At 73.3% G+C, this 56,036-nt stretch carries 52 protein-coding genes and 2 tRNA genes (1 of these 54 running past the window's edge); 37 read left to right on the top strand and 17 right to left on the bottom strand.

The window, feature by feature from the left end:
* Positions 1-306 precede the first annotated feature (306 nt).
* The 14 genes from gatC (at position 307) to ACFT5B_RS13130 (ending at position 17,215) form a co-directional block, all read left to right on the top strand.
* Positions 307-603, top strand: coding sequence for an Asp-tRNA(Asn)/Glu-tRNA(Gln) amidotransferase subunit GatC (gatC, locus tag ACFT5B_RS13065; protein ID WP_386798898.1), 297 nt, complete (start codon positions 307-309; stop codon positions 601-603).
* Position 604: 1 nt separating this feature from the next.
* Complete coding sequence (gene gatA / locus ACFT5B_RS13070) at positions 605-2,122, top strand: Asp-tRNA(Asn)/Glu-tRNA(Gln) amidotransferase subunit GatA (RefSeq protein ID WP_386798900.1); 1,518 nt, start codon at positions 605-607, stop codon at positions 2,120-2,122.
* On the top strand, positions 2,119-3,624 hold the full coding sequence (gatB, locus tag ACFT5B_RS13075; protein WP_386798902.1) for an Asp-tRNA(Asn)/Glu-tRNA(Gln) amidotransferase subunit GatB: 1,506 nt from the start codon (positions 2,119-2,121) through the stop codon (positions 3,622-3,624). Before gatA ends, gatB begins: the two co-directional genes overlap by 4 nt.
* Before the next feature lie 13 nt (positions 3,625-3,637).
* On the top strand, positions 3,638-4,219 hold the full coding sequence (locus ACFT5B_RS13080; protein WP_386798904.1) for a GNAT family N-acetyltransferase: 582 nt from the start codon (positions 3,638-3,640) through the stop codon (positions 4,217-4,219).
* Positions 4,220-4,264: 45 nt separating this feature from the next.
* Positions 4,265-5,809 carry a peptide MFS transporter gene (locus ACFT5B_RS13085; RefSeq protein WP_386798906.1) on the top strand — a complete coding sequence of 515 codons (1,545 nt, stop codon included), beginning with the start codon at positions 4,265-4,267 and terminating at the stop codon, positions 5,807-5,809.
* 39 nt (positions 5,810-5,848) lie between these two features.
* A complete protein-coding gene (gene ilvD / locus ACFT5B_RS13090) occupies positions 5,849-7,543 on the top strand; it encodes a dihydroxy-acid dehydratase (RefSeq protein ID WP_386798908.1) in 1,695 nt (564 codons plus the stop codon).
* A gap of 119 nt (positions 7,544-7,662) precedes the next feature.
* Positions 7,663-8,658 (top strand): ABC transporter ATP-binding protein, encoded by a 996-nt coding sequence (locus tag ACFT5B_RS13095; RefSeq protein ID WP_386798910.1) that lies wholly within the window; start codon positions 7,663-7,665, stop codon positions 8,656-8,658.
* A complete protein-coding gene (locus ACFT5B_RS13100) occupies positions 8,655-9,641 on the top strand; it encodes a hypothetical protein (RefSeq protein ID WP_386798912.1) in 987 nt (328 codons plus the stop codon). The genes ACFT5B_RS13095 and ACFT5B_RS13100 overlap by 4 nt, the downstream gene beginning before the upstream one ends.
* A gap of 280 nt (positions 9,642-9,921) precedes the next feature.
* Complete coding sequence (locus ACFT5B_RS13105; protein WP_386798914.1) at positions 9,922-11,832, top strand: acetolactate synthase large subunit; 1,911 nt, start codon at positions 9,922-9,924, stop codon at positions 11,830-11,832.
* Between the two features lie 26 nt (positions 11,833-11,858).
* Positions 11,859-12,383 carry an acetolactate synthase small subunit gene (gene ilvN, locus ACFT5B_RS13110; protein ID WP_386798916.1) on the top strand — a complete coding sequence of 175 codons (525 nt, stop codon included), beginning with the start codon at positions 11,859-11,861 and terminating at the stop codon, positions 12,381-12,383.
* Between the two features lie 47 nt (positions 12,384-12,430).
* A complete protein-coding gene (gene ilvC, locus ACFT5B_RS13115) occupies positions 12,431-13,459 on the top strand; it encodes a ketol-acid reductoisomerase (RefSeq protein ID WP_386798918.1) in 1,029 nt (342 codons plus the stop codon).
* 249 nt (positions 13,460-13,708) lie between these two features.
* Positions 13,709-14,911, top strand: coding sequence for an isochorismatase family protein (locus ACFT5B_RS13120; protein WP_386798920.1), 1,203 nt, complete (start codon positions 13,709-13,711; stop codon positions 14,909-14,911).
* Positions 14,912-14,969: 58 nt separating this feature from the next.
* A complete protein-coding gene (locus ACFT5B_RS13125) occupies positions 14,970-16,037 on the top strand; it encodes a 3-isopropylmalate dehydrogenase (protein ID WP_386798922.1) in 1,068 nt (355 codons plus the stop codon).
* A gap of 77 nt (positions 16,038-16,114) precedes the next feature.
* On the top strand, positions 16,115-17,215 hold the full coding sequence (locus tag ACFT5B_RS13130) for a branched-chain amino acid aminotransferase (protein WP_386798924.1): 1,101 nt from the start codon (positions 16,115-16,117) through the stop codon (positions 17,213-17,215).
* Between the two features lie 77 nt (positions 17,216-17,292).
* Here ACFT5B_RS13130 and ACFT5B_RS13135 read toward each other — a convergent pair whose 3' ends face one another.
* Positions 17,293-17,895: a DUF6069 family protein gene (locus ACFT5B_RS13135; RefSeq protein ID WP_386798926.1), complete on the bottom strand. Its 603-nt coding sequence runs from the start codon at positions 17,893-17,895 to the stop codon at positions 17,293-17,295.
* A 443-nt stretch (positions 17,896-18,338) separates the two neighbouring features.
* Here ACFT5B_RS13135 and cimA point away from each other — a divergent pair, with 443 nt between their 5' ends.
* Positions 18,339-19,946 carry a citramalate synthase gene (cimA, locus tag ACFT5B_RS13140; protein WP_386798928.1) on the top strand — a complete coding sequence of 536 codons (1,608 nt, stop codon included), beginning with the start codon at positions 18,339-18,341 and terminating at the stop codon, positions 19,944-19,946.
* A gap of 46 nt (positions 19,947-19,992) precedes the next feature.
* Here cimA and ACFT5B_RS13145 read toward each other — a convergent pair whose 3' ends face one another.
* Entirely contained in the window at positions 19,993-20,673 is a 681-nt protein-coding gene (locus tag ACFT5B_RS13145; RefSeq protein ID WP_386798931.1) for a hypothetical protein, read from the bottom strand.
* 104 nt (positions 20,674-20,777) lie between these two features.
* Here ACFT5B_RS13145 and ACFT5B_RS13150 point away from each other — a divergent pair, with 104 nt between their 5' ends.
* Complete coding sequence (locus tag ACFT5B_RS13150) at positions 20,778-21,848, top strand: biotin/lipoate A/B protein ligase family protein (protein ID WP_386798933.1); 1,071 nt, start codon at positions 20,778-20,780, stop codon at positions 21,846-21,848.
* 25 nt (positions 21,849-21,873) lie between these two features.
* On the opposite strand, the gene ACFT5B_RS13155 is transcribed toward ACFT5B_RS13150, so the two are convergent.
* Positions 21,874-22,644, bottom strand: coding sequence for a YggS family pyridoxal phosphate-dependent enzyme (locus ACFT5B_RS13155; RefSeq protein WP_386798935.1), 771 nt, complete (start codon positions 22,642-22,644; stop codon positions 21,874-21,876).
* 55 nt (positions 22,645-22,699) lie between these two features.
* On the opposite strand from ACFT5B_RS13155, the gene ACFT5B_RS13160 reads away from it, so the two are divergent.
* Positions 22,700-23,122: a YccF domain-containing protein gene (locus ACFT5B_RS13160; protein ID WP_386798937.1), complete on the top strand. Its 423-nt coding sequence runs from the start codon at positions 22,700-22,702 to the stop codon at positions 23,120-23,122.
* 26 nt (positions 23,123-23,148) lie between these two features.
* Here the strand turns inward: ACFT5B_RS13160 and ybaK are convergent, their stop codons facing one another.
* The 3 genes from ybaK to ACFT5B_RS13175 form a co-directional block, all read right to left on the bottom strand.
* Entirely contained in the window at positions 23,149-23,664 is a 516-nt protein-coding gene (ybaK, locus tag ACFT5B_RS13165; protein WP_386798939.1) for a Cys-tRNA(Pro) deacylase, read from the bottom strand.
* A gap of 40 nt (positions 23,665-23,704) precedes the next feature.
* The gene (locus tag ACFT5B_RS13170; RefSeq protein WP_386798941.1) at positions 23,705-26,371 is read right to left on the bottom strand and encodes a DEAD/DEAH box helicase; all 2,667 of its coding nucleotides are present in this window, start codon (positions 26,369-26,371) and stop codon (positions 23,705-23,707) included.
* Positions 26,372-26,565: 194 nt separating this feature from the next.
* Complete coding sequence (locus tag ACFT5B_RS13175; RefSeq protein ID WP_386798943.1) at positions 26,566-27,492, bottom strand: 3-methyladenine DNA glycosylase; 927 nt, start codon at positions 27,490-27,492, stop codon at positions 26,566-26,568.
* Between the two features lie 309 nt (positions 27,493-27,801).
* Here ACFT5B_RS13175 and ACFT5B_RS13180 point away from each other — a divergent pair, with 309 nt between their 5' ends.
* A complete protein-coding gene (locus ACFT5B_RS13180; RefSeq protein ID WP_386798945.1) occupies positions 27,802-28,425 on the top strand; it encodes a hypothetical protein in 624 nt (207 codons plus the stop codon).
* Between the two features lie 16 nt (positions 28,426-28,441).
* On the opposite strand, the gene ACFT5B_RS13185 is transcribed toward ACFT5B_RS13180, so the two are convergent.
* Positions 28,442-29,479, bottom strand: coding sequence for an aldo/keto reductase (locus ACFT5B_RS13185; RefSeq protein ID WP_386798947.1), 1,038 nt, complete (start codon positions 29,477-29,479; stop codon positions 28,442-28,444).
* 89 nt (positions 29,480-29,568) lie between these two features.
* On the opposite strand from ACFT5B_RS13185, the gene ACFT5B_RS13190 reads away from it, so the two are divergent.
* Positions 29,569-30,480, top strand: coding sequence for a methyltransferase domain-containing protein (locus tag ACFT5B_RS13190; protein ID WP_386798949.1), 912 nt, complete (start codon positions 29,569-29,571; stop codon positions 30,478-30,480).
* 28 nt (positions 30,481-30,508) lie between these two features.
* On the opposite strand, the gene ACFT5B_RS13195 is transcribed toward ACFT5B_RS13190, so the two are convergent.
* Positions 30,509-30,976, bottom strand: coding sequence for a GNAT family N-acetyltransferase (locus tag ACFT5B_RS13195; RefSeq protein WP_386798951.1), 468 nt, complete (start codon positions 30,974-30,976; stop codon positions 30,509-30,511).
* 38 nt (positions 30,977-31,014) lie between these two features.
* Between ACFT5B_RS13195 and ACFT5B_RS13200 the strand changes: the two genes are divergently transcribed.
* Complete coding sequence (locus ACFT5B_RS13200) at positions 31,015-31,806, top strand: fumarylacetoacetate hydrolase family protein (protein ID WP_386798953.1); 792 nt, start codon at positions 31,015-31,017, stop codon at positions 31,804-31,806.
* A gap of 23 nt (positions 31,807-31,829) precedes the next feature.
* Here ACFT5B_RS13200 and ACFT5B_RS13205 read toward each other — a convergent pair whose 3' ends face one another.
* Entirely contained in the window at positions 31,830-33,041 is a 1,212-nt protein-coding gene (locus tag ACFT5B_RS13205; protein ID WP_386798955.1) for an amidohydrolase, read from the bottom strand.
* A complete protein-coding gene (locus ACFT5B_RS13210; RefSeq protein WP_386798957.1) occupies positions 33,038-34,225 on the bottom strand; it encodes a YncE family protein in 1,188 nt (395 codons plus the stop codon). Before ACFT5B_RS13210 ends, ACFT5B_RS13205 begins: the two co-directional genes overlap by 4 nt.
* 58 nt (positions 34,226-34,283) lie before the next feature.
* Between ACFT5B_RS13210 and ACFT5B_RS13215 the strand changes: the two genes are divergently transcribed.
* The 3 genes from ACFT5B_RS13215 to ACFT5B_RS13225 are packed head-to-tail and all read left to right on the top strand — an operon-like array spanning position 34,284 to position 37,179.
* Positions 34,284-34,952: a GntR family transcriptional regulator gene (locus tag ACFT5B_RS13215; protein WP_386798959.1), complete on the top strand. Its 669-nt coding sequence runs from the start codon at positions 34,284-34,286 to the stop codon at positions 34,950-34,952.
* A 20-nt stretch (positions 34,953-34,972) separates the two neighbouring features.
* Positions 34,973-36,418: a glutamate--tRNA ligase gene (gene gltX / locus ACFT5B_RS13220; RefSeq protein ID WP_386798961.1), complete on the top strand. Its 1,446-nt coding sequence runs from the start codon at positions 34,973-34,975 to the stop codon at positions 36,416-36,418.
* On the top strand, positions 36,415-37,179 hold the full coding sequence (locus tag ACFT5B_RS13225) for an HAD family hydrolase (RefSeq protein WP_386798963.1): 765 nt from the start codon (positions 36,415-36,417) through the stop codon (positions 37,177-37,179). Before gltX ends, ACFT5B_RS13225 begins: the two co-directional genes overlap by 4 nt.
* Here the strand turns inward: ACFT5B_RS13225 and ACFT5B_RS13230 are convergent.
* Positions 37,161-38,084, bottom strand: a complete 924-nt coding sequence (locus tag ACFT5B_RS13230; protein WP_386798965.1) for a LysR family transcriptional regulator — start codon at positions 38,082-38,084, stop codon at positions 37,161-37,163. The genes ACFT5B_RS13225 and ACFT5B_RS13230 overlap by 19 nt on opposite strands.
* A gap of 70 nt (positions 38,085-38,154) precedes the next feature.
* Here ACFT5B_RS13230 and ACFT5B_RS13235 point away from each other — a divergent pair, with 70 nt between their 5' ends.
* The 5 genes from ACFT5B_RS13235 (at position 38,155) to ACFT5B_RS13255 (ending at position 41,048) form a co-directional block, all read left to right on the top strand.
* A complete protein-coding gene (locus tag ACFT5B_RS13235) occupies positions 38,155-39,288 on the top strand; it encodes a YeiH family protein (RefSeq protein WP_386798967.1) in 1,134 nt (377 codons plus the stop codon).
* 138 nt (positions 39,289-39,426) lie between these two features.
* Positions 39,427-39,498, top strand: a tRNA-Gln gene (locus ACFT5B_RS13240).
* A gap of 94 nt (positions 39,499-39,592) precedes the next feature.
* Positions 39,593-39,665, top strand: a tRNA-Glu gene (locus tag ACFT5B_RS13245).
* Positions 39,666-39,874: 209 nt separating this feature from the next.
* On the top strand, positions 39,875-40,045 hold the full coding sequence (locus ACFT5B_RS13250; protein WP_194174195.1) for a hypothetical protein: 171 nt from the start codon (positions 39,875-39,877) through the stop codon (positions 40,043-40,045).
* 16 nt (positions 40,046-40,061) lie between these two features.
* The gene (locus ACFT5B_RS13255; protein WP_386798969.1) at positions 40,062-41,048 is read left to right on the top strand and encodes a PH domain-containing protein; all 987 of its coding nucleotides are present in this window, start codon (positions 40,062-40,064) and stop codon (positions 41,046-41,048) included.
* On the opposite strand, the gene ACFT5B_RS13260 is transcribed toward ACFT5B_RS13255, so the two are convergent.
* Entirely contained in the window at positions 41,017-41,736 is a 720-nt protein-coding gene (locus ACFT5B_RS13260) for an IclR family transcriptional regulator (protein ID WP_386798972.1), read from the bottom strand. The genes ACFT5B_RS13255 and ACFT5B_RS13260 overlap by 32 nt on opposite strands.
* Before the next feature lie 127 nt (positions 41,737-41,863).
* Here ACFT5B_RS13260 and leuC point away from each other — a divergent pair, with 127 nt between their 5' ends.
* Together leuC and leuD are read left to right on the top strand one after the other, a co-directional pair.
* A complete protein-coding gene (gene leuC, locus ACFT5B_RS13265) occupies positions 41,864-43,399 on the top strand; it encodes a 3-isopropylmalate dehydratase large subunit (RefSeq protein WP_386798974.1) in 1,536 nt (511 codons plus the stop codon).
* A 26-nt stretch (positions 43,400-43,425) separates the two neighbouring features.
* Positions 43,426-44,064, top strand: coding sequence for a 3-isopropylmalate dehydratase small subunit (gene leuD, locus ACFT5B_RS13270; protein WP_386798976.1), 639 nt, complete (start codon positions 43,426-43,428; stop codon positions 44,062-44,064).
* A 36-nt stretch (positions 44,065-44,100) separates the two neighbouring features.
* Here leuD and ACFT5B_RS13275 read toward each other — a convergent pair whose 3' ends face one another.
* Positions 44,101-44,982: an LLM class flavin-dependent oxidoreductase gene (locus ACFT5B_RS13275; RefSeq protein WP_386798978.1), complete on the bottom strand. Its 882-nt coding sequence runs from the start codon at positions 44,980-44,982 to the stop codon at positions 44,101-44,103.
* 325 nt (positions 44,983-45,307) lie between these two features.
* Between ACFT5B_RS13275 and murA the strand changes: the two genes are divergently transcribed.
* Genes murA through ACFT5B_RS13290 form a run of 3 tightly spaced genes read left to right on the top strand, consistent with a single transcriptional unit; the run spans position 45,308 to position 48,463 of the window.
* On the top strand, positions 45,308-46,624 hold the full coding sequence (murA, locus tag ACFT5B_RS13280; protein ID WP_386798980.1) for a UDP-N-acetylglucosamine 1-carboxyvinyltransferase: 1,317 nt from the start codon (positions 45,308-45,310) through the stop codon (positions 46,622-46,624).
* A 31-nt stretch (positions 46,625-46,655) separates the two neighbouring features.
* Positions 46,656-47,417, top strand: a complete 762-nt coding sequence (locus tag ACFT5B_RS13285) for a lysophospholipid acyltransferase family protein (protein WP_386798982.1) — start codon at positions 46,656-46,658, stop codon at positions 47,415-47,417.
* Entirely contained in the window at positions 47,414-48,463 is a 1,050-nt protein-coding gene (locus ACFT5B_RS13290) for an NAD(P)H-dependent glycerol-3-phosphate dehydrogenase (protein ID WP_386798984.1), read from the top strand. The genes ACFT5B_RS13285 and ACFT5B_RS13290 overlap by 4 nt, the downstream gene beginning before the upstream one ends.
* Before the next feature lie 49 nt (positions 48,464-48,512).
* On the opposite strand, the gene ACFT5B_RS13295 is transcribed toward ACFT5B_RS13290, so the two are convergent.
* A complete protein-coding gene (locus ACFT5B_RS13295) occupies positions 48,513-49,691 on the bottom strand; it encodes a trans-sulfuration enzyme family protein (RefSeq protein ID WP_386798986.1) in 1,179 nt (392 codons plus the stop codon).
* Positions 49,692-49,737: 46 nt separating this feature from the next.
* Between ACFT5B_RS13295 and ACFT5B_RS13300 the strand changes: the two genes are divergently transcribed.
* Complete coding sequence (locus ACFT5B_RS13300; protein WP_386798988.1) at positions 49,738-50,886, top strand: D-alanine--D-alanine ligase family protein; 1,149 nt, start codon at positions 49,738-49,740, stop codon at positions 50,884-50,886.
* Between the two features lie 24 nt (positions 50,887-50,910).
* Here the strand turns inward: ACFT5B_RS13300 and ACFT5B_RS13305 are convergent, their stop codons facing one another.
* The gene (locus ACFT5B_RS13305; protein WP_386798990.1) at positions 50,911-51,435 is read right to left on the bottom strand and encodes a DUF3515 family protein; all 525 of its coding nucleotides are present in this window, start codon (positions 51,433-51,435) and stop codon (positions 50,911-50,913) included.
* Positions 51,436-51,489: 54 nt separating this feature from the next.
* Here ACFT5B_RS13305 and ACFT5B_RS13310 point away from each other — a divergent pair, with 54 nt between their 5' ends.
* Entirely contained in the window at positions 51,490-52,530 is a 1,041-nt protein-coding gene (locus tag ACFT5B_RS13310) for a thiamine-phosphate kinase (protein WP_386798992.1), read from the top strand.
* A gap of 39 nt (positions 52,531-52,569) precedes the next feature.
* On the opposite strand, the gene ACFT5B_RS13315 is transcribed toward ACFT5B_RS13310, so the two are convergent.
* Together ACFT5B_RS13315 and rpmB are read right to left on the bottom strand one after the other, a co-directional pair.
* Complete coding sequence (locus ACFT5B_RS13315; RefSeq protein ID WP_386798994.1) at positions 52,570-53,094, bottom strand: GNAT family N-acetyltransferase; 525 nt, start codon at positions 53,092-53,094, stop codon at positions 52,570-52,572.
* Positions 53,095-53,261: 167 nt separating this feature from the next.
* On the bottom strand, positions 53,262-53,453 hold the full coding sequence (rpmB, locus tag ACFT5B_RS13320) for a 50S ribosomal protein L28 (protein ID WP_036949419.1): 192 nt from the start codon (positions 53,451-53,453) through the stop codon (positions 53,262-53,264).
* A 262-nt stretch (positions 53,454-53,715) separates the two neighbouring features.
* On the opposite strand from rpmB, the gene ACFT5B_RS13325 reads away from it, so the two are divergent.
* Complete coding sequence (locus tag ACFT5B_RS13325) at positions 53,716-55,422, top strand: DAK2 domain-containing protein (RefSeq protein ID WP_386798997.1); 1,707 nt, start codon at positions 53,716-53,718, stop codon at positions 55,420-55,422.
* Positions 55,419-56,036: the start of an ATP-dependent DNA helicase RecG gene (locus tag ACFT5B_RS13330; protein ID WP_386798999.1), read on the top strand. The gene runs 1,674 nt beyond the window's last position; 618 of the gene's 2,292 nt are visible here — the first part of the coding sequence; its start codon is at positions 55,419-55,421; its stop codon lies beyond the right edge, outside the window. The genes ACFT5B_RS13325 and ACFT5B_RS13330 overlap by 4 nt, the downstream gene beginning before the upstream one ends.

Raw genomic sequence — 56,036 nt, forward strand, 5'->3', positions numbered from 1 at the left:
CCTGGTGACGGGGTGGGAGAGTAGGACGCCGCCGAACACCCATTCAACCGAAGGCCACCCCCACACGGGGGTGGCCTTCGGCATACCCCCACACCTACACGGACGCCGACGGCGACGCCGCGTGCAACACCCGCGCGGCCGGGGGCGGTACGCGGGCAGGTGGTGCGGGTTGTCGTGCTCCGCCCCTCGGGCCTGTGGGCACTCCTCGACGCCCTTCACCACCTCCCTGCAACCCGCCGATCCGCAGGGCTCCGGGACCGGACGGCAGCGCGCTGGCCGGCTGGGTCGGGCCCGTAGAATGCTGGCATGTCCACCATCTCCCGTGACGAGGTCGCGCGCGTCGCGTCGCTCGCCCGCATCGACCTGTCGGAGGCGGAGATCGACCGCCTCTCGGGCGAGCTCGACGTGATCGTCGACGCCATCGCCCAGGTCAGCGAGGTCGCGACGCCGGACGTCCCGGCGACCAGCCATCCGCTCCCGCTCGTCAACGTGTTCCGTGACGACGTCCCGGTCGCTCCGCTTCCGGTCGACGATGTGCTCGCGAGCGCGCCGGCGTCGGAGGACGGCCGGTTCATGGTTCCGCAGATCCTCGGGGAGGAGTGAGATGACGGACGACCTCACGCGGCTGTCGGCCGCGGAACTCGCCGCGCGCCTCGCGGCCCGCGACGTGTCGAGCGTGGAGGCCACGCAGGCGCACCTCGACCGGATCGCCGCGGTGGACGGCGCGGTGCACGCGTACCTGCACGTCAGCTCGGACGAGGCGCTTGCCACCGCACGCGACGTCGACGCTCGCCGTGCCGCGGGCGAGGATCTCCACCCGCTCGCCGGTGTCCCGATCGCCGTCAAGGACGTGGTGGTGACGCAGGGGATCGCGACCACCGCGGGCTCGAAGATCCTCGAGGGCTGGGTCCCTCCGTACGACGCGACGCTGATCGAACGGATCAAGGCGGCCGGACTGCCGATCCTTGGCAAGACCAACATGGACGAGTTCGCGATGGGCTCGTCCACCGAACACTCGGCCTTCGGCCAGACCCACAACCCGTGGGACCTCGACCGGATCCCGGGCGGCTCGGGCGGCGGCTCCGCGGCCGCCGTCGCCGCGTTCGAGGCGCCGCTCGCGATCGGCACCGACACCGGTGGCTCGATCCGTCAGCCCGGCGCCGTGACCGGCACGGTCGGCGTGAAGCCGACCTACGGCGGTGTCTCGCGCTACGGGCTGATCGCGATGGCCTCGTCGCTCGACCAGGCGGGTCCTGTCACGCGCTCGGTCCTCGACGCCGCGCTGCTGCACGAGCTCATCGGCGGGCACGACCCTCGCGACTCGACGTCGATCGCCGAGCCGCTCGCCCCGCTGGTCGATGCCGCCCGGCAGGGTGCGCTCGGCGACCTGAAGGGCGTTCGTGTCGGCGTCGTCACCGAGCTCGGTGGGGAGGGCTACCAGGCGGGTGTGCGAGCCCGGTTCGAGGAGGGCCTCGACCTGCTCCGCGCAGCCGGGGCCGAGATCGTCGAGGTCTCGTGCCCGCACTTCGTCTACGCCCTCGGCGCGTACTACCTCATCATGCCGAGCGAGGCGTCGAGCAACCTCGCGAAGTTCGACGGCATGCGCTACGGCCTGCGGGTCGAGCCGTCGGAGGGCCCGGTCACGGCGGAGCGCGTCATGTCCGCGACGCGCGGCGCCGGCTTCGGTGACGAGGTCAAGCGTCGCGTGATCCTGGGGACGTACGCGCTCTCGGCCGGATACTACGACGCCTACTACGGCAGCGCCCAGAAGGTGCGCACGCTCATCCAGCGTGACTTCGACGCGGCCTTCGCCCAGGCGGACGTGCTGGTGTCGCCCACCGCGCCGACCACCGCGTTCAAGCTCGGCGAGAAGCTCGACGACCCGCTGGCGATGTACCTCAACGACGTCGCGACGATCCCCGCGAACCTCGCGGGCGTCCCGGGCATGTCGATCCCGTCGGGTCTGTCGGACGACGGGCTGCCCGTCGGTTTCCAGGTCCTGGCGCCCGCGAAGGCGGACGACCGGATGTACCGCGTGGGTGCGGCCCTCGAGGCCGCCCTGGAGAACGTCTGGGGCGGGCCGCTGCTGGCACAGGCCCCCGAGCTGGAGGTGGCGCGATGACCGCGACGTACGAGGCCCTCGTCGACTACGCCGACGCCGTCGAGCGGTACGACCCGGTGCTGGGCATCGAGGTGCACGTCGAGCTCGGCACCCGGACCAAGATGTTCTGTGCGGCCGAGGTGGAGTTCGGCGGCGAGCCGAACACCCAGACGACGCCGGTGTCGCTCGGCCTGCCGGGCGCACTGCCGGTCGTGAACGGCAAGGCGGTCGAGTTCGCGATCCGCATCGGCCTCGCGCTCAACTGCGAGATCGCCGAGACCTGCCGGTTCGCGCGCAAGAACTACTTCTACCCGGACGTCCCCAAGAACTTCCAGACGTCGCAGTACGACGAGCCGATCGCCCACGACGGGTGGCTCGACGTCGAGCTCGAGGACGGGACGGTGTTCCGCGTCGAGATCGAGCGCGCGCACATGGAGGAGGACGCCGGCAAGAACACGCACGTCGGCGGCGCCGCCGGCCGTATCCACGGCGCGGAGTACTCGCTCGTCGACTACAACCGTGCGGGGATCCCGCTGGTGGAGATCGTGACACGTCCGATCGAGGGCGCGGGCGACCGTGCCCCCGAGGTCGCGCGCGCCTACGTGCAGACGCTGCGCGACATCTTCCGCGCCCTCGAGGTCTCCGAGGCGCGGATGGAGCGTGGCAACGTCCGCGCGGACGTCAACGTGTCGCTCCGTCCGACGCCCGAGAGCCCGCTCGGCACCCGGACCGAGACGAAGAACGTCAACTCGTTCCGTTCGGTCGAGCGCGCGGTCCGGTACGAGATCTCGCGCCAGGCGGGCGTGCTCGACGCCGGCGGCTCCGTGATCCAGGAGACGCGGCACTGGCACGAGGACACGGGCGAGACCACGTCGGGCCGCGTGAAGTCCGACGCCGAGGACTACCGCTACTTCCCCGAGCCCGACCTCGTGCCGGTGGCACCGAGCCGCGACTGGGTCGAGGAGATCCGGGCGTCGCTCCCGGAGCTGCCCGCGGCGCGCCGTCGGCGGCTGCAGGGCGAGTGGGGCTACACGGACCTCGAGATGCGCGACGTGGTGAACGCGGGAGCCGTCGAGATCATCGAGGCCACCGTCGCCGCGGGCGCGAGCCCGGCCGGCGCGCGCAAGTGGTGGATGAGCGAGCTGGGCCGCCGCGCCAAGGAGCAGGAGCTCGAGCTCGAGCAGCTCCCGGTGACGCCCGCCCAGATCGCGGAGCTGCAGGGCCTCGTGGACTCTGGGCGCATCAACGACAAGCTCGCGCGCCAGGTCCTCGACGGCGTGCTCGCCGGCGAGGGTGGCCCGGAGGCCGTCGTGGTCGCGCGCGGGCTCGAGGTCGTCTCCGACGACGGCCCGCTGCTCGCTGCGATCGACGACGCGCTCGCCGCACAGCCGGATATCGCGGAGAAGATCCGCAGCGGCAACCTCGGGCCCGTGGGCGCGATCATCGGTGCGGTCATGAAGGCGACGCGCGGCCAGGCGGACGCGGGGCGTGTCCGCGAGCTCGTGCTCGAACGGGTCAGCTGACAGGGGGGGGCGTATGACTCGGGGTCCGGTGCTCCACGGCGAAGTCGTCAGACTGCGTCCGATCGAGGCACACGACGCGGAGCGGCTGTGGGAAGCGGTCCAGGACCCGGAGTCGACGCGCCTCACGGGCACGACGGCGACGTTCGCCCGCGAGGACATCGACGCGTGGGCGGCCGAGGTCGCGGATCGGCCCGGCCGGTACGACTGGGCGATCGTGTCGGCCGCGGTCCGTGACGGTCGCCCGGTGTCGGACGACCTGATCGGCGAGATCGTGCTGAACGAGGTCGACGCGTCCGCCCGGTCGGCGAACCTGCGGCTCCAGCTCCTGCCGAACTATCGGGGCCGCGGGTACGGGCGGGACGCCATCTTCGAGGTGCTCCGTTACGCGTTCGACGGGTCCGCGGACGACGACGGCCCGCACCTGCACCGGGTCGGGCTGGACGTCCTGAGCATCAACCCGCGGGCGCGCGCGTTGTACGAGTCGTTGGGCTTCCGTGAGGAAGGCCGGCTGCGTGACGTCTACCGCGACGGCGACCGCTGGGCGGACGCGATCGTCATGAGCATCCTCGAGGACGAGTTCCGCGCGTTCGTCTGACCCCTGCGGGTGCGTCCCTGTAAGGCCGGTGGGAGAGTCGGCCTCATGGTCCAGGGGGAGGACGACGGCGCCGGCGACGGTGCGGCCGCCGCGGAAGCGGCTCGCCCCCGCGTGCCCCGAGACCACGCCTTCTTCGGTCACCCGCTGGGTCTCATGACCCTGTTCACGACCGAGCTGTGGGAGCGCTTCAGCTACTACGGCATGCGGGCGATCCTGCTCTATTACCTCACCGACACCGTCGCCGACGGTGGTCTGGGGATCGAGCGCACGACCGGCCTCGCTCTGGTCTCGATCTACGGCACGAGCGTCTACCTGCTGTCCGTCGTCGGCGGCTGGCTCGCCGACCGCATGATCGGCTCACGCCGCGCGACCCTCTACGGCGGCATCGTGATCGCTGCCGGGCACGTGTCGCTCGCCGTCCCGGGGGCGGGTTTCTCCGCTGTCGGCGTCTGCCTGGTCGCGCTCGGCACCGGTCTGCTCAAGCCGAACGTCTCCTCGATGGTGGGCGACCTGTACGACCGGGACGACGACCGCCGCGACTCGGCGTTCTCGATCTTCTACATGGGCATCAACATCGGCTCGCTCGCCGCACCGTTCCTCGTCGGGCTGGCGCGGGACTGGGGCGGGTACCACGCCGGCTTCGCGGTCGCGGCCGTCGGCATGGGCGCCGCGCTGGTGTTCTTCGTGGCGGGCCGCAAGTACTTGGGCGGCGCCGGCGACGACGTCCCGAACCCGATCCGGCCCGAGGAACGCCCCACGCTGGTACGGCACGGCCTGCTGATCGCTGTGGGCGTCGTCGTGATCGTCGGGTTCGCGGCCCTGACGACGCACGGCGGAGCGCTCGACATCTTCATCAACACGATGTCCTACCTCGCGTTCGTGGCGCCGGTCGCCTACATCACGGTGATGTACCGGTCGCCTCGTGTCACGCGCGTCGAGCAGCGTCGCGTCGTCGCGTACATCCCGCTGTTCGTCGCGGCGATGCTGTTCTGGATGATCTTCGAGCAGGCGGCGACGACGCTGTCCGACTTCGCCCAGGACAGGACGGACCTGCAGTTCTTCGGCGTGACGATCAGCCCGGAGTTCTTCCAGTCGGTCAACCCGGCCGCGATCATCGTGCTCGCACCCGTGTTCGCGTGGATCTGGGTGCGGACGGGCGACCGGCCCCCGACCGCCTACAAGTTCGGGATCGGGCTGACGTTCGCCGCGCTCTCTTTCGTCTTCCTGGCCGCGGCGTCCGCGGTCGTGGGTGACGGCAAGGCCGGGTCGTGGGTGCTCGTCACCGTGTACGTGATCCAGACGATCGGCGAGCTGTGCCTGTCGCCGGTCGGCCTGGCCGCCACGACGCTGCTCGCACCTGCCGCCTTCCGGAGCCAGGCGATGGCGCTGTGGTTCCTCGCGCCGTCGGCGGGCCAGGCGATCACCGCGCAGCTCGTCAAGGCGACGCCGGACGTCTCGGACACCGCGTACTTCGGCGCGATCGGCGTTGTGACGCTCGCCCTCGCTGGGATCCTGTTCGCGCTCGCGCCCTGGGTCACCCGGCACATCCGCAGCGCGGACACGCTCGCCGCCGTCGAGCACGCCGTGTAGCGGGGGACAGCCCGCCGACTCGTCCCTAGGCTGGCGAGCATGGCGGACATCGACATCAAGCCACGCTCGCGGCAGGTCACGGACGGGATCGAGGCGACGGCCTCGCGCGGGATGCTCCGCGCCGTCGGCATGGGCGACGACGACTTCGCGAAGCCGCAGATCGGCGTCGCGTCGTCGTGGAACGAGATCACACCGTGCAACCTGTCGCTCGACCGGCTCGCGCAGGGCGCCAAGGAGGGCGTGCACGCCGCGGGCGGCTACCCGCTCGAGTTCGGCACCATCTCCGTCTCCGACGGCATCTCGATGGGCCACGAGGGGATGCACTTCTCGCTCGTGAGCCGCGACATCATCGCGGACTCGGTGGAGACGGTGATGTCCGCCGAGCGCCTCGACGGGTCCGTGCTGCTCGCGGGCTGCGACAAGTCGTTGCCCGGCATGCTCATGGCGGCCGCGCGCCTCGACCTGGCGAGCGTGTTCCTCTACGCCGGCACGATCGCCCCGGGGTGGGTCAAGCTCGAGGACGGCAGCGAGCGGCAGGTCACGCTCATCGACGCGTTCGAGGCCGTCGGCGCGTGCGCGCGCGGGCTCCTGAGCGAGCGCGACCTCGACGCGATCGAGCGCGCCATCTGCCCCGGCGAAGGCGCGTGCGGCGGCATGTACACCGCGAACACGATGGCGTCGGTGGCCGAGGCCATGGGGATGTCGCTGCCGGGCTCGGCCGCCCCGCCGTCGGCGGACCGCCGGCGCGACCAGTTCGCGCACCGCTCGGGCGAAGCGGTGGTCGAGCTGCTGCGGCAGGGCATCACGGCCCGGGACATCATGACGAAGGACGCCTTCGAGAACGCGATCGCGGTGGTGATGGCGTTCGGCGGCTCGACCAACGCCGTCCTGCACCTGCTCGCGATCGCCCACGAGGCGGACGTCGACCTCACGCTCGCGGACTTCGACCGCATCGGCTCGCGCGTGCCCCACCTGTCGGACGTCAAGCCGTTCGGCCGGTACGTCATGAACGACGTCGACCGGATCGGCGGTGTTCCCGTCGTCATGAAGGCGCTGCTCGACGCCGGGCTGATCCACGGCGACGCCCTCACCGTGACCGGCCGGACCGTGGCCGAGAACCTCGAGGCCATCAACCCTCCCGACCCCGACGGCAAGGTCCTGCGGGCGCTCGACCACCCCATCCACCACACGGGCGGCATCACGATCCTCGGCGGCACGCTCGCCCCGGACGGCGCCGTCGTGAAGTCCGCCGGGTTCGACTCGGACGTGTTCGAGGGGACCGCGCGGGTCTTCGAGCGTGAGCGCGCGGCGCTCGACGCGCTGGAGGACGGCACGATCCAGGCCGGCGACGTCGTCGTGATCCGGTACGAAGGCCCCAAGGGTGGGCCGGGGATGCGCGAGATGCTCGCCATCACGGGTGCGATCAAGGGGGCCGGCCTCGGCAAGGACGTCCTCCTCGTCACCGACGGGCGGTTCTCCGGCGGGACCACCGGGCTGTGCGTCGGCCACATCGCGCCCGAGGCCGTCGACGGCGGACCGGTCGCGTTCGTCCGCGACGGCGACCGGATCCGGCTCGACGTCGCGAGCAAGACGCTCGACCTGCTCGTGGACGACGCCGAGCTCGCCGCCAGGCGCGAGGGCTGGGCGCCCGTGCCCCACGGGTACACGCGGGGCGTGCTCGCCAAGTACACGAAGCTCGTCCAGTCCGCGTCGCGGGGCGCGATCCTCGAGTAGGGGGCAGGGTCCGGGGGTCGCCGAGCGGTCGACTCGGGCGGAACCGGACGACCCGGTGGTGTTCGGGACGAAGTGCGCTACAGTGCGCGCACTGTCACAGCCGACACCCAGGGGGTCCGATGCCGTTCCCGGCAGGAACCGAGCTCGCCGTGCGCACCCACGGCCTGCGCAAGACGTACCGCACCCGCCGTGGACGCCGGCGCGTGGCCGTCGAAGGCCTGGACCTGGAGGTCCCCCGTGGCGGGGTCCACGGCTTCCTCGGGCCGAACGGGTCGGGCAAGACGACGTCCATCCGGATGCTCCTCGGGCTCTCGCGCGCCGACGCCGGGACCATGGAGATCTTCGGGACCCCCGTGCCCCGGCATCTCCCGGACGTCGTCGCACGCGTGGGGGCCATCGTCGAGCAGCCCAAGTTCTTCCCCGCGTTCACCGGCCGCAAGAACCTCGCGCTGCTCGCGCGCGGCATCGGGACTCCGGGCGACGCCGTCGACCGGGTGCTCCACGAGGTCGGCCTGGGGGAGCGGGGGGACGAGCGGTTCCGCTCCTACTCGCTCGGCATGAAGCAGCGGCTCGCGATCGCCGCGACGCTTCTCAAGGACCCGGAGCTGCTGATCTTCGACGAGCCGACCAACGGCCTCGACCCGGCCGGGATCCGCGAGATCCGGGACACCATGCGCACGCTGGGCGCCCAGGGCAAGACGGTCGTCGTGTCCAGCCACATCCTCGCGGAGGTCCAGCAGGTCGCCGACACCGTCTCGATCATCGGCCACGGCCGGCTGCTCGCGAGCGGACGCGTCGCCGACCTCGTCGGCGGCGGCGCGGCGCCCGTGCGGGTCGGCGTCGACGAGCCCGAGCGCGCGGCCGGGGTGCTGCGCGCGGGTGGCTGGGAGGTGCGCGTCGACGGCGAGCGCCTCGTGGTCGACGGCGTCGAGGACGCCGCACGCATCACGCGGGCGCTCGCGGACGAGAGGCTCTACGTCCGCGAGCTCGTCACGCTCGCCCCCGATCTGGAGCAGGTGTTCCTCGATCTGACCGCGGGCGTCGACTCCGCGGGCGGCGAGGTCCACGAGGCGAAACAACGGGAGTCCGTCGACGCCGGGGAGGTGGCGGCATGAGGCTCGCACGCGTGGAGCTGGACCGGTACCGGTCGCGGCGCCTGGTGCGGTGGGCGACCGTGCTCGCGGTCGGCGTCGGGCTGCTGCTGGGTGCGTCGTCGTGGTGGCAGGCTCGTCCGCCGAGCGCAGCCCAGGTCGCGCAGGCCCGGGAGATCGTCACCCAGCAGCAGGAGGACTGGGCGGCCAACGGCGCCCAGTACGTCAAGGACTGTCAGGACGACCAGGCGGCCAACCCGTCGAACTACCCGGCCGACTTCGACTGCGCGACGGACATGCAGCCCGACCTGAAGCTCTCCGACTTCCTGCCGTCGCGCGGGACGTTCGCCGAGGAGGGCGTCCGCACGCTGAAGACGGACGCCTACCTGCTGCTGGGCCTCGTGCTGCTGCTGGGCGCGAGCTTCGTCTGCGCGGAGTCCGTCTCGGGTGCGCTGTCCACGTGGCTCACGTTCGAGCCGCGGCGGACCCGCGTCTACGGGACGAAGACAGCCGCCGCAGCACTCGGCGGCGCGGTCGTCGCAGCCGTCGGCTTCGCGGTCGCGCTGGGAGGCCAGTGGCTCGCGTTCGCGCTCCGAGACCTGGCCCCGGCGACCGGGCACCTGTGGACGCAGGTCGCGGCCGAGGGCGGGAGGGTCGTCGTGCTCGCGGTGGCGGTCGCCGCCATCGGCGCGGGGCTCGGGTTCCTGCTCCGGCACACGACGGCGGTGCTCGGCGTCGTCGCCGCGTTCTTCGCCCTCGTGGACGCAGCAGTCGTCCGGACGGCGCTCGAGCAGCCCCGCTGGACGCTCACCGTCTCGTCCGACGCGTGGATCACCGCGCACGGCACGTACACCGTCGAGAAGTGCACTCCGGTGAGCGGCGGCATGTCGTGCGAGTACATCGAGCACGTGGTGTTGATGACGCACGGCGGGCTCGTCCTGGCCGGTGTCACCGTCGTCGTGGTGGTGCTCGGCTGGCTCGTGTTCCGTCGGCGCGACGTCGCCTGAGCCCCGAGATCCCGGCGCGCCGGGTGCGGACGTCCAGCACGTGAGACGTCCGCACCCGGCGTGTGACATCCGAGGGGGATCGGCGTACGGTGAACTCCGTGCAGACGATCCTCCTCGTAGTACTTCCTGAGCGCGCCGGCTGAGGCCACCGCACAGGTCTCGTCAGCGCGCACCCCTCGAAGCACCCGTGGACCGGGTCGAGGGGTTTTTTCATGTCGACAGTCCGCACCCCGCGCCCGCCGCCCGCCGGCGGACGTACCAGCCGATCACAGGAGACACGATGGTCCAGGGCCCGATCCCGGCACCGCCGCGCTCGACGACTCCGTCGTCGGTGCGCCCCTCCGCTCGCCCCGCCACGGCGAAGCCCGCCCGTCCCGCGACCCGCAAGGTAGCCGGTGAGGGCCTTGGCGCCGTCGCCGACGGGTCGCGTGTCGGGCCGGTCGAGGTTACGGGCGCCGAGTCGATCGTGCGGTCCCTCGAGGCGGTCGGCGTCGACACCGTGTTCGGCATCCCCGGCGGTGCGATCCTGCCGCTGTACGACCCGCTCATGGACTCCCAGAAGCTCCGCCACATCCTCGTGCGGCACGAGCAGGGCGGCGGCCACGCGGCCTCCGGCTACGCCCACGCGTCCGGCAAGGTCGGCGTGTGCATGGCGACCTCGGGGCCGGGAGCGACCAACCTCGTGACGCCCATCGCCGACGCGAACATCGACTCGATCCCGTTGGTGGCGATCACCGGGCAGGTCGGCGCGTCGTTCATCGGCACGGACGCCTTCCAGGAGGCCGACATCGTGGGCATCACGATGCCGGTCACCAAGCACAACTACCTGGTCACGGACCCGGCCGAGATCCCGCGCGTCATCGCGGAGGCCTTCCACATCGCCCGCACGGGCCGCCCGGGGCCGGTGCTCGTCGACATCGCGAAGTCCGCGATGCAGGCGACCACCACGTTCTCGTGGCCGCAGGAGCTCGACCTGCCCGGGTACCACCCGGTGACCAAGCCGCACTCCAAGCAGATCCGTGAGGCGGCCAAGCTCCTCGCGACCGCGCGCAAGCCCGTGCTGTACGTGGGCGGCGGCGTCGTGCGGGCGGACGCGTCGGCCGAGCTGCGCCAGCTCGTCGACCTGTCCGGTGCACCTGCCGTCACCACGCTCATGGCGCGCGGTGCGCTGCCCGACTCGCACCCGCAGAACCTCGGGATGCCCGGCATGCACGGGACCGTGGCCGCGGTCGCAGCGCTCCAGCAGGCCGACCTGGTCGTCGCCCTCGGTGCCCGCTTCGACGACCGCGTGACCGGGAGCCTCGACTCGTTCGCGCCCCACGCGGTGATCGTCCACGCGGACATCGACCCCGCGGAGATCGGCAAGAACCGCGTCGTCGACGTGCCGATCGTCGGTGACCTGCGCGAGGTCCTCGCCGACCTGCTGCCCGAGCTCGCCCGCGAGCAGGAGACGCACGGCAAGCCCGACGTCGAGGGCTGGTGGCAGCTCATCGACGGGTGGCGCGAGTCGTTCCCGCTCGGCTACGCCGAGCCCGAGGACGGTCTCCTCGCTCCGCAGTACGTCATCGAGCGGCTCGGCGCGCTGTCCGGCCCCGAGTCCGTGTACGTCGGCGGCGTCGGTCAGCACCAGATGTGGGCCGCGCAGTTCATCCGCTACGAGCACCCCCGCACGTGGATCAACTCCGGCGGCCTCGGCACCATGGGCTACTCGGTGCCCGCCGCCATGGGCGCCAAGGTGGCCCGTCCCGACGCGACCGTCTGGTCCATCGATGGCGACGGCTGCTTCCAGATGACGAACCAGGAGCTCGCGACCTGCGTCATCAACGAGATCCCGATCAAGGTCGCGGTCGTCAACAACTCGTCGCTCGGCATGGTCAGGCAGTGGCAGACGCTGTTCTACAACCAGCGCTACTCCAACACGGACCTGCACACCGGCCACGGCACGCGCCGCGTCCCCGACTTCGTGAAGATGGCCGACGCCTACGGGTGCGTCGGGCTGCGCTGCGAGACCAAGGCCGACGTCGACGCGACGATCAAGCGCGCGCTCGAGATCGACGACCAGCCCGTCGTCGTGGACTTCACCGTGTCGCGGGACTCCATGGTCTGGCCCATGGTCCCCGCCGGCGTCTCCAACGACGACATCCAGTACGCGCGCGGCCTCACCCCCACGTGGGACCGCGACGAGGACTGACGAGCACAGGACCAGGAGAGAGACCCATGACCAGGCACACCCTGTCGGTGCTCGTCGAGAACAAGCCCGGCGTGCTCACGCGCGTCGCCGGCCTCTTCGCCCGCCGCGCGTTCAACATCCACTCGCTCGCCGTCGGCCCGACCGAGCACGACGACATCTCCCGCGTGACCGTCGTCGTCGACGTCGAGGACCACCCGCTCGAGCAGGTCACGAAGCAGCTCAACAAGCTCGTCAACGTGATCAAGATCGTCGAGCTCGAGTCGACCGCATCCGTGCTGCGCGAGCTGCTGCTCGTCAAGGTCCGCGCCGACGCCGGCACCCGCACCGCCGTGCTCGAGGTCGTCGAGCTGTTCCGCGCCAAGATCGTCGACGTGCACCCCGAGGCCGTCGTCGTCGAGGCGACCGGCACCTCCGAGAAGCTCGAGGCCCTCCTCACCGCCCTCGAGCCCTACGGCATCCGTGAGATCGTGCAGTCCGGTGCCGTCGCCATTGGACGCGGCCCGCGCTCCATCACCGACCGCGCGCTCGAGCGCGTTGCCCGCACCGCCTGACCTTTCCGTCCCAGACCCAACGAAGAATCCCACCAAGGAGAACCACCGTGGCTGAGCTGTTCTACGACGACGACGCCGACCTGTCCATCATCCAGAGCAAGAAGGTCGCCGTCATCGGTTACGGCAGCCAGGGGCACGCCCACGCGCTCAACCTCCGTGACTCCGGCGTCGACGTCACCATCGGCCTGCGCGAGGGCTCGTCCTCGCGCGAGAAGGCCGAGAACGAGGGCCTCAAGGTCCTCACCGTCGCCGAGGCCGTCAAGCAGGCCGACGTCGTCATGATCCTCGCGCCCGACCAGGCGCAGCGCGGCCTCTACGCCGACGAGATCGAGCCCAACCTCAAGTCCGACGCCGCGCTGTTCTTCGCGCACGGCTTCAACATCCGGTTCGGCTACATCAAGCCCGGCGCCGGCCACGACGTCGCCATGGTCGCCCCCAAGGGCCCCGGCCACCTCGTGCGCCGCGAGTACGTCGACGGCCGCGGCGTCCCCGTGATCGTCGCCGTCGAGCAGGACGCGTCGGGTCAGGCGTGGGCGCTCGCGCTGTCCTACGCCAAGGCCATCGGCGGCCTCCGCGCCGCCGGCATCAAGACGACCTTCACCGAGGAGACCGAGTCGGACCTCTTCGGCGAGCAGGCCGTCCTCTGCGGTGGCGCGTCGCAGCTCGTCCAGTACGGGTTCGAGACCCTCACCGAGGCCGGCTACCAGCCTGAGGTCGCCTACTTCGAAGTCCTCCACGAGCTCAAGCTCATCGTCGACCTCATGATCGAGGGCGGCATCGCCAAGCAGCGGTGGTCCGTCTCCGACACTGCCGAGTACGGCGACTACGTCTCCGGCCCGCGCGTCATCGACCCGCACGTCAAGGAGAACATGAAGGCCGTCCTCGCCGACATCCAGTCCGGCGCGTTCGCCGAGCGCTTCATCGCCGACCAGGACGCCGGCGCCCCCGAGTTCAAGGAGCTCCGCGCCAAGGGGGAGGCGCACCCGATCGAGGCGACCGGCCGCGAGCTGCGCAAGATGTTCGCATGGGTCAAGCCGTCCGACTCGGACTACGTCGAGGGCTCGGCCGCGCGCTGATCCTCTGCTCGCGTCGCCCTGCTGGGTGACGTCCGGACGGCCGAGCCGGACCCTTGTGCGCGATCTTCTGTCCGCGCCCCTCGTTCCTCGGGGCGCTCCCGTCAGACCCACCACGATCGCGCACAAGGGTCCGGCTCTGCCGTCCTCTGCTGTTTCCTCGCCTTCCGGGCGTCGTGTGTCGACGACGGCGTCGCTGCCGTTCGCTCGTCGCCGTCCGGGTCGGCTCGTCGGGTTTCGCGGAGGTGGCTGGTGGACTCGTGGACCGAACCGCACTGGGGGTCGTCGGCGCTGGTCGTCGTGGACGTGCAGGTGGACTTCGTCGAGGGCGGCGCCATGCCCGTCAGCGGGACGCGGGACGTGGTGCCCGCGCTCGTGCGGCTCGTCGAGGCGTACCGGGCGGCCGGGCTGCCCGTCGTGCACGTCGTGCGGCTGTATGACGGCGACGACGTCGACCTCGTGAGGCGTGCGGTGATCGCCGAAGGGGCGGCCGTCGTGCGGCCGGGGACGCCGGGGGCCGAGCTGCTCGAGGAGCTCCTGCCGGTCGGGGCCGGTGCGCTCGACGCCACCCTCTTGCTGCGCGGTGAGCCGCAGCACCTCGGGCCGCGCGAGGTCGCGCTCTGGAAGCCGCGGTGGTCGGCGTTCCACCGGACCTCCCTCGAGGAACTGCTGCGGGGCTGGGACGTCGACACCGTCGTCGTGGCCGGCTGCAACTTCCCCAACTGCCCCCGCGCCACCGTGATCGACGCGTCGCAGCGCGACCTCCGCGTCGCCGTCGTGCCCGACGCCACCTCGCAGGTCACCGACGAGAGGATCCGGCAGGTCGCGTCGCTCGGCGTCGCGATCGCGACGACCGAGGACGTCGTCGGCGCGGTCTCTGGTGTCGCCGCGCCCAGTCCCGAGCCCGTCGACCCGGCTCGTGCCGCACACGACCAGGCGCAGGCCGAGGCCGTGCTGGCCTACTGGGAGCGGGTACGGCACCTCGCCGGGATCGGCCAGCTCGACGTGGTCACCGGCAGGACCGTCGCGTCCGCGGTCCCGCCACCTGCGTGGTCCTTCGGGGACAGCCCGCGGCTCGCGGACGAGCTGCTCGCTCTGGTGCTCGCAGGGCGCAAGACCGCGACCTCGTCGTCGCTGGTCGAGTACGAGGACGGCGGTGAGCCGCTCCCTCGCGTCGGCGAGCTGTCCATCCTGCTCGACGGCGCCGGACGGCCACGCGCGATGATCCGCACCACGCGCGTCGACACCGTGCCCTTCGACCAGGTCTCGGTGGAGTTCGCAGCCGCGGAGGGCGAGGACGACCGGTCGCTCGCGTCGTGGCGCCGCGAGCACGAGCGGTACTTCCGGCGCGTCCTCGGCGAGGATCGCTTCGACCCCGCGATCCCCGTCGTCTGCGAGCGGTTCGAGCTCCTCCACCCGACCTGGTCCCTCGAACGCACCCTCACCACGCCATGACGGCCAGACTCTGAGACGGCCGTCCGGCAGGCGACCGCGAGGACGTACCCTGGCCGGCATGACGCGCACCAACTCGATCCGCCTGGCCGTCGTGGCCGGTGACGGGATCGGCACCGAGGTCGTCGAGCAGGGCCTGCGGGTCCTCGACGCGGCCCTCGCCGGCACCGACGTGACCGTGCAGACCACGGAGTTCGACCTCGGCGCCCGGCGCTGGCACGCGACCGGCGAGACGCTGAGCGACGCCGACCTCGCGAGCATCCGCGAGCACGACGCGATCCTCCTCGGAGCGATCGGTGACCCGACGGTGCCGTCGGGCGTCCTCGAGCGGGGACTCCTCCTCAAGCTGCGCTTCAGCCTCGACCACTACGTCAACCTGCGGCCGTCGAAGCTCTACCAGGGCGTGCGTTCGCCGCTCGCCGAGCCGGGCGAGATCGACTTCGTCGTCGTCCGTGAGGGCACCGAAGGGCCGTACACCGGCAACGGCGGTGCGCTGCGCGTGGGGACGCCGCAGGAGGTCGCGACCGAGGTCTCCGTCAACACGGCGTTCGGCATCGAGCGCGTGGTGCGCAACGCCTTCGAGCGTGCCCAGGCGCGCCCCCGCAAGCACCTGACGCTCGTGCACAAGCACAACGTCCTCGTGCACGCCGGCCACCTGTGGCGCCGGACCGTCGAGGCCGTGAACGCCGAGTACCCCGACGTCACCACGGACTACCTGCACGTCGACGCCGCCACGATCTTCCTCACCACGAAGCCGTCGCGCTTCGACGTGATCGTCACGGACAACCTCTTCGGCGACATCATCACCGACCAGGCCGCCGCCATTATCGGCGGGATCGGGCTCGCGGCGTCCGCGAACATCAACCCGGACCGCGACGCCGACGGGAACTTCGTCGCGCCGTCGATGTTCGAGCCGGTGCACGGCTCGGCCCCCGACATCGCAGGCCAGGGCAAGGCCGACCCGACCGCCACGGTCGCCTCGGTCGCGCTGCTCCTCGACCACCTCGGCTTCGCCGAGCAGTCGCGCGCCGTCGAGGCGGCCGTCGCGGCCGACCTGGCCGAGCGCGGCGACCGAGTACGGTCGACGGCCGAGGTGGGCGGCGACCTCGCCGCACGCGTCGCCGGCTGACCTGCCGCCTCGCGGGGCCCTGCCCCTCGGCCGTCTTCACCGGTAGATTCTTCTCAGCCAGTGAAAGGCCTGGAACCATGAGCATCACGACTGCCGTCAACGCGTTCGACATCCGCCTGACCGACACGCCCACGCCCGACGCCGACCGTGAGGCCGCGCTCGCCGCGCCCAAGTTCGGCACCGTCTTCAGCGACCACATGGCGCGCGTGAGCTGGTCTGCCGCAGACGGCTGGCACGACCGGCGCGTCGAGAAGTACGGACCGCTGCAGCTCGACCCGGCGACCGCCGTCCTGCACTACGCCCAGGAGATCTTCGAGGGTCTCAAGGCGTACAAGCACGCCGACGGCTCGGTCTGGACGTTCCGGCCCGAGGCCAACGCCGAGCGGTTCCGGCGGTCCGCGCACCGGCTCGCCCTGCCGCAGCTGTCCGCCGAGGACTTCGTCGGGTCGATCGAGGCGCTCGTCCGGACGGATGCCGCCTGGATCCCCACGGGCGAGGAGACCAGCCTCTACCTGCGGCCGTTCATGTACGCGTCCGAGGCTTTCCTCGGCGTGCGGCCGTCGCTCGAGGTCGAGTACCTCGTCATCGCGAGCCCCGTCGGCCCCTACTTCGCGGGCGGCGTGAAGCCGGTCTCGATCTGGGTGGCCGAGGACTACCACCGCGCGGGCGCCGGCGGGACCGGCGCCGCCAAGTGCGGCGGCAACTACGCCGCGAGCCTCCTCCCGCAGCAGGAGGCGTACGAGAAGGGCTGCGAGCAGGTCTGCTTCCTCGACGCGACGACCAACACGGCCGTCGAGGAGCTCGGCGGCATGAACGTGTTCGTCGTGCGCGCCGACGGGACCGTCGAGACGCCCGAGCTGACCGGGTCGATCCTCGAGGGCGTGACGCGCTCGTCGATCCTGCGGCTGCTGGCGGACAAGGGGCACGACGTCGTCGAGAAGCGCATCCCGCTCGACGAGCTGCTCGCCGGGCTCGCCGACGGCTCCGTCTCCGAGGTGTTCGCGTGCGGTACCGCCGCCGTCATCACCCCGATCGGCCGGCTCGCGGGCGAGGGGTTCGACGTGACGATCAGTGACGGGGTCGCAGGCGAGGTCACGAGCGCGATCCGCGACGAGCTCACCGACATCCAGTACGGCCGCGCCGACGACCGTTACGGGTGGCTGCACCGGCTCGTCTGAGCCAGCAGCGCGCGTCACGACCGGAACGGCCGCCCCGCCGCCCGAGAGGCGGTGAAGGCGGCCGCCGGCGCGTTGCGTCAGGCGCCGCGCGGCGGGTAGCTCGGCGGGTTCTGCCCCGCGGGTCCGGTCGACGGAGGTGCCGGGGTCGGGCGCGGAGCGGGGCGGATCGTGCGGGTCGCGACGCCCGCGAGCAGCGACCAGGTGGCGAGGCCGATGACGAGGTTTACGATGGCCGACAGCACCGCGCGGTCGAGGTGGCTGGTCCAGGCGAAGGGCAGCACCGTGATCAGGGCGGTGGCGAGGACCATCAGCCAACCGAAGAACCGCTTCGGCCGCGGCGTCGAGACGACGAGGAGCGCGAGCACGGCGGCGGCGAGGACGGCGAAGATCGCTCCGTCGATCGCGAAGGCTGCAGCGTGCGAGCCGGTGCTGAACAGGTCGGGCGGCGGCACCATGTCCTGGTCGAAGATGCCTTCGATCACGACGACGCCGACGAGGCCGATCAGGGCGGCGACCAGGGCCGTCGCGAGCGCGCCCGCGACGTAGCGGCCACCCTCGAGTGTCAGCTTGGGGTCGTACGGATCACGGGGCGCCGCGGGCGTGAAGTCGGAGCTGGGGTCGCCGGCCGGCTGACCGGAGGGTCCCTGCTGGCCGGGTGCGGGCTGGTACGGCTGGGACACGTCGGGCTCCTTCGGTCAGCGGTTCCGGACGCCCCCATCGTGCCGCGCACCGGGCTTCTGGGCACGTCAGCGGCGTGGACCACCCGCCGTCCGCCTGATGGACGCGGGTGACAGGACGCACCCGGGTGTGGCAACATCACGACCGTGACTCACCTGGTTGCGGAGCTTATTCTCACCTAGCGCGTTCGACACACCTCGTCGAACGCGCAGACCTCCCGCACCCCGGGGGGTTTTTTTGTTGCCGGGCCCACCACCGCCCGGCACCACGGAACGAGCTCCCGGCCCCGACCCCGGGCCGACCGTCGCGGCACCGCCGCTCGGCGACCGAGGTGGACCACGCTCGCCGGTGCCCCGCTCCATCCGGAGCGGGGCCCGGCGACGAAACCGACCGCACGCCTGCCGCTGTCCCCCCAGGTGCGGGACCGCAGGAAGAGAGCCACCCGATGACCTTCCACGTCTACGACACGACGCTCCGCGACGGTGCGCAGCAGGAGGGGATGAACCTCTCCGTCGCGGACAAGCTGGCGATCGCGCCGCTGCTGGACGAGCTGGGCGTCGGGTTCATCGAGGGCGGCTGGCCGGGTGCGGTACCGAAGGACACCGAGTTCTTCCGTCGTGCGGCCAAGGAGCTCGACCTCAAGAACGCGGTGCTCGCCGCGTTCGGTTCCACGCGCAAGGCGGGGACCCGCGCCGTCGACGACCCGCAGGTGCGGGCGCTGGTCGACTCGGAGGCGCCCGTCGTCGCGCTCGTCTCCAAGTCGGACCTGCGCCACGCCGAGCGCGCGCTGCGCACCACGGGCGACGAGAACCTGGCGATGATCTCCGACACCGTCGCCTTCCTCGTGCGCGAGGGCCGCCGCGTCGTCGTGGACGCCGAGCACTTCTTCGACGGCTACCGGTTCGACGCCGACTACTCGCGGGCCGCGGTCCTCACGGCGTTCGAGGCCGGAGCCGAGGTCGTGGCGCTGTGCGACACGAACGGCGGCATGATCCCCGACTGGATCACCGAGATCGTCTCCGAGCTCCGCGAGCACACCGGTGACCGGATCCTCGGCATCCACACGCACAACGACTCGGGCTGCGCCGTCGCGAACTCCCTGGCCGCGGTGAGCGCAGGCGCGACCCACGTCCAGGGCACCGTCAACGGGTACGGGGAGCGGACCGGCAACGCGGACCTCCTCACCATCGTGGCGAACCTCGAGCTCAAGCTGGGCCGGCAGCTCCTCGCCGCCGACGGGCTGCAGGAGGCCACGCGGATCGCGCACGCGATCAGCGAGCTGACCAACATCACGCCCTACGGACGTCAGCCGTACGTCGGCGCGAGCGCGTTCGCGCACAAGGCCGGCCTCCACGCGAGCGCCATCAAGGTCGACCCCGACCTGTACCAGCACATCGACCCGACGCTCGTCGGCAACGACATGCGCATGCTGATCTCCGACATGGCAGGGCGCGCGTCGATCGAGCTCAAGGGTCGGGAGCTCGGGTTCGACCTGGCCGGACAGGGGGACCTGCTCTCGCGCGTGACCAACCGGGTCAAGGACGCCGAGGCGCACGGCTACACCTACGACGCCGCCGACGCCTCCTTCGAGCTCCTCCTGCGCGAAGAGATCGACGGCAGCCTCCCGCCGTACTTCCGCGTCGAGAGCTGGCGGACGATCGTCGAGACCCGGCCGGAGTCGAGCGGGACGGAGAAGGCCGACGGCGTCGTCGCGACCGCCGAGGCCACGGTCAAGCTCCACACCGGCGAAGAGCGCATCGTCTCGACCGGCGAGGGCAACGGGCCCGTCAACGCCCTCGACCACGCGCTGCGCCAGGCGCTCGTGCGCGTGTACCCCGAGCTCGAGGAGTTCGAGCTCATCGACTTCAAGGTCCGCATCCTCGACCAGTCGCACGGCACCGACGCGATCACGCGCGTGCTCATCGAGACGACCGACGGCAACCGCTCCTGGTCCACCGTCGGCGTCGGGCCGAACCTCATCGAGGCTGCGTGGGAGGCCCTGACCGGGTCGACGGTCTACGGGCTCATCCACGCAGGCGTCGAGCCGCGCTGACCCCGCGACGCAGACGGGCCGTCTGCGTCCCGACGGGAATCGAGCGTCAGGGCTCGCGCGTGACCTCGAGCTGCACGCGGGTGCCGGCGAGCCGCGCGACCATGTCGTCGAGGAGCGCCGCGGAGCGCTCGCCGAAGCCGTCGCCCGCGGTGCCCCGGACGGCGAGGTGGATGCGCACCGGGTAGGACGTGCCGGCCGACTCGGGGACGATGCCCTTGACCCTGTCGGTCGTGACGGCGGTCAGCGTCGCCTGCACGAGGGCGCGCAGCTCGCCACGGGTCGAGTCGTCGTCGGACCCGGCTTCCGTGGCGAGATCTACGCGCAGCTGCCCGGCCGCGTCGTCCCAGACGGGAGCCGCGCCGCCCCGCGGGTAGCTCACGACGGCGAGCGGCGCCACGCCCTGCAGGCGTCCCACCAGGTCCTCGGCCTCGTGGCGCGTGTACGGGCCGTAGTCGTCCTCGCACACCGCGACCTCGAGACGCACCGACGCGCCCTTGGCGCCCTGCGGCATCGAGTGGCCGAACTCGCCTTCGCGCACGCCGCGGACGACGCCCAGCACGAGGGTCCCGAGGGCCTCCGCGGTCTCCCGGTCGTCGTCGGGCACGGCCACGAGCGAGCTGCGGAGCACGACCTCGTTCGTGGACGCGCGCCACGTCTCGGTGACGTCGTCGGGCACGGGCGGGAGCTCGGCGGGCGCGGCCTCGCGGCGGGCGAACGGGTTCTTCATGCGGACCAGGGTGGCACACGTCATGCCTACGCTCGGAATCGGCGGCCCACCTGGCCGGTTGTCGCCTGAGGACGGCTGGTAGGACGACGAGAACGGAGCGTGACGTGCGCGGCGAGTACAAGGTCCCCGGGGGCAAGCTGGTGGCGGTCGACGTCGAGACCCACTCGGGGTCCGCAGGGGACGTGATCGCGTCCGCGGCCGTGAGCGGCGACTTCTTCCTGGAGCCCGACGACGCGCTCGAGCTCATCGACGCCGCGCTCGTCGGGCGTCCCACCGACGCGAGCGTGGCCGACCTCGCGCGGGCCGTCGACGCGGCTCTCGCGACCGCGCCGTACGACGTCGCGCTCGTCGGCTTCGACGCCGAGGCCGTCGCGATCGCCGTCCGCCGGGCCCTGGGGCACGCGACCGGGTGGCAGGACCACGTGTTCGAGGTCGTCCACGAGGTCGCCCAGACTCCCGCCATGCACATGGCCCTCGACCAGGCGCTCGCCGAGTCCGTCGGCCGGGGCGACCGCGGCCCGACGCTGCGGATCTGGGAGTGGGAGCGGCCCGCCGTCGTCATCGGCTCGTTCCAGTCGCTGCGCAACGAGGTCGACGCCGAGGGTGCAGAGCGTCACGGGGTCACCGTCGTGCGCCGGGTCTCCGGTGGCGGGGCGATGTTCATCGAGCCCGGCAACACCATCACCTACTCGCTCACCGTGCCCGCGTCGCTCGTCGAGGGGCTGAGCTTCGAGCGGTCGTACGCGTTCCTCGACGACTGGGTGCTGGGCGCGCTCGCCGACGTCGGCGTCGAGGCCACCTACCAGCCGCTCAACGACATCGCGTCGGCCAAGGGCAAGATCGGCGGCGCCGCCCAGAAGCGGATGGCCGACGGGACCGTCCTGCACCACGTGACGATGTCCTACGACATCGACGCCGACAAGATGGTGGAGGTCCTGCGGATCGGCCGCGAGAAGCTGTCCGACAAGGGCACGAAGAGCGCCAACAAGCGGGTCGACCCGGTGCGCTCGCAGACCGGTCTGCCGCGCGAGGACGTCATCGAGGCGTTCAAGAAGCACTTCGAGGGCCGCTACCGGACGGTGCCGGGCGAAGTCACCGCCCAGGAGCGGGAGCGCGCCGAGGAGCTGGTCCGCACCAAGTTCGACACGCCGGAGTGGACCGCGCGCGTGCCGTGAGCGACGGGCCGCGCGAGCGGCTCGGTCAGGTCCGGTCGCCGAAGATGGCCGTGCCCACCCGGACGATCGTGGCACCCTCGCCGACGGCGAGCTCGAGGTCGCCGCTCATCCCCATCGAGAGCTCGCGCGCGCCGGACGTCCCCGACGTGCCGCCGCGGACGTCGTCGCGCAGGTCACGCAGGCACGCGAAGCCCCGCCGCACGGTCGTGTCGTCGGTGGTGCGCGCGCCGATCGTCATGAAGCCGACGAGGTGGATGCGGGGGAGTGCCGCCACGGCGAGGGCGAGGTCCGCCGCACGGTCGGGCTCGATCCCCGTCTTCGACGCCTCGCCCGAGACGTTGACCTGGACCATGACCTCGAGATCGGTGTCGACGGTTTCCGCGCGCCGGGACAGCCGCTGCGCGAGCCCGAGCGAGTCCACCGTCTCGACGCACGACGCCAGCCCGACGACGGCGTTGACCTTGTTGGACTGGAGGTGCCCGATGAGGTGCGTGCGCAGGCGTCCCGACGCCACGGCGTCCTGCAGGGCGGGGGCCTTGGCGACCAGCTCCTGGACCCGGTTCTCCCCGACGAGGTCGACGCCCGCCGCCACGGCTGCGAGGACGACGTCCGCAGGCTGCGTCTTGGTGGCGACGAGGAGGCGCACGGAGGCGGGGTCCCGGCCGGCGTCGGTCGCGGCACGGGCGATGCGCTCCCGGACCCGGGCGACGTTCGCCGCGACGCGCGCCACGAGGTCCGGCGGGGGGACGAGACCCAGCGCACCCGTCGGAGCAGGGGCGGGGACGTCGTCGTACATGGGCCGAGTCTAGGAGCCCCAGCGCGCATGCGCGCCCGTCGGGGACACTGGAGGCATGAAGACGATCCTCAACGTTCTCTGGCTGGTGCTGAGCGGCTTCTGGCTCGCCCTCGGCTACGTGGCGGCGGGAATCATCTGCTGCATCCTCATCGTCACCATCCCGTTCGGGATCGCGTCGTTCCGAATCGCCGGCTACGCGCTGTGGCCGTTCGGCCGGACCATCGTCGACAAGCCGGGCGCCGGCGCGGGCTCGGTGATCGGCAACGTCATCTGGATCGTCTTCGCGGGGCTGTGGCTCGCGATCGGGCACATCGTCAGCGGCATCGCGCTCTGCATCACGATCATCGGCATCCCGTTTGGCATCGCGAACTTCAAGATGGTGCCGATCTCGCTCGTCCCGCTCGGCAAGGACATCGTCAGCACCGACACCCTGCGCCAGCCGTACCCGGCCGGCTACCCGTACCCGCCGCAGGGCTGACCTGCGCGCGGCGTCGCCGGCTGTCGTCAGTCCCGGGCGACGGGCGCCGTCGTCGCGCCCGTGAGGCGCACGAGGTCCTCCGGGGCGAGCCCGACGTCGAAGCCCCGCCGACCGCCCGACACGTACACGGTGTCGAACGCGAGCGCCGAGTCGTCGAGCACCGTGACGAGCCGCTGCTTCTGCCCGAGCGGCGAGATCCCGCCGACGACGTAGCCGGTCGCGCGCTCGGCAGCGGCCTGCTCCGCGAGCGCCGCCTTCTTGCCACCCGCCGCCTTGGCGAGGGCCTTGAGGTCCAGCTTGCGGTCGACGGGCACGATCCCGACGACGAGCCGCCCGTCGACGTCGCTCACGAGCGTCTTGAAGACCCGGGCCGGCTCGACGCCGATCGCCGCGGCTGCCTCCAGCCCGTACCCGAGATCGGTGGACGGGTCGTGCTCGTACGGGTGCTGCGTGAACGTGACGCCGGCCCGCTCGAGGGCGACGACCGCCGGGGTGCCGCCGTGGCCCGCGCTCTTGCCGCCGGACCGACTCTTCTTCGCCATGACCCCATGGTGCCAGGGCACCGCGTGGCTCCGCCGCAGGTCAGAGGCGCCCGGCGCGCACGACCTCCAGCACGACCTCGCCGGCCTCGTCGCTCGCCGCCAGGTCGACGACGGCGTCGAGCACCCAGTCGTGGTCGCCGTCCGGGTCGTCGAGGGTCTGGCGGACGAACCAGGTCCCCGGTGCGAGGTCCTCGCCCGACGGCGTCTCGCCCGACTCGACGAGCGTCACCAGGGCGGTGGACCGGGCGCCCGCGTCGATGCCGATCGCGTCGTCGCCGTACTCCTCGAACATGGGGTCGAGCGCGTCGTGCCAGGCGCCGGCGTCCCAGCCCGACGTGCCGTCGAGCGAGCCGAGGGCGTCCCAGTCCTCGCGCGACGCCAGCTCGACGCGCCGGAACAGCGCGTTGCGGACGAGCACGCGCAGCGCGCGGGGCGTCGCCGTCAGCGGGCGCGCGGCCGCGGACTCTCCCGTGCCTGCGAGGGGGGTGTCGCCCGTCTGGTCGTCCGCGTCGTCGTCGACGGGGCGCGCCAGGCGCTCCCACTCGTCGAGCAGGCTCGAGTCGACCCCGCGGACGAGCTCGCCCAGCCACTCCGTGATCTCGAGGACCTCCTCGGTGCGGTGCTCCTCGGGGACGGTGCGGCGGATCGCCCGGTACGCGTCGGCGAGGTAGCGCAGGACGACGCCCTCGGTCCGGTCGAGCTGGTACGTCGAGACGAGCTCGGCGAATGTCATGGCGCGCTCGAGCATGTCGCGGACGACCGACTTGGGCGACAGCCGCGCGTCGGACACCCAGGGGTTGGAGCGCCGGTACGTCTCGAACGCCGGCTCGAGGAGCTCGGCGAGCGGCTGCGGCCAGGTGACGTCCTCGAGCGCGGCCATGCGCTCGTCGTAGTCGTAGCCCTCGGCCTTCATCGCGGCGACCGCCTCGCCCCGTGCCTTGAACTGCTGGGCGACCAGGACCTGGCGCGGGTCGTCGAGGGTGGCCTCGATGACGGAGACGACGTCGAGCGGGTACTCCGGCGCTTCGGTGTTCAGCAGGTCCATGGCCGCGAGCGCGAACGGCGAGAGCGGCTGGTCGAGCGCGAAGTCGCGGGGCACGTCGACCGTGAGCCGCACGCTCGGGTGCCAGCCGCGCGGGTCGGCCTTGTCGGGGACACGCACCCGCTCGACGATCCCGGCGACCCGCAGCGACCGGTAGATACGGAACACCTGCCGGACGTGCTCGGCGCGCTGCGCGTCGGTGTCGTGGTTGGCGAGGAGCAGGTGGCGCATCGCGAGGACGGGGTCGTGGGCGTCCGCGGTTCCCGGGGCGTGCGGGTGCTCGGAGCGCGCGAGCACGTTGAGCACCATTCCGTGCGACACCTTGAAATGGCTGGTCAGGGGCTCGGGGTCGGCGTCGCGGAGCCGCTCGAACGTCTTGTCCGTCCAGTTCACCGAGCCCTCGGGGGCCTTCTTCCGGACGATCTTCTTGAGCTTCTTCGGGTCGTCCCCGGCCTTCTCGAGCGCCTTGCGGTTCTCGATCACGTGGTCCGGCGCCATGACGAGCACCTCGCCCACCGTGTCGTAGCCGGCCCGCCCCGCGCGGCCCGCGATCTGGTGGAACTCGCGCGCCGTGAGGTGGCGCATGCGCTCGCCGTCGAACTTCACGAGGCTCGTCAGGAGGACCGTGCGGATCGGGACGTTGATGCCGACGCCGAGCGTGTCGGTGCCGCACACGACCTTGAGCAGCCCGCGCTGCGTGAGCCGCTCGACGACGCGCCGGTACTTGGGCAGCATGCCCGCGTGGTGCACGCCGACGCCGTGCCGGAGCAGGCGGGACAAGGTGCGGCCGAAGCCGCTCGTGAACCGGAAGTCCCCGAGCTCGTCCGCGATGGCGGCCTTCTCGTCGCGCGTGGCGAGGTTCATCGACAGCAGGGCCTGCGCCCGCTCGACGGCGGACGCCTGCGTGAAGTGCACGACGTAGACCGGGGCGCGGTGCGTGTGCACGAGCTCGTCGACGACCTCGGTGAGCGGCTCGACGACGTACGAGTACGTGAGCGGGACAGGACGCTCGACGCTCGTCACGACGGCGACGTCGCGGCCGCTGCGACGCTCGAGCTCGTCCGTGAAGCGCGACGTGTCGCCGAGCGTCGCCGACATCAGCACGAACTGGGTGTGGGGGAGCTCGAGCAGCGGGACCTGCCACGCCCACCCGCGCTGCGGGTCCGCGTAGTAGTGGAACTCGTCCATGACGACCTGCGCGACCGCGGGGTCGTCGGCGTCGCCCGCGCCGTCGCGCAGGGCGATGTTGGCGAGGATCTCCGCCGTGCAGCAGATGATCGGGGCGCCCGGGTTCACGGCCGTGTCACCCGTCATCATCCCGACGTTCGCCGACCCGAACGCCGCCACGAGCGCGAAGAACTTCTCGCTCACCAACGCCTTGAGCGGCGCCGTGTAGTAGGTGCGACCGCTCGCGACACCCGCGTGCCGGTCCGCCAGCGCGAAGAACTGCGCGCCCAGCGCGACCAGCGATTTCCCCGAGCCCGTCGGCGTCGCGAGGATCACGTGCGACTCCGACGCCAGCTCGATGAGCGCCTCGCTCTGGTGGTCGTACAGGTTCAGACCCTGGTCCGACGCCCACGTCGCGAACGCGTCGTAGAGCACGTCGGCGTCCGGAGCCTCCCCGGACGGCGCGACGTCGGGCAGGAGGTCCGCGAGCGTGGTCACCGGACCATCCTCCCAGGCGCTCGCGGCGACGCCGACGGTGACGCTCGTCGCGCCGGTGGTGACGTTCCGTTCGCCGGCGGTGACGTTCCGTTCGCCGGCGGTGACGTTGTGTTCGCCCACGGTGACGTCGCGGTCGCCGACTGCGACGCGGGTTGGCGGGCGAGCGCGACAAGATGGCGCAGTCGCGGAAAGGGTTAGGCCGCTGCGAGGAGAGTGGTGCAGGCGTCCAGCAAGCGGGCGCGCAGGCCGACTGAGCGCTCGGCGAAGTCCTGCTGCCGTCGGACGTACTCGGCCCGGCCGTCGGGTGTCTCGATCGCGACGGGCGCGAGCCCGTACGACGACACGTCGTAGGGGCTCGCCTGCATGTCGAGGATCCGCACGTCGCGGGCGAGCTCGAACGTGTCGAGCAGCAGATCGCCGGGCACGGCGGGCCCGAGCTTGAGCGCCCACTTGTACAGGTCCATGTTGGCGTGCAGACAACCCGGCTGCTCGAGGGCGGGCTGGGTCTCGCGCGTCGGGTGCTCGGTGTTGAGGCCGGACGCCTCAGGGGTGAAGAAGCGGTACGCGTCGAAGTGGGTGCACCGGATCCGGTGACCCTCGACGACGGCGTCCGTGCCGTCCCCGCCCAGGCGCAGGGGGAGCGGGTGGCGGCTCTCGCGCCCGGCGGCGTGGTCGCGGTAGACCATGGCCCACTCGTGCAGCCCGAGGCAGCCGAACCGGGCGGGGCGGGACGCGGTCGCCGCCAGCAGGTCGACGACGTAGCGGATGGTGTCGCCGCGCTCCGCGAGGAACGCGGCGACGTCGAGCGTGACGCCGTCGGGCAGGGCGCGGTACCAGCGCCAGGTGCGCCGCTCCTCGAGTGCGACGCGGAGGTCCGGCCGGGCGTCGTCGGGGGGTGTCCCGAGGACGACGCCCGGACCCGGGTGCCAGCGCCTCAGCTGCGCGGGCCGGGTCGGGTAGTAGGTGAACAGGAAGTCCTCGATGGCGTGCGTCGCGCCGGTCGTGCGGCGTTCACGCCAGCCGGCCGTGAACGCGTCTGCGCGTGCTGCGTGGGCGCGCGCCTGCTCGGCCCACCGCACGTACGGCAGCGGCGGTGCAGCGAGGACGGCGGCCGTGGACACGGCCTCAGGATAGGCGCCGGCCGGCCCGGGCCGGGCCGTCGACCCTTGGCGTGACAACCTCTCGACAGACTCTTCACAGGTCCTGTCTTTATTTGTGCTTTACCTCGTCTTCGGTCAGAATAGAAGGAACCTCGCGGGCGGCGGCGGCACTTCTTGCGGACGTCGCCCCAGGTGGGCGTCGGTTGCCAGTGGCTCAGGTAGCCCCCGCCGGACGCTCAGACGAATCTCGAGGTATACCCAGCAACTGCCCAGTAGCAAGTCCCAGACTTGATCGACCCGACACCACGGACGGCCCACGAGAGGAGCGGGATGACGACGACCCAGTCGCACGGCGACCGTCCCGCCCGCGTGCTCGGCGCCGTCGCGATCGGGCTCGCCGCGCTCGCCCTCGTCATGGGCGTGCTCGTCCCGCGAGCGGCGATCGTGCTCGGCGTCGGGACGCTCGTCTGCGCGGGGATCGCGTGGTCGCGCACGGACCGGGCGGACCGCACCGGGCGCCGGCTCGCCATCTGGGGCGTCGTGCTCGCGATCGTCGCCGGCCTCGCGGTCGGCGCCTCGCAGTCCGCGTCGACGAGCTCCGTCGGTACCCCGAGCCCGACCGCGACCGTCGACGACGTCGACGGGGCGGCGACCGACGAGGTCCTCACCGAAGGCCTCGCGATCGACATCGGGACGAGCAGCGTGCCCGGGTCCACCGTCGAGTTCTCCGGCCTCCCGGTGTCCGTGACCAACGTGTCCGCCGCGGGCGCGGCCTTCACGATCGGCCTCGAGGCCCGCGCCTCCGACGGCGCCGTGGTCGCGAGCGACGAGGTCGCCGTCCGCGACCTCGCCGTCGGCTCCGCGACGACCGTGTGGGCGTTCCAGGACACCGACCTCACCGCCCAGCAGCTGCACGACGCCACGGTCAGCGTGAGCTCCGTCGAGGTGGTCTAGGAGACCGGGCTCCCCGTCAGAAGGGCGCGACCTTGCGCGGCGGCGGGAAGATCCCGTCGAGCTCGGCCAGGTCGCCGGCCGCCGGCACCCAGGACGCCGCGGCGGCGTTCTGCCGCACCTGGTCGGGACGCGTGGCGCCCGCGATGACGCTCGCGACCTGCGGGCGCGACAGGAGCCACCCGATCGCGACCTCGAGGTCCGTGAGCCCCCGCACCTCGGCGAACGCGTGCAGCCGGGCCAGCTTCTCCCAGGGTGCCTGCTCGAGGAGCTCGGGCTTGGTGTGGACGAGGCGGCCGTCACCGGGCCGGGAACCGTCCGCGTACTTCCCGGTCAGGAGACCGTTGGCGAGCGGGTAGTAGGGCAGCACCCCGAGCCCGTAGGCCTCGGCGGCGGGCAGCACCTCGAGCTCGGCCTTGCGTGCCAGCAGGTTGTACTCGTTCTGCGCGGACACGAAGCGCGTCGTCCCGAGCGCACGGGCCACGTGCTCGGCGTCCGCGATCTGCCAGCCCGCCCGGTTCGCGTGCCCGACGTAGCGCACCTTCCCGGCCCGCACGACGTCGTCGAGCGCGGCGAGCGTCTCGTCGATCGGGGTGAGCGGATCCGGCGTGTGGAACTGGTAGAGGTCGATGCGGTCGGTCCCGAGGCGGCGCAGCGACCCCTCGACCGCCTTCACGACGTACCGCCGTGACCCGCGGGCGTCGAAGTCGCGACCGTTGAGGTCGCCCACGCTCATGCCGAACTTCGTGGCGACGACGACGTCGTCGCGGCGCTTCCCGAGGGTCTTGCCGAGGATCTCCTCCGCCAGACCGGGGCGGACGCCGTAGTTGTCGGCGACGTCGAAGAACGTGATCCCCGCGTCGAGCGCGGCGTCGACGAGCAGCTGCGAGCCCTCGACGGTCGAGGTGACGGTGTTCGACCGGCCCAGGTTGTTGCAGCCGAGCCCGATCGCGGACACGACCAGGCCTGACCGTCCGAGCCGGCGCTGGGCGGGCGGCCCGGCGTTCTCGGTGGCGCGGACCGGTTCGGGCTCGGGGACCTGCAGCTCGTCGCTCATGGTCCCGAGCCTAAGAGGTTCGAGCGACCCGGTCGCCAGCATGTGAGAAGCGGGTCGTGGCCGCGGGTCCCCGCGCCTACCGTGGATCCATGACCGAAGCTACCGGCGCACCCGCCGGATCCCTGTCCGGGTCGCCTCTCGCCGAAGACGACGTCGAGGCGCCCAGCACCCCGCAGCACCACCCCCTGTCCGCGGAGTCCGAGTCCTACACCCACGGCCATCACGAGTCCGTCCTCCGGTCGCACCGGTGGCGGACCGCCGCGAACTCCGCGGCCTACCTCGTGCCGCACCTCGTCCGCGGCAACAGCCTGCTCGACGTCGGCTGCGGCCCGGCCACGCTCACCGTCGACCTCGCGCGCTACGTCGCGCCCGGCCGGGTCGTCGGTGTCGACGCCTCGGAGAAGGTGCTCGAGGCGGCCCGCGCGCTCGGCGACAACAGCGGCCTGGAGAACGTCGAGTTCGGGCACGCCAACGCGTACGAGCTCCCCTTCGAGGACGACTCGTTCGACGTGGTGCACGCCCACCAGCTCCTGCAGCACCTGTCCGACCCGGTCGCGGCGCTGCGCGAGATGCACCGCGTCGCGAAGCCCGGCGGCCTCGTCGCCGTCCGCGACGCCGACTACTCCGCCATGACGTGGTACCCCGAGAACGCGGGCCTCACGGAATGGAACGAGCTCTACCACGAGGTCACGTCGGCCTACGGCTACCAGGCCGACGCCGGACGGCGCCTGCTCGCCTGGGTCCAGGAGGCGGGCTTCGACCCGGCCGGCGTGGTGCCGTCCGCGGGGGTCTGGTGCTACGCCACGCCGACCGACCGCGAGTGGTGGGGCGAGCTGTGGGCCGAGCGGTGCCTCGAGTCGAACTTCGCCGTCCAGGCCAAGGACTCCGGCCTTGCCGACGACGTCGCGCTCGAGCAGCTCGCGCACGAGTGGAAGGGGTGGGCCGCGTCGCCCGAGGGGTGGTTCGCCGTCCTGCACGGCGAGGTTCTCGCCCGGGCCTGACGCGGCGTCGGGCCCACCCGGCGGCGGCTCAGGGAGCCACGAAGTAGGTGAGCGTGGGGTGCCGCCCGTCCGGGCCGGCCCACTCCGCCACGCCCTCGCCCACCTGCCGCCAGCCGAGCCGCTCGTACAACGCGCGCGCCGCGGCCGACCAGTCGGCGACCTCGAGCCCGAGCGGGCGGTCGCCCGCGCCCACCCGTGCGGCGTCCAGCAGGGCCGCCCCCGCTCCTCGGCCGGTCGCGCGCGGCGCGACGAACAGCCGCGAGATCCCGAGCGCCCCCTCGGGCACGCCCGGCCCGGCGAAGCCGTCGGCGAGCGCCACGTGGCCGACCACGACGCCGTCGTCGACGGCGACCCAGGCTCCCACGAAGGCGTCCTGCCAGAGCCACTCGCGCCGCACGTTGAGCGGGCGCGCCGGGTAGCCGTCCCGCTCGTGGACCTGGGTGAGGATCGCGATCAGGGCGGGGGCGTCGTCGTCGGTGCGGGGACGGATCTGCACGTCGGGAGCGTAGCCCGGCGCGTGGCTAGGCTGGGCCCGTGCGCATCGCGAGATTCACGACCGGGGACGACCCCCGCTACGCCATCGTCCAGCAGGAGGGTGACCGCACGTTCCTCGCGGTCCTCACCGGGGACCCGCTCTACATGCCGACGACGCCCACGGGCGAGCGTCTCGAGCTGGGCGACGGCGTCCGGCTCCTCGCGCCCGTGATCCCGCGCTCCAAGATCGTCGCGGTCGGGAAGAACTACGCCGACCACGCGAAGGAGATGGGCGGCGAGGTGCCCAGCAGCCCGCTGCTGTTCTTCAAGCCCAACACGGCGGTCGCCGGACCGGACGACCCGATCGTCCTGCCCGACTTCAGCCAGGAGGTCAGCTACGAGGCCGAGCTCGCGCTCGTCGTCGGGCGCGTCACCAAGGACGTCACCCCGGAGCGGGCGCTCGACCACATCCTCGGGTACACGGTCGCGAACGACGTGACTGCGCGCGACGCCCAGCGCACGGACGGCCAGTGGGCCCGCGCCAAGGGCTTCGACAGCTCGTGCCCGCTCGGCCCGTGGATCGAGACGGAGCTCGACGTCGAGGACGTCGCCGTCCGGTCGCGCGTCAACGGCGAGCCCCGCCAGGACGGGCGCACCCGCGACCTCGTCTTCGACATCCCGTTCCTCGTCTCCTACATCTCCGAGGCGTTCACGCTGCTCCCGGGCGACGTCATCCTCACGGGCACGCCCGCCGGCGTCGGGCTGATCGACCAGGGCGACCGGGTCGAGTGCGAGGTCGAGGGCATCGGGGTCCTCTCGAACCCCGTGGTCCGCCGCGACCCTTCGCTCTAGCACGTCGCCGGGCGGGGACGTGCTCAGACGAGCACGTCCCCGTCCCGCGCGACGACCCGGCCGCCCGCGACGACGAGCGCGCGGCCCGGCGCCCGCACGACGGCGTCCGGCACGTTCTCGGCGTCGACGAGGACGACGTCCGCGGGCGCGCCCACGACGAGGTCGTGCACGCCACGCCCGACGAACGGGGCGGCGTCCGACGACGCGATCCGCGCCGCGGTCACGAGCTCGTCGTCGTGGCGGAACCGTGACAGCCGGGCCAGCTGGGTCGTGAGCGCGAGCAGGTCGCCCGTGCCGTAGGGCGACCACAGGTCGCGGATCCCGTCCGTCCCCAGCCCGACGGCGACGCCCGCCTCGCGCAGCGCGTGCACGGGCAGGGGAGCGGCGCCGATCGGCGCGACGGTCGTCATCGTGATGCCGGCCTCGCCCATCGCGGCGACGAGGTCCGCCTGCCGCGACGCCGGCAGCTCGCCGACCGCGAACCCGTGCGCCACGTTGACCATGCCCTGGAGCCCCGCGCGCAGCGTGCGCTCGATCATGAGCTCGATCTGGAACGCGCCGAGCGGGCCGCCGTCGTGCAGGTGGACGTCGACGCCCACGCCGCGGCGCTCGGCGATCGCGAACAGCCCGTCGAGCTGGCCGACCGGGTCACGATCGATCGACGCCGGGTCCAGGCCGCCAACGTGCTCGGCGCCCGCGGCCGCCGCCTCGTCGAGCAGCGCGAGCACGCCCGGACGCCGCAGGACGCCGTCCTGGGGGAACGCGACGATCTCGGCGTGCACCGCACCGCCGACGGCCTCGAGCGCGTCGCGGACGACCTCGATGCCCCGCAGCCCGAGGCCGAGGTCGACGTCGACGTGGGTCCGGATCGCGGTGGTCCCGTGCCGGAGGAACTCGCGCAGCACGGCGAGCGTGACGTCGATCCCGGGGATGCCGAGCTCGTCGCGGTGGGCGCGCTCGTGCGCGATCCGGCCCTGCGTGGTGGCCTCGCCGCCGTAGCTGACCCACGGCTTGCCCCACCAGCTCTTGTCGACGTGCGCGTGGGCGTTGACCAGGCCGGGGATGGCGAGCAGGCCGCGCCCGTCGACGACACCGTCGGCGGGTGGGGCAGGGACGGCCGGGTCGTGCGGCGCGAGGGCAGTGATGCGGCCGTCCGCGACGTGCACGTCGACGGCGTCGCCGCCCCAGGGGCGCACGTTCCGCAGGACGGTCACGGTCTCGGGGGAGGGGGTCATGGGGTCGGTCCTTCCGGGAGCGGGACGACCACCTGGGGTCGCCCGGGGATCTGGATCTCGTAGGTCTCGAGCGTGGCGAGGTCGACGACGGTCGCGCCGTCCCACGCGCCGGACTGCGTGTAGCCGCCCGCGAGGACGGCCATGAGCGCGCCGTCCGCGGGGTCGGTCCACGTCGTCACGGTCTCGTGCGTGCGGTCGAGCGCCTTGACGCGCTCGTCGCCCGTCGCGGGGTCGAGGACAGCGACGTTGGGGCCGCCGCCCGCGTTGCCGAACGGCCCGTCGCCCACGACCACGAGGCGGCCGTCGGGGGTGCGCGTCACGCCGTGCTGGTGGCTGTCGGCGGTCTGGCGGATCGTCGACGTGCGTCCGGTGGCCGGGTCGAGCCGCACGACGACGCGTCCCTGGTAGGGCAGGAGGAGCGTGCCGTCGTCGTCGAGGACCGCATAGTGCGGCTTCTCGAACGACGCGAGGCCGCCCTCGGTGCCGAACGGCGCGACCTCGATCCGCCGCGCCTCGAACGTCCGCGTGTCGACGACGTGCACGGAGAACGCGTCGTGGTCGACCGTGTACGCCTCGCGGCCGTCGGCCGAGACCAGGACGTCGAACGGGCGCAGTCCGACGGGCGTGCTCGCGACGACGCGGCGGGAGGCGACGTCGACCGTCTCGAGCGCCGACGTGCCGCCCCGGTTCACGGCCACGTAGACGCGGCGGCCGTCGGGCGAGACGGCGATGCCGGTCCCGCCGAGCCGGTACTCGCCGTACGTGACCTGCGCGGGCGCGTCGCGGTACGGCACGAGGGCGACCCGAGCGCGTGCGGCGAGGTCGACGACCGCGACCCCGCGCGCCGTCGCGACGTACGCGCGCTGCGTGGCGCCGTGGACGGCCACGCCCCACGGCGCCTCGCCGACCTCGACGCGGCCCACGACCGCAGTGCCCTCACGGTCTGCGGGGTCGACGACCACGAGACCGTCGGACTCGGCCTGCGTCGCGAGGAGGTAGCGCGCGGGCGCCGGCGCGGCGGGCTCGGGCACGGAGCTCCTCGGGGTGGTCGGGGTGGGCGCCGCGGTCGTCGCCGTCGTCGTCGGGCTCGGGGCGCCGTCCGCGGTGCTCGGCGTGCAGGCCGCGAGCGCGAAGAGGGCGAGGATGAGCGTGACGATCGTCGGGAGCAAGAAGGCTCGGCGCATCTCAAAACGGTATACCATTTGTGCGCCAGGGGACGCGAGACCCCCCGAGAGGTAGGACATGGAGCTTCCCGGCACGCCGCCGACCGCCTTCGAGCCCGAGCCGCAGCGCGTCGCACGCGTCCTCCGGGACCAGATCGTCGTGGGCGAGCGCGCGCCCGGCAGCAAGCTCGTCGAGCGGGACCTCGCCGACGAGCTCGGGGTGAGCCGCGTGCCCGTCCGCGAGGCGCTCCGCCTCCTCGTGGGCGAGGGGCTCGTCACGCCCCGGCCCCGCACGTGGGCGGTCGTCCGCACCTTCTCGGACGACGACGTCGACGACCTGCTCGACGTCCGCGCGGCGCTCGAAGGCCTCGCCGCCCGGCGCGCGGCCGAGCACCGGGACCCAGGTCGCCTCGGGGCGCTCGCGGACGCACTCGGCCGCGAGGACGACGCCGCCGCTCGGGGTGACGCGGCCGCCGCCCGCCGGGCCGCGGCCGACTTCCACGAGGCCCTCCTCGCGGCCGCCGGCAACACGGTGCTCGACGAGGTCACGGCCGTGACCGCGAGCCGCGCCCGCTGGCTGCTCGGCCAGCACGAGGACCTCGCGCAGATGGCCGGCGAGCACCGCCTCCTGCTCGACGCGATCCACGCCGGCGACGTCGAGGGCGCCGCCCGGACGGTCGCCGCGCACCTGCGGACCTCGCGGTCGGCGGTCGCGTCGCTCCGCTCGGCCGACGACGCGCCCGCCTGAGGGGCCGATATCCTGGCGCGGTGACCTTCCCTGCGCCCGGCACCTCGCCGATCCGTGTCCGCTTCGCGCCGTCCCCGACGGGCATGTTCCACGTCGGCTCCGCCCGCTCGACCCTCTTCAACTGGGCGGTCGCCAAGCAGTCCGGCGGGATCTTCGTGCTGCGCGTCGAGGACACCGACGCCGCCCGCAACCGGCCCGAGTGGACCGACGGCATCCTCAGCGCCATGGCCGCGCTCGGCGTGCACGAGGGCGACCCGACGTTCGAGGGCCCGTACTTCCAGTCCGCGAACCGCGGGCTGCACGAGCAGGCCGCGGCCCGGCTGTTCGACGCCGGGCGCGCGTACTACTGCGACTGCACCCGCGACGACGTCGTCGCGCGCACGGGCTCGCAGCACGCCGGCTACGACGGCTTCTGCCGCGACCGCGGGCTCGCCTACGAGCCGGGCCGGGCCTTGCGCTTCCGCACGCCCGACGAGGGCGAGACGACCGTCGTCGACGTGATCCGGGGCAACCCCACGTTCCCGAACTCGGCGATCGAGGACTTCGTGGTCGCGCGCGGCGACGGGTCGCCCGTGTTCCTGCTCGCGAACGTCGTCGACGACATGGACGAGCGCATCACGCACGTGATCCGCGGCGAGGAGCACCTCCCCAACACGCCCAAGCAGCAGCTGCTGTGGGAGGCGCTGGGCGCCGAGCCGCCCGTGTGGGCGCACCTGCCCGTCCTCGTCAACGAGAAGCGCCAGAAGCTGTCGAAGCGCCGCGACAAGGTGGCGCTCGAGGACTTCTTCGCCGAGGGCATCCTGCCGTCCGCGATGGTCAACTACCTCATGCTGCTCGGCTGGGCGCCCGGCAACGACGAGGAGATCCTGCCGTTCGACGAGCTGGTCACGCGGTTCCGGCTCGACGAGGTCAACTCGGCCCCCGCCTTCTTCGACATCAAGAAGCTCACGGCGTTCAACGGCGAGTACATCCGCGCCCTGCCCGCCCGCGAGTTCGCCGCGGCGTGCGCGCCGTGGCTCGTCGCCCCGGCCGCGCCGTGGGCCCCCGAGGCGTTCGACCAGGCCACGTTCGACGCCGTCGCGCCGCTCACGCAGACGCGCGTCGCGCTGCTGTCGGAGATCACCAAGAACGTCGACTTCCTGTTCCTCGACGAGCCCGTCGACGACGAGGCGTCCTGGGCCAAGGCCATGAAGCCGCCGGCCGCGGAGCTGCTCGCGGAGGTCCGCGAGGCGTTCGCGACGCTCGAGCCGTGGGAGGCCGAGCCCCTCAAGGGCACCGTCGAGCGCGTGGGCCTGGCGCACGAGCTCAAGCTCGGCAAGGCCCAGGCGCCCGTCCGCGTCGCCGTGACCGGCCGGACGATCGGCCTGCCGCTCTTCGAGTCGCTGGCCGTGCTCGGCCGGGAGCGCACGCTCGCCCGGGTGGACGCCGCGATCGCGCGCCTCGCATCGACCCCCGCGGCCTCGTGACGACGGCGCTGCCCGCCGACCTCGAGGGCGTCCTGCTGGACGTCGACGACACCCTCGTGGACACGCGGGGGGCCTTCGCCGCGTCCGTCGAGGCGGTCTGGCGTACGTACCTGCCGCACGTGCCGGCCGACCGCGTCCCCGAGATGGTCGCGCTCTGGCGGGGCGACCCGCACGGCTACTACCGCGCCTACACGCGCGGCGAGCTCGCGTTCGACGAGCAGCGCCGGCTGCGGGCCGACGAGCTGCACCGCACGTTCGGCGGCCCGCCCGTCGACGAGGCGACGTACCCGGCGTGGCTCGAGGTCTTCTGGGGCACGTTCGAGCGGTCGTGGCACGCCCACGACGACGCGCGCGCGACGGTCGACGCGCTGCGCGCGGCCGGCCTCGAGGTCGGCGCCGTGACGAACGCCGCGCGTGCCATGCAGGACCGCAAGCTCGCGGCGAGCGGCCTCGCGGACGTGCCGGTGCTCGTGACGGTCGAGAACTTCGGCGTCGGCAAGCCCGACCCGCGCGTCTTCCAGGAGGGCGCGCGGCTGCTCGGCACCGACCCGGCGCGCACCCTTTACGTGGGCGACGAGCTCGACGTCGACGCGATCGGCGCCGTCCGTGCCGGGCTCGTCGGCGTGTGGCTCGACCGCCCCGGCACCCGGCGCGGCGACGGCCATCTCGAGGACCCGGCGGCCGCGGACGAGGCGGGGGTCGTCGTCGTGCCCTCGCTCACGCGGCTCGCCGAGAGCGTGACTCAGGCCGCGGTGCGCTGACCCTGCGCCACCGCGACGAGGCGGCGCGCCCCGGCCGACAACGTCTCGCCGTCCTTCCAGACGGCGCGCAGCGGCCGCACGAGGTCGAGGTCGGGCACCGGGAGCGCGACGAGCGCTCCCCTCGCCAGGTCGTCCTCGACCGCGAGCCGTGACAGGACGGCGACCGCGCCCGCGTGCAGGACCGCCGTACGCACCGCCTGCGTGCTGCCGAGCTGGGGGAGGTGCGCGGGCAGCGTGCGCCGCACGCGTCCGAGCGCGCGCTCGAGGCTCGCCCGGGTGCCCGAGCCCTCCTCCCGCACGACGAGCCCGCCACGCAGCAGCTCGTCGAACCCGAGCGCTCGGCGCTTCGCCCACGCGTGGTCCGCCGCGACCACGACGACGAGCTCGTCCTCGGCGACCAGCGACCACCGCAGGCCCCGCGCCAGCTCGGGCGACTCGACGAACCCGAGGGCGACGTCGTCGTCGAGGACGCGGCGCGTCACCTCGGCCGAGTTGCACACCACGAGCTCGACGTCGGGCGCCGCCCCCTCGCGGGGGCCGCGGGGCTCGCGCCCCAGCGTCGCGAGCCAGCGTGGCGCGAGGTGCTCGGCGATGGTGAGGCTCGCCGCCACCCGCACGCGGGCCCCGGGGACCTCGCGCAGGGCAGCGAGGGTCGAGCCGAGCGTCGTGTAGGCGTCGAGGACGCCGCGGGCGCACTCGGCCGCGACGCGGCCCGCGTCCGTGAGCCGCGTCCCCCGGGGCGTGCGGACGAGGAGCTCGAGCCCGAGGCTGCGCTCGAGACGTCGCAGCGCCGCCGACGCCGACGGCTGCGTGATGCCCAGGGTGCGCGCCGCGGCTGAGATCGAGCCGTGCGAGTCGGCGGCGACGAGCAGCTCGAGCGTCGAGGGAGCCGGGAGATCGGTCATAGCCCGATGCTATGACCTGGACGCGAGGTGCAGGGTTCCGGAGCTCCCCGGCGCCCGCGACGGTGGAGGTATGAACGGCCCCGCTGCCCCCCGGCTCACCCGCCCGACCGTCCCCGTCCCCGGCGCGCCGCGCGCAGGCGACGCCGGGACGCGGTCCCCGGACCGCCGGAGCCTGCGCGGGACGTGGCCCGGGCTCGCGGCCTGCGCAGCCGCCGCGGCCGTCGTGATCGGCGCCCACGCGCTCGTCCCGGTGCTGTCCGTGCCGGTGCTCGCGCTCGTGCTCGGGATCGTCGTCAGCACGGTCCTCCGGGCCCGTCCTGCCGGCTCCCTCTCGCTGGCCCGGACGCACCCGGGGGCGGCCTGGGCCGCCAAGCACGGCCTGCGGACCGGCGTCGTGCTGCTGGGTCTCCAGCTCTCGCTGCCCCAGGTCCTCGCGCTCGGCTGGCGCGGCCTCACCGTCGTCGCCGTGACCGTCCTCACGACGCTCGGCGGGACCCTCCTGCTCGGCCGGGCGCTCCGGCTGCCCCGTGCGACGAGCCTCCTGGTCGGCACGGGCTTCGCGATCTGCGGGGCCGCCGCCGTCAGCGCCATGAAGGGCGCCGTCGACCCCGACGAGGAGCACGACGACGACGCCGCCGCGGCCCTCGCGCTCGTGACGATCTTCGGCTCGCTCGCCATCGTCGTCCTGCCGTGGCTCGTCGGTGTCCTCGGGCTCGGGGACCACCGGGCCGGGCTCTGGATCGGCGCGAGCGTCCAGGAGGTCGCGCAGGTCGTCGCGGCCGCCGGCGCCGTGTCGCCCGCGGCTCTCGCGGTCGCGACGGTGACCAAGCTCGCCCGCGTCGTGCTCCTGGCGCCGCTCGTCGCGTGCGCCGGTGTCGCGGTGACCCGGTCGCGCCGTCGTGCTGCCGCCGCCGGCGAGCGAGGAGCCGCGACGACGGCCCGGCGGGCCGCACCCGTGCCGCTCTTCGTCGTGGGCTTCCTCGCGGCGGTCGTGGTGCGATCGCTCGGCGTCGTGCCCGACGCCGTCGTGCACCTGGCGACCGAGACGTCGAACGTCCTGTTCGCCGCGGCGCTCTTCGCGATGGGCCTCGCGGTCGACGTGCGCGAGCTCGTCCGCACCGGCGGCCGGGTCGTCGGGCTCGGCGCGGCGAGCGCCGGGCTGGCCACGGCGGTGGCGCTCGGCGCCGCGGTCGTGCTGGGCTGACCGTGTCGGCCGCGGCGCGGGCGCGCGCGGCGGAGGCGTTTTGGCGCTGCCCGGTCCCGTCCGGTAGTGTTCTCGGTCGGTAGGAGTCCTCGGGACAGCCTCTCGGAGAGAGGTGTCGGACGAGGATGAATACCCCCATGGGGTATGGTGTAATTGGCAGCACGAGTGATTCTGGTTCACTTAGTCTAGGTTCGAGTCCTGGTACCCCAGCGGAGAACGCTCCGCTTCCGGTGGTCATGACCATGGGAAACATGCGGTAGAGTTCTCAACCGGCAGGTGAACGCGAAGCGCTCACCGGTCACAGGCCCCCATCGTCTAGCGGCCTAGGACGTCGCCCTCTCACGGCGGTAACACGGGTTCAAATCCCGTTGGGGGTACAAGCGAGGCCCGGTCATCCGACTCAGGATGGCCGGGCCTCTCTCGTGCCCGGATGTCGTTCCTCAGGCGTGGGGGAAGGCGCGTGGCGGAGGCGGCGCGCGCGGGGGCGTGTCGAACGCCCCGGAATCAGCCTGGATGGGTAAACTGCCGCACGCGTCCCCACCTGTCCGCCCCGTCCCCGACGCCCGCTCGACCCTGAGGAGCTGCGATGCCCGGCAAGGCGAAGACGGTCCTGATCTGGTTCGTCGTGGCGTTCCTGGTCTACGCGATCGTCAAGAGCCCCGACAAGGCCGCCGACGTCATCAAGGGGATCGGGGACGTGATCGTCCAGGCGTTCGAGGGGATCGGCAACTTCTTCTCGGCGCTCGTCGGGAAGTGACCCAGGGCGTGGCCGCGTGACCTGGCACGACGACGGCGAGGACCGCCACCACGACCCTCGGGCCGCGGCGGTGCTCAAGCAGATCGTTCTGCCCGCGGAGCGCGTCGTCGTCGCGAGCCACCGGCACTGGGCCTCCGTCGCGGAGCCCGCCGCGACCGCGGTGCTCGGGCTGGTGGTCGCCGCGCTGCTCGTCATGGTCGTCGAGCACGCCTTGCAGGTGGACGCGAGCCTCCTCTGGTGGCTGGCGCTGATCCCGGTCGGTCGCGCGCTCTACCGTGTCTTCGAGTGGCGTCTGGAGTGGTTCGTCGCCACGGACAAGCGCTTGCTCCTGACGTCCGGGTTCATCTCGCGCAAGGTGGCGATGCTGCCGCTCGGCAAGGTGACGGACATGAGCTACACCCGCAGCCCGATGGGCCGCGTGCTCGGCTACGGCCGGTTCGTGCTCGAGTCCGCCGGGCAGGACCAGGCGATGCGCCGGATCGACTGGGTCGCGCACCCCGACGCCACCTATCGCAGCATCTGCGACACGCTGTTCGGCGGCGAGGTCCCCGTGCCCGGTGTGACGCCGCGACGCTCCGGGCCGGCCCGCCGCGGGGGTGCGTCGTCGCGCGCCGCGGAGCGCCCGGCGCCCGTCGTGGGGGCGGGCGAGGCGGGGTACTCGTCCGCGCCGACGGGCGAGCTTCCCGCGGTCCCGCCGCCACCGCCGCCGTCCTTCGCGCCCACGGGGTCGGCGGGCTCGCGCGCGATCCCCCCAGCACAGCCCGGCCCTCCGGCGCCCGTCCCGCCCGCGCCCGCACTGTCGGGGGACACGGTGAGTCCCGCGTCCGGCACGCCGTCCGACGGAGGGAAGGCCGCGCCTCGGCGCGCGACCGGAGTGCCGCTCGAGCCGGCCTCGTGGCCGGCGTCGGAGAGCATGCCGGCCGGGATGCTGCCGCCGAACCTGCCCCGGCGGGGCAGGTTCGGCGACGGGGTCACTCGCCGGCGCGGGCGAGCACCTCGGTGAGGCGGTTGGCCGCGGCCGCGACGGCGGGCGCGTGGAGACGTCCGGGCTGACGCGAGAGGCGCTCGACCGGGCCGGAGATGGAGACGGCGGCGACGACGCGGCCCGCCTGGTTACGGACCGGCGCGGAGACCGACGCGACGCCGAGCTCGCGCTCGCCGACCGACTGGGCCCATCCCCGCCTCCGGACGCCCGAGAGGATCGTCGCGGTGAACTTGGCGTCCCGCAGCCCGCGGTGGAGCCGGTCCGGCTCCTCCCACGCGAGGAGGATCTGCGCGGCGGATCCGGCACCCATGGTCAGCGTCGCGCCGACCGGGATCGAGTCGCGCAGCCCGACGGGCCGCTCGGCCGTCGCGACGCAGATGCGCAGGTCGCCCTGACGCCGGTAGAGCTGGGCGCTCTCGCCCGTGTGGTCCCGGAGCGCGGTGAGCACCGGGTTGGCCGCGGCGAGGAGCCGGTCCTCACCCGCGGCGGTCGCGAGCTCGTTGAGCCGCGGGCCGAGCACGAACCGCCCCTGCATGTCCCGCGACACGAAGCGCAGGTTCTCGAGCGCGACCGCGAGCCGGTGCGCCGTCGGCCGGGCGAGCCCGGTCGAGACGACGAGCTGGGCCAACGTCGCAGGTCCGGCCTCGAGAGCGCTCAGGACGGACGCGGCCTTGTCGAGCACGCCGACTCCGCTAGTATTGTCCATAGGCCGAATACTGGCGTCTCAGCCGCTGAGATGCAAATGCGCCAAGATCCGGCACGTAGTATCGCCGCGCCGTCGACCGGTCGTCCCGGTCGACAGAGCGCACCCGAAGGAACGAGAGGACATCCCCATGGCCGGCACGCTGGCAGAGAAGGTCTGGCAGGCGCACCTCGTGCGCCGTGGCACCGACGGGTCGCCGGACCTCCTCTACATCGACCTCCACCTCGTGCACGAGGTGACGAGCCCCCAGGCCTTCGAGGGCCTCCGGCTCGCCGGTCGCCCCGTGCGCCGCCCGGACCTCACGATCGCGACCGAGGACCACAACACCCCGACGCTCGACATCGACCTGCCGATCGCGGACGAGACCAGCCGCAAGCAGATCGACACCCTGCGCGCCAACGCGGCCGAGTTCGGGGTCCGGATCCACTCGCTCGGCGACGCCGACCAGGGCATCGTCCACCAGGTCGGCCCGCAGCTCGGCCTGACGCAGCCCGGTCTGACCGTCGTCTGTGGCGACTCGCACACCTCGACGCACGGCGCGTTCGGCGCGCTCGCGTTCGGCATCGGCACGTCCGAGGTCGAGCACGTGCTCGCGACGCAGACGCTCCCGCTCGCGCCGTTCAAGACCATGGCGATCACGGTCGACGGCGAGCTGCCGGCCGGGACCACGAGCAAGGACATCATCCTCGCGATCATCGCGAAGATCGGCACCGGTGGCGGGCAGGGCTACGTGCTCGAGTACCGCGGCGAGGCCATCCGCAAGCTCTCCATGGAGGCGCGGATGACGATCTGCAACATGTCGATCGAGGCCGGCGCCCGCGCCGGCATGATCGCGCCCGACGACACCACGTTCGACTACCTGAAGGGCCGTCCGCACGCGCCCGAGGGCGAGGACTGGGACGCCGCCGTCGAGTACTGGCGCACGCTGCGCTCCGACGACGACGCCGAGTTCGACGCCGAGGTGGTCCTCCGTGCCGCCGACCTGGAGCCGTTCGTGACCTGGGGCACCAACCCCGGACAGGGCCTGCCCCTCTCGGCCAACGTGCCGGTGCCCGCGGAGATCGCAGACGCCAACGAGCGCGTCGCGGCCGAGCGCGCGCTGGAGTACATGGGTCTCGAGCCGGGCGTCCCGCTCCGCGACGTCAAGGTCGACACCGTCTTCATCGGCTCCTGCACCAACGGCCGCATCGAGGACCTGCGGTCGGTCGCCAAGGTCCTCAAGGGGCGCGAGAAGGCCCAGGACGTCCGCGTGCTCGTCGTCCCGGCGTCGGCGCGCGTGCGCCTCCAGGCCGAGGCCGAGGGCCTCGACGCCATCTTCAAGGACTTCGGCGCCGAGTGGCGCAACGCCGGCTGCTCGATGTGCCTCGGCATGAACCCCGACCAGCTCGCCCCGGGGGAGCGCTCCGCGTCGACGTCGAACCGCAACTTCGAGGGCCGCCAGGGCAAGGGCGGTCGCACGCACCTCGTGTCGCCGCTCGTCGCAGCCGCGACCGCGATCCGCGGCACGCTGTCCTCGCTCGCCGACCTCGACCTGCCGAGCGACGTCGACCTGACGACGTTCGACGGGTCGCCGCTCGACGGCGTCGGCGCGCCCGGGTTCGACGGCGACGCACCCGCCGTCGTGGACCTCGGTCTGCCCGTCCTGTCCGCCGGCCCGCAGGCCTGACCCCGCTTCCCGGAAGGAAGAGACCCATGGAGAAGTTCACCGTCCACACGGGCGTCGGGGTTCCGCTGCGCCGCAGCAACGTCGACACCGACCAGATCATCCCCGCCGTCTACCTCAAGCGCATCACGCGCAGCGGGTTCGAGGACGCGCTGTTCGCCGCCTGGCGCGGGGACCCGTCGTTCGTGCTCAACCAGGACGCCTACCGGACGGGATCCGTCCTGGTGGCGGGCCCCGACTTCGGCACCGGCTCATCGCGCGAGCACGCGGTCTGGGCGCTCAAGGACTACGGGTTCCGGGTCGTCCTCGCGTCCCGGTTCGCGGACATCTTCCGCGGCAACTCGGGCAAGCAGGGCCTCGTCGCGGGCGTCGTCGCGCAGGAGGACATCGAGCTCCTCTGGAAGATCCTCGAGACCAAGCCCGGCACCGAGGTGACCGTCGACCTCGTCGAGCGCACCGTGCACGCCGACGACATCACCGTGCCGTTCCACATCGACGACTACACGCGGTGGCGCCTGCTCGAGGGCCTCGACGACATCGGCCTCACGCTGCAGCACGCCGACGAGATCTCGGCCTTCGAGGAGACGCGCGCCTCGTGGCGCCCGCGGACCTTGCCGGCGAGGCACCTGCCGACCGTCGAGATCGAGGCGGCGCGCCCCACGGCCTGAGCGCCGCCCGACGCCGGGGCCGCCCGCGCACGTGAGTCACGTGCCGGGCGGCCCTTGCCGTACCCGGTCGAGGAGCGCCTCGGGCGTCACGGTCGCCGGGTCCCACCGCGACTCGACCCACCACGTCGCCCCGGCCGCGCCCAGCGCGTCGAGACGCTCGCGCGCACCCGCGGGGTCGTCGTCGGGCAGGATGCCCTGCAGAACGACGTCGAACGGCGCGTCGGCGGGCCGTTCGAGCCCGAGCTCGTCGCGCCGCGAGTCGAGCCACGCGACCAGGCTGGCGACGTCGTCGGGCGTGATGTCGTCGAACGCGCGCTCGCCGCGCAGCTGGACCATGATGCCGTCGGCGCGCAGCGCCCGGTCGAGCGACCGGGCAGGTGGGCGGGAGGCGTCCCACACGCCGACGGGCCAGACGGGGACCCGGTGGCCGATCCCGGGACGCGCGAGAGGGCGGGGGAGGAACTGCATCTCGCCCGTGGTCGTGTGCGTGCCCGTGAAGGCGAACGCCCCGCCCGACCAGGCCTGGTCCAGGAACGCCAGGGCGTCGTCGAGGAGCTCGGCGCGCTCGCGGAGCCCGGTGAGCTGGCCCGGGACCGCGGTGAAGCCCGCGTCGTCGAGGACGCCGACGCCGACCGGGAGGACGAGCCGCCCGCGCGACAGGTGGTCCACGGTCACGGCCGGTCGGACCAGCTCCCACGGGCGTCGGCGGGGGAGCGCGAAGACCATCGCGCCGAGCGTGATCCGCGACGTCCGCGCCGCCGCGGCGCCGAGCACCGCCCACGGGTCGACCATCTCCTGGGAGCCGATGCTCAGGCCGTCCCAGGTGAACGCGCCGTCCCAGCCGTGCTGCTCCGCCTCGACCGCGAGGTCGACCGACTGTTCCGCCGTCGTCGTGCTCGCCACGATCCCGATCCGCATGGCACCGACGCTAGGCCGCGCCACCGACACGGGGCCTGAGGTCGACGGGTCGCCGGGCTGCCTGGTGAGAGGTACCTCGCGGGGAGGAGCGCTTCGCGAAGGAGGCGTCGGGGCGGGACGGGAATGAACGGGTGGTTCGTACGGTTCGTCCCCGCGTGTGGAGGTGCTGCGACGACGTCGTGCGTGCCGTGCGTGCCGGTACGGGCCGGGCTGCCGGGTGACGTACGGTGGTGCGCGGCCCGGCCGAGGGGAACGATGACCGGCGCCACACCGCGCCAGGCGCCCCTGTGCGCGCGAACGACGAGCTGTGGGTGACGATAGGCCTATGTCAGATCTGCTGTACGTCAACGGCGGCAACCCGCTCAAGGGGACCATCACCGTCCGGGGTGCGAAGAACTTCGTCTCGAAGGCGATGGTCGCGTCCGTGCTCGGCGAGACGCCGAGCGAGCTGCGCAACGTGCCGGAGATCCGTGACGTCAACGTCGTCACCGGGCTGCTCGAGCTGCACGGCGTCCGGGTCGACTCGGACCCGGTCGCCGGCACCCTGCGCCTCGACCCCCGCGACGTGGAGTCGGCGCACGTGGCCGACATCGACGCGCACGCCGGGTCCAGCCGCATCCCGATCCTGTTCTGCGGCCCGCTGCTGCACCGCCTGGGAGAGGCCTTCATCCCCGACCTCGGCGGCTGCCACATCGGCGACCGGCCGATCAACTACCACCTCGACATCCTGCGGCAGTTCGGCGCGGTCGTGGACAAGCGCGAGCAGGGCATCCACATCCGCGCGCCTCGCGGTCTGCACGGCACCAAGGTCGAGCTCCCGTACCCGAGCGTGGGCGCGACCGAGCAGCTCCTCCTCACCGCCGTCCGCGCCGACGGGGTGACCGAGCTGTCGAACGCGGCGATCGAGCCCGAGATCATGGACCTCATCGCGGTGCTCCAGAAGATGGGCGCGATCATCTCCGTGGACACCGACCGGGTGATCCGCGTCGAGGGCGTCGACCGCCTCGTCGGCTTCCGGCACACCGCGCTGGCCGACCGCATCGAGGCAGCCTCGTGGGCGTCCGCGGCGCTCGCGACCGCCGGCGACATCTACGTCAAGGGCGCCACCCAGCCCGAGATGATGACGTTCCTCAACACGTTCCGGAAGGTCGGCGGCGAGTTCGAGGTCGACGACGAGGGCATCCGCTTCTACCACCCGGGCGGGGACCTCGACGCGATCGTGCTCGAGACCGACGTCCACCCCGGCTTCATGACCGACTGGCAGCAGCCGCTCGTCGTCGCGCTCACGCAGGCCAAGGGCCTCTCGATCGTGCACGAGACGGTGTACGAGAACCGCTTCGGGTTCACGGACGCGCTGCGCGGCATGGGTGCCACGATCCAGGTCTACAAGGAGTGCCTCGGCGGCCGACCGTGCCGGTTCGGGCAGCGCAACTTCCATCACTCCGCCGTGATCTCCGGCCCGACGCCGCTCGCGGCCGCCGAGATCGAGGTCCCCGACCTGCGCGGCGGGTTCAGCCACCTGATCGCCGCCCTCGCGGCGAAGGGGACGTCGACGGTGCGGGGCATCTCGCTCATCGACCGCGGCTACGAGCACTTCCAGGAGAAGCTCTCCGCGCTCGGCGCCGAGGTGGGGCGCGACTGAACGACGCCCCGGCCCGGTAGGCTGGTGCACCGTGCCCGTCGCTCGCCCTGACTCCTTCGCGTTCCGCGTCGTCGCGCGCCTCGTCCGGAGCTTCATGTTCGCCATCACCCGCCGCGACTGGCAGGGGATGGAGCACTTCCCGGAGGACAGCGGGTTCATCGCAGCGGCGAACCACGCGACCGACCTCGACGCCCTGACGTTCGCGCACTACCTGTTCGACTCGGGCCACGAGCCGCGGATCCTCGCGAAGGCCTCGCTCTGGAAGGTGCCCGTCGTCGGGTGGGCGTTGCGGTCGACGCGGATGATCCCCGTCGCGCGCGGCTCGGTCGACGCCGGGGCGTCGCTGCGCGTCGCGACCGAGCGCCTGCGGGCGGGGGACTGCGTCGCGATCTTCCCCGAGGGGACCCTCACGCGCGACCCCGACCTGTGGCCCATGGCGGGGAAGACCGGCATGGCGCGCCTCGCGCTCGCGAGCCGCGTGCCGGTCGTCCCGATCGCCCAGTGGGGCGCCCAGGAGATCCTGCCGCGGTACTCGAAGCGGTTCCGGCCCTTCCCCCGCAAGCTCGTGCACCTGCACGCGGGTCCGCCCGTCGACCTGTCGGACCTCTACGAACGTCCCGTCGACACCGTCGTGCTGCGCGAGGCGACGGACCGCGTCCTGGACGCCGTCACGCGGCTGCTCGAGGAGATCCGGGGCGAGCAGGCGCCCGCGGTGAGGTTCGACCTGCGGCGTCACCCCGAGTACGAGAAGAAGCAGACGACGTACCCGCCCCTCCCGGAGGGCGCTCGATGAGCGACGCCCCTCCCGCCCCCGAGGTGCACGACGGCGACCTGCCGGTGCCGGTCGCCGTGGTCGGCAGCGGGGCCTGGGGCACGACGTTCGCCGCCGTCATGGCGGACGCCGGGTGCGACGTGACGCTCTGGGCGCGCACGGAGGACGTGGCTGCCGACGTGCGCGACCACCGGCGCAACCGCGCCTACCTGCCGGACGTCGAGCTGCCGGCCGGCGTGACGGCCACGACGGACGCTGCGGCGGCCGTCCGGGGGGCGCGGATCGTCGCCGTCGCGGTCCCGTCGCAGCACGCTCGCACGATCCTGGCGCCGTTCCGTGACCTCCTCGAGCCTGACGCCGTCGTCGTCTCGCTCATGAAGGGCGTCGAGCTCGGGACCGACCGGCGCATGAGCGAGGTCCTCGCGGAGGTCCTCGACGTCCCGGCGGAGCGCGTCGCCGTCGTCTCGGGCCCCAACCTGGCCAAGGAGATCGCCGCCCACCAGCCGACGGCGACCGTCGTCTCGTGCACGGACGAGGACAACGCGCGCCGCGTCGCCGCGGCCTGCACCACGGCCTACTTCCGCCCGTACACGAACACCGACGTGGTCGGCGTCGAGCTGTGCGGTGCCGCGAAGAACGTGATCGCGCTCGTCGTCGGCATCGCGCAGGGCCGTGGCTACGGCTACAACACGATGGCCACGGTCATCACGCGCGGGCTCGTCGAGATCACGCGGCTCGGTCTCGCGCTCGGTGCGCAGGTCGAGACCTTCGCAGGTCTCGCGGGCATGGGTGACCTCGTCGCGACGTGCTCGTCGCCGTTGTCCCGCAACCACACGCTCGGCAAGCACGTGGGTGCCGGCATGTCCCTCGAGGAGGCCGTGCGGGCCACGGGCGGGACGGCGGAGGGCGTGAAGTCGTGCGAGTCGATCCTCGAGCTCGCCCAGCGCCACGACGTCGACGTCCCGATCACCGCGGCCGCGGTCGCGATGATCCACGACGGGAGGTCGGTCGACGACGTCACCCGGGCGCTCCTGGGCCGCCCGCAGAAGGCCGAGTCCCTGAGCTGACCCCGCCCGGACCGGAGGGCGGACCCGCCCGCCGGGGCGGCCGGCGGCCTCAGCCGAGAGACCGCAGCGCCTGGTCCAGGTCGGCCCAGAGGTCCTCGGGGTCCTCGATGCCCACGGATAGGCGCAGCAGGTCCTCGGGGACGGTCGGCGACTCGGTCGCGAAGCGTCGGCGCCGCTCGAGGCTCGACTCCACGCCGCCGAGGCTGGTGGCCGGCACCCACAGGCGCACGGCCGCGACGAGCGCGTCGGCGGCCTCGCGACCGCCCGCCGGCCGCAGGCCGAGGATCGATCCGTAGCCCCGCATGAGACGGGTGGCGCGCGCGTGGCCCGGGTCGTCGGGCAGGGACGGGTGCCGCACCTGCGCGACGGCGGGATGGGTGGCCAGGCGCTCCGCGAGCAGCGCCGCCGTCGCCTGGGACCGCTCGACCCGCAGCGCGAGGGTCCGCAGGCCGCGCAGCGCGAGCCAGACCTCGCTGGGTCCCGCGATCGCGCCGTGCTGCGTGCGGTAGGAGTGCAGCGCCGCGCGGAGCTCGGGGTCGTCCGTGACGACGGCGCCGAGCACGACGTCGGAGTGCCCCGCGAGGTACTTCGTCACCGAGTGCACGACGGCGTCCGCGCCCCAGGCGAGCGGGTTCTGCCCGAGCGGGGTCGCGAAGGTGTTGTCGACGGCCGTGAGGAAGCCGCGCGCTCGTGCGGCCTCGACGAGCACGGGCACGTCGGCGACCTCGAGCATCGGGTTGGTCGGGGACTCGAGCCACAGGAGCCCGCGGACGCCGCCCGCGGACGCCTCGTCGAGCGCCGCGACGACGGCGTCGGTGTCCTCGACGTCGACCCGGACCACGCGGACCCCGTGCCGGGCCGCGAGCTCGTCCGCGAGGCCGAGCGCCGCCTGGTAGGTGTGCCGGGGCAGGACGATCGCGCCGTCGTCGGGCACCTGGGCGAACACGGCCGCGATCGCGGCGAGCCCGGACCCGAGGACGAGCCCGGGCAGGGTCGCGCCCTCGAGCGCCGCCAGAGCCTCCTCGAAGGGCGACCACGTCTCGGTGCCCATGCGCGCGTACAGGAGGTCCCCCGCGGGCGGCTCGCCCTGCGACACGTACGTGGAGCTCAGCACGAGGGGCGGGTTCACGGGGCCGCCGGGTACCCGCGGCGGCCGGCCGGCGGTCACCGCCACGGTCGAGGGGGCGAGCGGGCGCGGGCTGTGGTCGGGCAGAGCGGGGGAGGTCACGGTGACAAGCCTAGGACGCCGTCGGGACCGGGTAGTCTCGACCGCGATGTCTACGGTCTCCACGCAGCCCGCTCTCGCTGCCTCCTCGCGCAAACCCCGGGTCATGGTCCTCTTCGGAGGCCGTTCCGGCGAGCACGCCATCTCCTGTGCGACGGCGGCCGGCGTGCTGCGCGCGATCGACCGCGACCGGTACGACGTCGTGCCCGTGGGGATCACGCGCGACGGCCGCTGGGTCGTCGCCGCCGACGAGCCCGAGCGGTGGGAGATCACCGCCGGGCGGCTGCCCGAGGTGGTCGCGTCGGACGGCGAGGTCGTAGTCCCGCTGTCGGTGGGCGACCGCCGCCTGCGCGTCCTCGACGCCCTGGAGCCGCCGCGCGAGCTCGGCGAGGTCGACGTGGTCTTCCCGCTGCTGCACGGCCCGTTCGGCGAGGACGGCACGCTCCAGGGGCTCTTCGAGCTCGCCGACCTGCACTACGTCGGCGCGGGCGTGCTCGCGTCCGCGGTCGGCATGGACAAGCACTACATGAAGCTCGTGCTCGCGGGCCAGGGCATCCCCGTCGCCCCGTACACGGTCGTGCAGCCGGGGGAGTGGGACCGCGACCCGGCGGGCGTGCGTGCCCGCGTCGAGCCGCTCGGGCTGCCGCTGTTCGTCAAGCCGGCACGCGCCGGGTCCAGCCTCGGCATCTCGCGCGTCGACGACCTCGACGACCTGCCCGCAGCGCTCGCCGAGGCGCGGCGCCACGACCCCAAGGTGCTCGTCGAGTCGGGGGTGGACGGTCGTGAGATCGAGTGCGCGGTGCTGGGCGGTCGGGACGGCGACCGCCCGCGCGCCTCGCTGCCCGGCGAGATCGCGGTGACCGGCGAGACGCACGCCTTCTACGACTTCGAGGCCAAGTACCTGGACGAGGCGAGCGTCGAGCTCAGCTGCCCCGCGGACCTGCCGGACGACGTCACCGAGCGCGTGCGCGACGTCGCCGTGCGCACGTTCGAGGCGATCGGTGCCGAGGGTCTTTCGCGCGTCGACGTGTTCGTCACCTCGGACGGCGGCGTGGTCGTGAACGAGATCAACACCATGCCCGGGTTCACGCCGCTGTCGATGTACCCGCGCATGTGGGCGGCGTCGGGGTTGGACTACCCGGAGCTCGTCGACGAGCTCGTGCAGCTCGCGCTCGAGCGGCCGACCGGCCTGCGCTGACGGGCGCGCGCTGACGCTCGTGCGTCAGCTCGTGCAGTGCTGCGTCGCCTTGACGTCGAGCACGGCGGGCGCCACGTCCACGAGCGCGACGGTCGGCTGACCCGCGCCGAGGGACTTCGGCACCTCGACCTCGATCGCCGGGCTCCGCCCGTACGTCACGAACGTCCAGCCGCTCGTCGTCTCCGACGTGATCCAGTCGACGCTCGTGCCGTCGGGGTTCTCGATGGACTGGCACTGGTCGGACGGACCCGGCTGCGCGACGCCGCAGCGCAGGGTGATGGCGCTGCCGGACCTGCCCCACGCCGAGGTCGCCTGGCTGGACGTGGTGCGCTGGTCCTGGCCCGCGACCTGGTCGGGCAGGTCGAGGACGACGTCCGCGCACGCGGGGTCGGTCGCGCCGTCGGCGACCGGGACGGAGATGACCGGCGAGCAGGCACTCAGCGCGGCACCGGCGACGCCTGCCCCGAGCACGGCCAGCAGCGCCGACGTGCGGCGGTGGTGCGGGCGGACGGCACGAGGGCGTGCGGGGAGGACGGACGAGCGGGGCACGGAGCCACCGTAGCGAGCCGACCTGGGAACGCCCGGCCGTCTACTGTTGCCTGCGTGCCTGCGCCGCTTCCCCCGCCCGCCGACGGCCCCCTCGTGCGGGACGTCTCCGAGGACCAGCTCCTCGCCCAGGTCTTCCCGCTGCTGCCGGCCGGCAGCGCGACGCTGGTCGGGCCCGGCGACGACGCGGCGGTCGTCACGGCGCCGGACGGCCGGTTCGTCGTCTCGACCGACGTCCTCGTCGAGGACCGGCACTTCCGGCGCGCGTGGGCCACGGGGCACGACGTCGGGCGCCGCGCCGCCGCCCAGAACCTCGCGGACGTCGCGGCGATGGGCGCGCGCCCGACGTCGCTCGTGGTCTCGCTCGTCGTGCCGGCCGACCTTCCGGTCGCCTGGGTGACGGGGCTGGCTCGCGGGCTCGCCGAAGCCTGCGAGCCCGTCGGTGCCGCCGTCGTCGGGGGCGACCTGTCCGGGGGCGACATGGTCGTCGTCGCGGTGACCGTGCACGGCGACCTCGAGGGTCGAGCGCCCGTCCTGCGGTCCGGTGCGCGCCCCGGCGACGTCGTCGCGCACGCGGGCGTGCTCGGTTGGGGGGCGGCGGGCCTCGCGCTCCTCGACGCCGGGCTCGCTCGTGACGCGGCTGCGCGCGGAGACGTGGCGCTGGAGACGCTCGTGACCCGGCACCTCGTGCCGGAGCCGCCCCTGGACGCCGGCCCCGCCGCGGCGCGTGCCGGTGCGACCGCGATGCTCGACGTCTCCGACGGGCTGCTGCGCGACGGCGGCCGTCTCGCGCGCGCGAGCGGGGTCGTCCTGGACCTCGATCCCGCGGAGCTCGGAGGTGCGGGCGCTCTCGCCGCGGCGGCCGACGTCGTCGCGCCCGAGGGTGACGCTGCCGCCCTCGTCCGGGCGTGGGTCCTGGGCGGGGGAGAGGACCACGGCCTGCTCGCGACCTTCCCGGCGGGCACGGCGCTGCCGCCCGGGTTCCGTCGCCTGGGGACGGCGCGCGGTCCCCGTGACGGCGAGACGCCCGGCGTCCTCGTCGGGGGTGCGGAGGCCGACGTCCCAGCGGGCTGGGACCACTTCGCGGCGGGTGCCTGACGGCTCCGCGGTCGTCGTGCGGCGCGGTGCCGCCTGGGTTCAGCCGCGGCGGAAGCGGACCTCGGTGATGTCCGCGCCGCCGATGTCCTCACGGCGCTCGACGCCGTCGGTCTGGAAGCCGTGGCGCCGGTAGAAGTGCCGGGCGCGGTCGTTGTCCGCGATCACCCACAGCGAGACGGGGACACCGGGCCCGACCTCGCCGAGCACCGTCCGCATGAGGTCGCGCGCGACGCCGCGGCCCCAGGCCTCCGGGTCGAGGTAGATCGCGTAGAGCTCGAGGTCGCCGGGCTCGGCGTCCTCGTCGCGCGCGGGGCCGAGCGTCGCGAACCCCAGCGTGCGTCCCTGGGACGCGGCGATCCAGGTGTGGGCCTCGCCCTCGGCGAGCGACCTGCGCCAGACCTCGGCGCGGGCCGTGACGTCGAGCGAGGCGAGAAAGGCGTCCGGGACGATGCCCGCGTAGGCACCGCGCCAGGAGGCGATGTGGACGGTCGCGATCGCGTCGGCGTCGTCCGCCGTCGCGCGTCGGATGGTGACGGTGTCAGGTTCGATGGCACCCAGGTCCACGAATGGCCCCCTCGTGAGTCGCGGTCGGCGTGTCCCTCTCAGAGTGCCATCCGGGCCGGTGCTGGTCGACCCCGGTTCCACCCCGAAAAGTCCCTGAGACACGACTGACGCCCGCCGGTCCGAGGACCGACGGGCGTCAGCTGAGGTCGAGGTGGTGCCCCTCCGGCTCAGGCCGGGCGGGTGACCTTGCCGGCCTTGAGGCACGAGGTGCACACGTTCACGCGCTTGGGGGTCCCCCCCACGATGGCGCGGACGCGCTGGATGTTCGGGTTCCAGCGGCGCTTGGTACGCACGTGCGAGTGCGAGATGCTGTGCCCGAAGCCCGGGCCCTTGCCGCAGACGTCGCAGTTGGCAGCCACGGTTTGCTCCTGATCGTCGTGCACGCCCGAGCTACGGCCAGGCGATGAGTGGTCGAGTGTCCGCATCCGGTGTACCAGACCCGGGAGGGTCGTCCACGCGTGCGGTCGCTGCCCGACGTCGCCAGGCAACTTCGATATGGTAGCCGACGATCGGCGTGCGCCCCAAACGCTGCCCGGCTCGTCCCCTCCGGGACGACCGTGCGGACCGGCCCTTCCCGGGCCGGCCCGGGGCCCGCCACCCGAGCTGAGGAGGCCCCGCCCCGTGACCGACGGCATCGACGTGCTCCCCGTGCGTGCGTGGGCGCGTCTCGCCGTGCGCGCCCTGGACGAGGCCTCGGAGCCGCTCGACCGCGCGAACGTGTTCCCCGTCCCCGACGCGGACACCGGCACCAACCTCGTGCTCACCCTGCGCGAGGGTGCGGCGGCGATCGCGCGGACCGACGGCGCGGCGGACGGGCCCGAGGCGGGTGCGGCGTTCGCCCGCGGCTGCCTGCTCGGCGCGCGAGGCAACTCCGGGGTGATCGTCGCGGCGTGGGTGCGCGCGCTCGTCGAGGCCTGGGCCGCCGGTCCCGTGGTCGCGCTCGAGAGGGCCGCCCGGGCGGCGCGGACGGCGGTCGGCGACCCGGCCGCGGGCACGGCGCTCAGCGTCGCGGACGACGCGGCCCGTGCTGCCAGGGCGGCCGGGGCCGACGCGCCGCTCGTCGTCCTCGGCGCCGCCTGCGCCGGCGCGCGGGAGGCCGTCCTCCGCAGCCCGCAGGAGCTCGGCCCCCGGGGCCGCGGGCGCCTCGACGCCGGTGCGCAGGGGCTGCGGCTCGTGCTCGGCGCGCTCGCCGCCGCGTGCGGGGCCACGGACCCGGGCCTCGTCCGCGTCGTGCCGGACGACGACGTCCCCGTGTCGGTGGCCGACGGCACGCTGGAGGCAGGGCGTCGCACCTGGGACGGCGCCGTGGAGGAGGTCCCCGCCGTGGCTGCCACCGACCGGTCCGACGAGCTCGAGGTCATGTTCACCCTCGACGTGCCGGAGCCGGACGAGCCCGGCGACGCCGAGGACCCGGCGGGTCCGCCCGACGTGGCCGGCGCGATGCGCGCGGCCCTCGCCGGCGCCGGGACGTCCGTGGCCGTCGTCGGCGGTGACGGGACCTGGCGCGGCCACGTCCACACCGCCGATCCCGGCGCCGCGCTCGAGGACGCCGTGCGGGTCGCCAAGGACGCCGGGGGCCGGCTGCGCGACGTCCAGGTGCAGGACCTCACGCAGCCCCGCGCCGGCGGGCTCGGCGTCGTGGCGGTGACGTCCGCCCCGGGGCTCGTCGTCGAGCTCGCGCGTGCGGGTGCCGTCGTGCTCGCGCACGGCCGCCGCCGGACCCCGCCCGGGCCGAGCGCGCTGCGCCGGGCGCTCGAGGAGGCGCGCGGGCGCGTCGTCCTCCTGGTGGCGCCGCCCGGCACCCCCGTGCCCGACGCCGAGGAGCCCGTCTCCGGGGCACGCGGACCCGTCGTCGTGCGGGTCGAGACGCCCACCGACGCGCACACCGTCTCGGCGCTCGCAGCGCTGGCGACGCTGCCCCACGGCCCCGGGGGGCAGGCGGTGGACACCCCCGGCACGGCACCCGACCTCGCCTCGCTGACCGCCGCGGCCGAGGCGACCCGCGACCTCGTCGGCGCCGTGCGCGGCGCTGTCCTGCCGACGGAGTGGGGCAGCGCGGTCGGGGTGGTCGAGGCGCTCGTCGCCGCCGCGGCGCCCTCGGGCGCGGAGGCTGCCGGCTCGGGCGGGGTCGTGGTCCTCGTGCACGGGGTCCGCGCCGACGAGGAGCTCGTCGCGCGCGTCGTCGAGCACGTGGCGGCGCGCGACCCGCGGGCCGAGGTGATCGTCCTGCCCTCCGGCCGCGACGACGCCGTCGTGCACGTGGGCGTGGAGCCGCCACCGACCGGGCCGGGAGCCTCGCGCGCCACCGGACGGGAGGGCGCGGCATGACGGTGCACGCGGTCGGGGCGGGGCCCGAGGTGCTCGCGCAGCCCCTCGGCAAGGCCCTCGGCACCCGCAGCGCGAACGCGCTGGCGAAGCTCGGCATCGAGACCGTCGGCGACCTCGTCGACCACGTGCCCCGCCGCTACGACGCGCCCGGCCGGCTCACCGACCTCGGTTCGCTGCAGGTCGGCGAGCACGTGACGGTGGTCGCGGAGGTGCGCTCCACGACGGTCCAGGGCATGCGCTCCCGGACGGGAGCCATGCTCAAGGCGGTCGTGACGGACGGCGCGGGCGAGCTCGACCTCACCTTCTTCGCGAAGGGCAAGCGGGCCCTGGACTTCCACGAGCACCGGCTCCGTGCGGGGCGCACCGGCCTGTTCACGGGCACGGTGAGCGTCTACCGGGGTCGCCGCCAGCTCACCCACCCGCAGTACCAGGTGTTCGGTGCCGACGCGGGCGACGACGAGGCCGAGGCCGCGATCGAGGACGCCAGCCGCCCGATCCCGATCTATCCCGCGGGGGCCTCCGTGCCGTCGTGGCAGATCCACAAGGCCGTCCAGACCGTGCTCGGCCCCCTGAGCGAGGCTGACGTGCCCGACCCGCTCCCGACGGCTCTGCGA

The sequence above is a fragment of the Luteimicrobium sp. NPDC057192 genome, assembly GCF_042670205.1.
Lineage (GTDB): Bacteria > Actinomycetota > Actinomycetes > Actinomycetales > Cellulomonadaceae > Luteimicrobium.

Coding starts and splice junctions, on each gene's coding strand:
- gatC (WP_386798898.1), top strand. CDS start 307: ATGTCCACCATCTCCCGTGACGAGGTCGCGCGCGTCGCGTCGCTCGCC.
- gatA (WP_386798900.1), top strand. CDS start 605: ATGACGGACGACCTCACGCGGCTGTCGGCCGCGGAACTCGCCGCGCGC.
- gatB (WP_386798902.1), top strand. CDS start 2,119: ATGACCGCGACGTACGAGGCCCTCGTCGACTACGCCGACGCCGTCGAG.
- ACFT5B_RS13080 (WP_386798904.1), top strand. CDS start 3,638: ATGACTCGGGGTCCGGTGCTCCACGGCGAAGTCGTCAGACTGCGTCCG.
- ACFT5B_RS13085 (WP_386798906.1), top strand. CDS start 4,265: ATGGTCCAGGGGGAGGACGACGGCGCCGGCGACGGTGCGGCCGCCGCG.
- ilvD (WP_386798908.1), top strand. CDS start 5,849: ATGGCGGACATCGACATCAAGCCACGCTCGCGGCAGGTCACGGACGGG.
- ACFT5B_RS13095 (WP_386798910.1), top strand. CDS start 7,663: ATGCCGTTCCCGGCAGGAACCGAGCTCGCCGTGCGCACCCACGGCCTG.
- ACFT5B_RS13100 (WP_386798912.1), top strand. CDS start 8,655: ATGAGGCTCGCACGCGTGGAGCTGGACCGGTACCGGTCGCGGCGCCTG.
- ACFT5B_RS13105 (WP_386798914.1), top strand. CDS start 9,922: ATGGTCCAGGGCCCGATCCCGGCACCGCCGCGCTCGACGACTCCGTCG.
- ilvN (WP_386798916.1), top strand. CDS start 11,859: ATGACCAGGCACACCCTGTCGGTGCTCGTCGAGAACAAGCCCGGCGTG.
- ACFT5B_RS13125 (WP_386798922.1), top strand. CDS start 14,970: ATGACGCGCACCAACTCGATCCGCCTGGCCGTCGTGGCCGGTGACGGG.
- ACFT5B_RS13130 (WP_386798924.1), top strand. CDS start 16,115: ATGAGCATCACGACTGCCGTCAACGCGTTCGACATCCGCCTGACCGAC.
- cimA (WP_386798928.1), top strand. CDS start 18,339: ATGACCTTCCACGTCTACGACACGACGCTCCGCGACGGTGCGCAGCAG.
- ACFT5B_RS13145 (WP_386798931.1), bottom strand. CDS start 20,673: ATGAAGAACCCGTTCGCCCGCCGCGAGGCCGCGCCCGCCGAGCTCCCG.
- ACFT5B_RS13155 (WP_386798935.1), bottom strand. CDS start 22,644: ATGTACGACGACGTCCCCGCCCCTGCTCCGACGGGTGCGCTGGGTCTC.
- ACFT5B_RS13160 (WP_386798937.1), top strand. CDS start 22,700: ATGAAGACGATCCTCAACGTTCTCTGGCTGGTGCTGAGCGGCTTCTGG.
- ybaK (WP_386798939.1), bottom strand. CDS start 23,664: ATGGCGAAGAAGAGTCGGTCCGGCGGCAAGAGCGCGGGCCACGGCGGC.
- ACFT5B_RS13180 (WP_386798945.1), top strand. CDS start 27,802: ATGACGACGACCCAGTCGCACGGCGACCGTCCCGCCCGCGTGCTCGGC.
- ACFT5B_RS13185 (WP_386798947.1), bottom strand. CDS start 29,479: ATGAGCGACGAGCTGCAGGTCCCCGAGCCCGAACCGGTCCGCGCCACC.
- ACFT5B_RS13190 (WP_386798949.1), top strand. CDS start 29,569: ATGACCGAAGCTACCGGCGCACCCGCCGGATCCCTGTCCGGGTCGCCT.
- ACFT5B_RS13205 (WP_386798955.1), bottom strand. CDS start 33,041: ATGACCCCCTCCCCCGAGACCGTGACCGTCCTGCGGAACGTGCGCCCC.
- ACFT5B_RS13210 (WP_386798957.1), bottom strand. CDS start 34,225: ATGCGCCGAGCCTTCTTGCTCCCGACGATCGTCACGCTCATCCTCGCC.
- ACFT5B_RS13215 (WP_386798959.1), top strand. CDS start 34,284: ATGGAGCTTCCCGGCACGCCGCCGACCGCCTTCGAGCCCGAGCCGCAG.
- ACFT5B_RS13230 (WP_386798965.1), bottom strand. CDS start 38,084: ATGACCGATCTCCCGGCTCCCTCGACGCTCGAGCTGCTCGTCGCCGCC.
- ACFT5B_RS13235 (WP_386798967.1), top strand. CDS start 38,155: ATGAACGGCCCCGCTGCCCCCCGGCTCACCCGCCCGACCGTCCCCGTC.
- ACFT5B_RS13250 (WP_194174195.1), top strand. CDS start 39,875: ATGCCCGGCAAGGCGAAGACGGTCCTGATCTGGTTCGTCGTGGCGTTC.
- ACFT5B_RS13260 (WP_386798972.1), bottom strand. CDS start 41,736: ATGGACAATACTAGCGGAGTCGGCGTGCTCGACAAGGCCGCGTCCGTC.
- leuC (WP_386798974.1), top strand. CDS start 41,864: ATGGCCGGCACGCTGGCAGAGAAGGTCTGGCAGGCGCACCTCGTGCGC.
- leuD (WP_386798976.1), top strand. CDS start 43,426: ATGGAGAAGTTCACCGTCCACACGGGCGTCGGGGTTCCGCTGCGCCGC.
- ACFT5B_RS13275 (WP_386798978.1), bottom strand. CDS start 44,982: ATGCGGATCGGGATCGTGGCGAGCACGACGACGGCGGAACAGTCGGTC.
- murA (WP_386798980.1), top strand. CDS start 45,308: ATGTCAGATCTGCTGTACGTCAACGGCGGCAACCCGCTCAAGGGGACC.
- ACFT5B_RS13290 (WP_386798984.1), top strand. CDS start 47,414: ATGAGCGACGCCCCTCCCGCCCCCGAGGTGCACGACGGCGACCTGCCG.
- ACFT5B_RS13300 (WP_386798988.1), top strand. CDS start 49,738: ATGTCTACGGTCTCCACGCAGCCCGCTCTCGCTGCCTCCTCGCGCAAA.